The following is a 44358-nucleotide window of genomic DNA, read 5'->3' as shown; positions in this document are numbered from 1 at the left end:
CGGCCTCGTCGGCCGCCGCCTGGGCCGCAGCAGYCTCGGCCGCCACGCGCTGCTCCTCCGAGGCCCGCACCAGCTGGACCGTCGAGGTCGCGCCGGCGAGGCTCTCGTTGACCGTGACGGTACGTTCGCGCAGGTCGGCGACCAGGGCCGCGGGGAACCGGGCCGTCGTGTCCCCGTCGAGCACGGCCGCCAGCGCGGTCCCGGCCGCGACCGCTGCGGTGACGGCCGCCCCGCGCCGGTCGACCTCGTCGACACCGACACCGGCGGCCAATGCTCCGGCCGCGTCAGCCGCCTCCGCGCCGGCCTTCTCGAGTGCGGCGACCTGCGCAGGGACCGTGCACGCCGCGTCCGCGCCGAACAGGCCGACGGCTCCGGTGATTGCTTCCTGCTGGGCCTTGACGACCTGCTTGGCGATCGCGCCCGCCGTGTCGTCGACGGCGAAGCTCAGCCCGAGCCGAGCGAGCTCGGCATTGACCAGGACGTCTCCCGCGTAGACCGCGGCAACGACCCCGTCGGCACCCGCGGCGTCGCCCGTCTCGAGGCGCACCTCGGTCCCGGCAGGCAGGAGGTCGGACAGGGCGGCCGCGGACTCTGCCCCGAGGCACTCGTCCGGGCCCGGCGACTCCAGCCCGGCCAGCCGGACGGTGAGAGCCTCGTCGCCCTGCTTCACGTTGACGGTGTGCCCGTCGACGACGCCGACCACGGTCGCGGTGGCCGGGTCCGTGGTGGACTTCGCATCCGCCTTCCCGCCGGCTCCGCACCCGGTCAGGCCCATCGCGAGGACGAGGCCGAGAGCGGCGATCGCGAACGGACGCGGGGGCAGGCTGAGGGAGCGCATCTCATGACATCGGCTCCGCGGCGCACCCGGCGGACCGAAAGCGCGGGTGAACAGTTGCTCCGGGGTACCGCGTGCCCACCTCAGCCAGTGAGGAGAGCTCACGCCGCGGCGGTCGAACCGACGACGACGCGCTCCGCCGCCCACTGCGCGACCTCGGCCGGGAAGAGGTCGCCGGGGAGCCCCGGGATCGTCGCCCACACGGTCGTGCCGTAGCGGGCGTTCGCCCACATGATCGCGTCGAGGAGCATCTCGTCCTGGTCCGCGGCGTCCTCGACGGGGAACCGTCGAGCCTTCGACACGTGCGAGACGTCCGCGACGGTCCAGCCGGACGCGCGCCAGTCGCGAGAGGCCGCCTTGGTGCGATGGGCGAGGTAGACGCCGGCACCCACGCCCGCGGCCTTGGCCTTGGCGACGAGGTGCCAGGAGTTGACCAGACCGACGTCGAGGAGCGCGTCGTGCGCCTTGCCCATGCTGAACCTCCGAGAGCGATCTCCGTCCGACGCCCTCGCGCCTCTGCCAGCATGGCGGACCCGAACGGTGCTCGCGGAGGGCTGAAGTCCCAGAGAGCGTCTCGTCAGGCGACGGCGGTGTGCCGGGCGTCGAGGGCCACGGCCGCGGCCAGCCCGAGCCGTGCGGCGAGCACGTCGACCCGCACGATCCCCTCGACGCCGAGCTCGCGGTGCACGCCGAGAAGTGCCGGCATGAGGTTCTCGTGCGGCACCGGCACGGTCGCCTCGAGGAGGGTCTCGGTGCCCTCGGTCACCACGTACGACATGGCGGGCCCGAACTCGTCGGCCGGCGCGACGCGGAAGCGCACCGACCCGACCTCGACCGGCGACGGGATCGGCTGGCCTGCCACGTGCCCGATCTCGAGCAGAGCGCGGATCGCCCGGGCACCGTCCGCGTCCAGCCCGGCCGACGCGTCGAGCGAGTCAAGGTCCGCGAGCACCACGCAGGACTCCGTCGGCTCGTCGGACCCCGGGTGCCACGACGCGTCGACCTCGAGGGCGAGGAAGCCGCCGCTCACCGAGAACGCCTGACGGATGAGCGCCGCCCGCTCGTCGGCGGACAGGCCGCGCATGGGGTGCCGACGGGTGGTGCCGGCAGATCCGCAGGAGCACGAGAGAGTGATCATGCGCCCAGCGTGCAGGCGACCACTGACACTCAGGTGCCGAGCGCGAGGAACTGGTGCACGAACGCGATCGCCATGCCACCCTCACCCACCCCGGCCGCCACCCGCTTCACGGATCCCGACCGCACGTCGCCGGCGGCGAAGATCCCCGGCACCGTCGTCTCGAGCGCGAACGGCTCCCGCTCGTGCAACCAGCCGCCCGACACGCGGGCCGCGGGGCCGGTCAGCACGTAGCCGTGGTCGTCGCGCGCCACGTCGGCGGGCAGCCACGACGTGACCGCGTCGGCACCGATCATCACGAACAGCACCTCGGCCTCACGTTCGACGACCGTGCCCGCCCGGCGGTCGGCGACGTCGATCTGCTCGAGGTAGTCGCCCCCGTGCAGTCCGACGACCTCGGACCTGGTCTCGACGGTGATGTGGCGGCTCGAGGCGATCTGGTCGATCAGGTACTGCGACATGCTCGCGGCGAGCGACTCGCCCCGGACCACCAGCGTCACGCTCCGTGAGAACCGTGAGAAGAACAGCGCGGCCTGCCCCGCCGAGTTGCCGGCGCCGATGATGAAGACGTCCTTGCCGTGCGCGAGGCCCGAGTCGCTGCGTGCAGCTCCGTAGTACACGCCCTTGCCGACGAAGCGGTCGATGGCCTCGAGCTCGACGTGGCGCCACTCGACCCCCGACGTCAGCAGCACGACCTTGGCGCCGATCCGGGCGCCGCCGTCGAGCGTGAGGGTGCGGGACGCGGGGTCGACCGCCTCGACCTCCCGGGTGACGACGATCTCGGCGCCCAGCCGCTTGGCCTGGCGCATCGCCTTCGCCGCGAGCTCGTCGCCCGAGACCCCGAACGGGAACCCGGTGTAGTTCTCGATCCGCGTCGAGGTGCCCGCCTGGCCGCCCGGGGCGAACTTCTCGATGACGAGCGTGCGCAGCCCCTCGGCGGCGCCGTTCACGGCCGCCGTCAGCCCGGTGGGCCCACCGCCGATGATCACCACGTCGTACTCGTCGTGGACCGGGAAGACGGGCAGCCCCGCCGCGAGCGCGACGGCCCGCACGGTCGGGTCGACCAGCCGTCGGCCGTCGGCCAGCTCCACGACCACGGTCCCGTCCGCGTTCACCGTGTCGAACGAGATGCGGTTCCGGTTCAGGAACGTCCGCAGCTCGTGCACCCGCGGGTCGACCAGGGGGCCGATCACGACCACGTCCGGCGTGGGCTTCTCGGACGCGAGCTCCTTGAGCCCCTCCATCCGCCCCTTGGCCAAGGCACCCACCGTGGAGACCACCTGCGGAGCCATGCCCGCCAGCGTGAAGAACGTCGCGACGTCCACCTTGAGCATCCGCGACGGCTCGACCGCCACGCAGCTGGCCGGCATCGCCATGCTGAGCATCACCGGCACCTCGCCGTACAGCTCGCCGGGGCCGCGCGGGCCGATCACCCGCTCGACGCCGTTGACCTCCTTGGTGAGCTCGACGCGACCCTCGACCACGACGAACAGCGCGCGCTCGTCGCCCTCGTGCACCGCGTACTCGCCGGGCACCAGCGCGATGTCCTCGACGGCCCTGGCCAGGAAGTCGAGCTGGTCCGACGTGAGGTCGGCGAACAGCGGGATGGCGGACAGCTCGGCGGCGCTGATCACGGGACCTCATGGTGGCGAGGGGACTCAGAACCACCGCATCGTCGCAGATGAGCAGGCGGCATACTCGCAACCGTGGGAGTCGACGAGGGTGCCGCGACCGAGCTCCTGCACCTCGCTCACCGCGACGAGTGGGAGGCAGCCCTGCGCGCCGGCTCCTACCGCGTCTCCACCCGCGGCCGCACCCTCGACGACGTCGGCTTCGTCCACGCCTCCCGGCCGAACCAGGTTGCGCGCGTCGCCGAGGCCTTCTACGCCGACGACCCGGCCGACCTCGTCGTGCTGGTCCTCGACGAGTCGGCGATCAGGCGCGCCCGTGTCGCCGTGGTCGAGGAGGACGGCGGCACGGGCGAGCTGTTTCCCCATGTGTACGGCGCGATCGACCCCGCGTGGGTGGTCGAGGTCCGACCGGCCTGGTTCGACGACGAGGGCCGGTTCCGCACCTGACGCCTGCGGCGGCGGTCAGGCCGACGCCTGTCGACGTGCTCGGACGATCAGCGGGATCCCGACACCGAGACCGACGACGAGCAGCGCGACGAGCCACCAGACCCATGCCGGCGTGCCGCCGGTGTCGGACTCGGCCGCGTCGTCGACCGACGGGGACGGCGACGGAGTCGGCGAGCTCGTCGGGGTGGGGGTGGGAGTCGGCGTCGGCGTGGGGGTCGGCGTGGGGGTCGGAGTCGGTGTGGGCGTCGGCGTGGGCTCCGGGGCGACCGCGGTCTCGGTCGGCTCAACGGTCGGCACGGGGGCGACGGCCGTCTCCGTCGGCGTCGGCACCGGAGCGGGCTCCTCGGTGGCGGTCGGCTCCGGCGTCGCGGTCGGGGTCGGCCGAGACGGGAGCGTGGGCGTCGGCAGCGACGGGATCGTGACGGTCGGCGTCGGCAGCGACGGGATCGTGACCGTGGGCGTAGGCACCGTGAACGTCGGGGTGGGGAGGCTGATCCCTCCGCCGTCGCACGACGCGACCAGCAGGACGGCGAGCAGCACGCCGACCGCCCCGGAGAGCCGACGGGCGAACTTCTGCGGTGCGGTCACGGCACGCCCCTCTCGGCGACACATCCCACGGCACGCGATGCCGGGGGTCCGGAAGGCGTGGCCCGACCGTACCGATGAGCGGGGGGCGCTGGAAAGGGGCCGGGACCAGGCAGTTTGTCCAGGTCCCGTCGGATCTGCGAGGCGACGTCGCCGCGGCGGTGCGGACCAAAGGCCCTACGCCGGCTGCGGGCAGCGCGAGCAGCATCGGGAGCGAGGCACGCGCGAGAAGAGAAGAAGGAAGGGCACCATGTCTGACATCAAGGACGCCATCAGCTCTGCGACCGCCGGCGAGTGGGACGAGGTCGTGGTCCCGGCCCGGTTCGCCGGCAGGACCGTCGTCGTCACCGGCGCGGGCTCCGGGATCGGCCGCGCCACCGCGCTCCGCGTCGCCCGGGAGGGCGGCCGGGTCATCGCCAGCGACATCAGCTCCACGCGCCTCGAGGAGCTCGTGGCGGAGAACCCGGACCTCGACATCGTCACGGTGGTCGGCGACGTCAGCGACGAGGGCGACGTCGCCCGGATCGTCGACGCGACCGGCGGCACCGTGCACGGCTTGGCGAACGTCGCCGGGATCATGGACGACTTCACGCCCGTGCACGAGGTCACGGACGCGGTCTGGGATCGCGTCTTCCGGGTCAACGTGCTCGGCACCGTGCGGCTCACGCGGGCGATCGTGCCCCTGATGCTCGCCGCCGGGTCCGGCTCGGTCGTGCACGTCGCCTCCGAGGCGGGCCTGCGCGGTTCGGCCGCCGGCGTCGCGTACACCGCGTCGAAGCACGCGATCGTCGGTGTCACCAAGAACTCGGCCGTGATGTACGGGCCGCTCGGCATCCGCACCAACGCGGTCGCGCCCGGCGCCACGATCACGAACATCGAAGCCTCGTTCGCCTCCGAGATCGCCATGGGGCGGCTCGGGCCGCTGATGCAGGTGGTGATCCCGACCCCGGCGCAGGCGGCGCAGGTGGCCGCGTCGATCACCTTCCTGCTGAGCGACGACGGCACCAACGTCAACGGTGTCGTGCTCGCCTCCGACGGCGGCTGGTCGGCGATCTGAGGGCGGTACCGCGACGTCCACCAACGACGAAGCTCCCGGTCAGAGAACCCTGACCGGGAGCTTCGTCACTGCTCAGGCAGTTCCTTCCGGACCTACCCACGTGTGCGCGAGGGGGGATTTGAACCCCCACGCCCTTTCGGACACTGGCACCTGAAGCCAGCGCGTCTGCCGTTCCGCCACTCGCGCGCGCCGCAGAACATTAGCACGGAGATGAGGTAGCTCTGGAACCAAGGTCCGCGACGGCAGGAGCGGCAGCGGGGACGCCGCGCGCACATCACCCGGCATCCGGGCCCGTACCCACGGGTCACGGATACGATCAGGGCGGATCGTCGGCACGACACGTGCAGGTGGACGCGCGAGAGGCACGGGGAGGTGGCTGTGGGCATCCTCGACAGGTTCGAGAACGGCGTCGAGCGCGTCGTCAACAACGCCATCGCCAAGGCCTTCAAGAGCGAGCTCAAGCCGCTCGACCTCTCCAGCGCGCTGCGGCGCGAGGTGGACGACCGGGCAGCCGTCGTCGGGCGCGACCGGACTGTCGTCCCCAACGAGTTCACGATCGAGCTGGCATCTGCCGACTACGACCAGGTGGAGTCGTGGGGTGCGGAGGCGTTGGCGGACGAGTTCGCCAACAACGTCACCGACTACGCGGCGAGCCAGCGCTACGCGTTCGTCGGGCCGGTGACCGTGTCGTTCAGCGAGGACGCCGAGCTCGAGGCCGCACGGTTCCGGGTGCACAGCGCGACGGTGCGCGGGGCGGTGGCGCCGGCCGGCGCCGGCTCGGCCCCCAGCGCCCGCCATCCGCTGGTCGACATCGACGGTCAGCGCTACATCCTCACCGGGCCGGTCACGGTCATCGGTCGCGGGTCGGAKGCGGACATCATCGTCGACGACMCAGGCGTCTCGCGGCGCCACCTCGAGATCCGCGTGACGTCCGACGGCGTGGTCGCGACGGACATGGGATCCACCAACGGACTCTTCGTCGAGGGCCACCAGGTTCCGGCCGCGACCCTGCTGGACGGCAACACGCTGACCATCGGGCGCACCCGGATCCTGTTCTGGACAGGCGGCGAGCCGGACCTGGACGAGTGACGCCGGCACATGAGTGAGCTGACGATCACCCTGCTGCGGCTGGGCTACCTGGCGCTGCTGTGGGTGCTCGTGCTCTTCGCCATCGGTGTGCTGCGCCGCGACCTGTACGGCACGCGGATCACGGACCGTCGTCGTCGCAAGGTGCCCGTCGTGGCGGCAGCCGTGGCCACGGAACCCGCCAAGCCGGAGACGGCCCCCACCCGCACACCCCGTTCCGCGCGCAGCGGGACGGGCCCGAGCCGGCTCGTCGTGACCGAGGGCCCGCTGCGCGGCACGATCGTCCCGCTGGGGTCGTCGGCGGTGCTCATCGGCCGGGCCCCCGGCTGCACGCTCGTGCTGGACGACGACTACTCGTCGTCGCGGCACGCCCGGATCTTCCCGCAGGGTGGCCAGTGGTTCGTCGAGGACCTCGGATCGACGAACGGGACATTCGTGGCCGACCAGCGCGTCGAGGCGCCGACCGCCGTCCCGACGGGTACACCCGTCCGCGTGGGACAGAGCATCCTCGAGCTGCAGAGGTAGACCCGGTGACCGTCGCACTCAGGTATGCGGCGCGGTCCGACGTCGGACTCGTGCGCTCCAACAACCAGGACTCGGCCTACGCCGGGCCCCACCTGCTCATGGTCGCGGACGGCATGGGCGGGCACGCCGGCGGCGATGTCGCCTCGTCGGTCGCCGTCGCCGCGTTCGCGCCGCTGGACGGGGAGTCGCACGGTCCCGACGACGCGCTGGACCAGCTGGAGACCGCGCTGGCCGACGCCCGCGACGAGATCATCGCCCGCACCGACGCCGACCCCGAGCTCACGGGCATGGGGACGACGGTGCTGGCGATCCTGCGGGCGGGCAACAAGCTCGCGATGGTGCACCTGGGCGACTCGCGCGGCTACCTGATGCGCGACGGCGTGCTCACGCAGGTCACCACCGACCACACGTTCGTGCAGCACCTGGTCGACATCGGCCGCATCACGCCCGAGGAGGCCGAGCACCACCCGCAGCGCTCGGTCGTCATGCGCGTGCTCGGCGACTTCGACCCGGAGGTCACGCCTGACCTGTCGGTCCGCGAGGCCCGGCCCGGCGACCGCTGGCTGCTGTGCTCCGACGGCCTGTCCGGCTTCGTCAGCGCGGACACCATCGAGGAGACGATGGCGACGATCGCCGACGTCGACGCCTGCGCGGACCGCCTGGTCCAGCTCGCGCTGCGCGCCGGGGGCGGCGACAACATCACGGTGGTGCTGGCCGACGTCATCGAGCTCGACCAGGTGGCCGACGGTGCGGGTCCGACGACGAACGCGACGATCGTCGGCGCCGCGGCCCTGAGCCGCAACGACCCGACGTCCGCCGCCGACGGCCCCGCGGCCCGTGCGGCGACCCTGACGCGCACCGCCAAGGAGCCGCCGGAGCCCGACGGAGCCTCCGAGCCGCCGACGCCCGCCGACGACGAGGACGAGCCCGCGCCCACCCCTCGCCGGTGGCGCACGATCGTCGCCTGGGTGGTCGGTGCCGTCGTCGTGATCGCCGGCGCCGCGATCGCGTACGGCTGGACGCAGACGCAGTACTACGTGGGCGTCGACGCCGGCGAGGTCGTGATCTTCCGCGGCCTGCCGCAGACGCTCGGCCCGGTGGCGCTGTCGACGGTGGTGGAGCGCACCGGTACCGACGTCGAGGACCTGAGCTCGGGCTACCTCCGCGAGCGCGTCGAGCAGACCATCCACGCCGACTCCCTCGACGACGCCCGCGGGCTCGTCGTGATGCTGCAGGAAGACACGTCGGAACCGCAGCCGAGCCCGGGCCCGACCGCCACCCCGGCCCCGACCCCGTCGGGGACGGCCACACCGTGAGCCGCGCGTGATGGCTACCGTCCAGCCGCACCGGGTGCGGGCCGGCCGGGGCGTCGAGCTCGGCCTGCTGCTGCTCGCGCTCGCCATCGGCGTCGCGTCGTACGCGCTCGCCGGCATCGGCACCTCGGACAAGGTGCCGCCCGACGTCATCGGCTACGGCCTCGGCCTGACGGCGCTGGCGATCGGCGTGCACCTGGTCCTGCGCTGGCGTGCCCCGTTCGCGGACCCGGTGATCCTGCCGATCACGGTCGCGCTCAACGGCATCGGCCTCGCGATGATCTACCGGATCGACTTCGCGTACACGGCCCGCGGGCGCGACGACACCTTCGCCCAGCGGCAGCTGGTGTGGACGGCGATCTCCGTGGTGCTCGCGGCCCTKGTGCTCGTGCTCCTGCGCGACCACCGGACTCTGCGGCGCTACACGTACACCGMGATGGTCGCCGGTCTCGTGCTGGTCCTGCTGCCGCTGGTGCCGGGACTCGGCGTGCTGATCAACGGCGCCCGGATCTGGGTGCGCATCGGCGGGGTCGGGTTCCAGCCGGCGGAGTTCGCCAAGATCGCGTTCGCCATCTTCTTCGCGGGCTACCTGGTCACGCACCGCGACACCCTCGCGCTCGCCGGGCCGAAGGTGCTGGGCCTCCAGCTGCCCCGACCGAGGGACCTGGGTCCGATCCTCATCGTCTGGGGCGCGTCGGTCGCGGTGCTCGTGCTCGAGCGGGACCTGGGGACGTCGCTGCTGTTCTTCGGGCTGTTCGTCGCGATGCTCTACCTCGCCACCGAACGGTTGAGCTGGGTGATCATCGGTCTGCTCCTGTTCGTCGTCGGCGCAGTCCTGGCCGCGAGCGCGTTCGCGCACGTCGGAGCACGTTTCGACGCCTGGCTGCACGCGTTCGACCCCGCCGTCTTCGACCAGAGCCCCGGCGGGTCCGGGCAGCTGGTGCGCGGGCTGTTCGGCATGGCCAGCGGCGGGCTGTTCGGCACCGGGTGGGGCCAGGGCCGGCCGGACCTCGTGCCGTTCGCGGAGTCGGACTTCATCGTCGCGTCGCTGGGCGAGGAGCTCGGCCTGACCGGGCTGCTGGCGATCCTGCTCTTCTACGCCATCCTCACCGAGCGCGGCATGCGGACGGCGATCGGCGTGCGCGACGGGTTCGGCAAGCTGCTCGCCGGCGGCCTCGCGTTCATCGTCGCGCTGCAGACCTTCGTCGTCGTCGGCGGCGTCACGCGGCTCATCCCGCTCACCGGCCTGACGACGCCGTTCCTGGCCTACGGCGGCTCGTCACTGGTGGCCAACTGGGTCATCGTCGCGCTGCTGCTGCGGATCTCCGACGAGGCCCGTCGCCCGGCACCGTCGATGAAGCAGGTGCTGACGCCGATCGCGGGCACCCCGGTGGTCGTCGGCGGGGGCAGCAACGGCAGCGGGGACGACGACCAGCCCACCGAAGTCATCGGCGGTCTCCGATGAACACTCCTCTGCGCCGCCTGGCGACCGTCGTCCTCATCATGTTCGTCGGCCTCATGGCCAGCGCCACCTGGGTGCAGTACTTCCAGGCGGAGAAGCTCAACAACGACAGCCGCAACGTCCGGACCCTGTACCGCGAGTTCGGCAACGCCCGCGGGCCCATCGTCGTGGCGGGCGAGGCGATCGCGCAGTCGACCAAGGTCGAGGACTCCTACGGGTACCAGCGGTCGTACACCAACGGCGAGCTGTACTCGGCGATGACCGGCTTCTACTCGGTGGTCAACGGCCGCACGCAGCTGGAGAACGCGGCGAACGACGAGCTCACGGGCCGCAGCGACCAGTTGTTCTTCTCCCGCATCCGCGACCTGCTCACGGGCCGCCAGCCCGAGGGTGCGGCGGTCGAGACGACGATCAACCYCGCCGCCCAGCAGGCCGCGCTCGACGGGCTGGCCGGGCAGCAGGGCGCGGTCGTCGCGCTCGAGCCGTCGACCGGCCGGATCCTGGCGCTCGTCTCGACCCCCGGCTTCGACCCCAACCTGCTCGCGTCTCACGACACCAAGGCCGCCGGCGCCGCCTACAACCAGCTCGCGTCCGCCCCCGGCAACCCGCTGCGCAGCAACGCGACGCTCGAGCGGTACGCCCCGGGCTCGACGTTCAAGCTGGTCACGGCCGCGGCCGCCCTCGAGAGCGGGCAGTACACGCCCGAGAGCACCCTGCCCGCGCCGGTCCAGCTCTCCCTGCCGCAGACCACCGCGACCATCGGCAACTTCGGCGGCGGCGGGTGCGGCAGCGACCCGATCACGCTGGCCGACGCCCTGCGGGTCTCCTGCAACACTGCCTTCGGGCAGCTCGGGCTCAACGTCGGCGCAGACGCCTTGCAGGCGCAGGCGGAGCGGTTCGGCTTCAACGACCCCGGCCTGACCATCCCGATGAAGGTCGTCGAGAGCGTGTTCCCCGACGACATGAACGCGCCGGTCACGGCCCAGTCGGCCATCGGCCAGCGCGACGTGCAGGCCACCCCGATGCAGATGGCGATGGTCTCCGCGGCGATCGCGAACGGCGGCCGGCTGATGACGCCGTACGTGGTGCAGACCGTCCGCTCGGCCGACCTGCGCAAGGTCCACGAGACGGAGCCGACGCTGTACTCGACGGCGGTCTCGCCCGGCACGGCCGCGGCGCTGCGCGACATGATGGTCGGCGTCGTGCAGAGCGGCTCCGGCACCGCCGCCCAGATCCCCGGGGTCCAGGTGGCCGGCAAGACGGGCACCGCGCAGACGTCCGACGGGCAGGCGCCGCACGCCTGGTTCACGGCCTTCGCGCCGGCGGACGCGCCGCGCGTCGCGGTGGCGGTCCTGGTCGAGCACGGCGGCAGCGCGGGCAACGAGGCGACGGGCGGCAAGGTGGCGGCGCCGATCGCGAAGGCCGTCATCGAGGCGGTGCTGGGATCGTGAAGACGGCATCGGGAGTCCTGCTCGGCGAGCGCTACCGGCTCGTCCGGCAGATCGCCGTCGGCGGCATGGGCGAGGTCTGGGAGGGGTACGACGACGCCCTGGCCCGCCCGGTCGCGGTCAAGGTGCTGCGCTCGGAGTTCGCCGGCGACCGCGGGTTCCTCGAGCGGTTCCGCACCGAGGCGCGCAACTCGGCCTCCCTGTCCCACCCGAACATCGCGCAGCTGTTCGACTACGGCGAGCAGGAGGGCTCCGGCTTCCTCGTCATGGAGCTGGTGGTCGGCGAGCCCCTGTCCGACCTGCTCGAGCGCGAGCCCGTGCTGCCCACCCGCCGGCTGCTGCCGATCCTCGCGCAGACCGCACGGGCGCTGCACGCCGCGCACCTGGCCGGCGTCGTGCACCGCGACGTCAAGCCCGGCAACATCCTGCTGGGCCGTGGCGGGCGTGTGAAGATCACCGACTTCGGCGTCTCGCTGGCCCGCAACCAGGTGACCATGACCGCGACCGGCATGGTCATGGGCACCGCCCAGTACCTCTCGCCGGAGCAGGCCGTCGGCAAGCCCGCGACGCCGCTGTCCGACCTGTACTCGCTGGGGATCATCGCGTACGAGGCGCTGGTCGGGCACCGGCCCTTCACCGGGCCCACGGCCGTCGACATCGCCGTCGCGCACGTGAACAACCCGGTGCCCCCGTTGCCGGCGAGCGTCGACAAGCAGCTCGCCGCCCTCGTGATCCGCCTGCTCTCCAAGGAGCCGAGCGCGCGTCCGGCCTCGGGCGAGGAGCTCGCGCAGCTGCTGGACAAGCTGGTGCCGCGCACGCCGCCGTCGGGCGTCCCCGTGCTGGTCAGCACCCAGCAGCGCACCCCCGACACGTTCGCGACCGCCGCCATCTCGCCTCCCGCTGTCCCGCCGCCCTCGTACCCGCCGCGCCGCACGCGCYGTGCGGACGAGCCGACGACGCGCGCCGCGGCCCGCAAGGGCTCGACGACGGGCGTCCGGCTGGGCCGCTCCGCGCGGCTCTCGTGGCCCCTGCTCGCGCTGGTGCTGCTGCTCGTGGGCCTCCTGGGCGCCGCGCTGGCGGCCCAGCTGACCAAGGCGGACGGCCCGCCCGGCGGCCAGACCCGGCTGTCGGCCACGGCCGCCCATTACCCTCGTGGCGACACCCTCGATGGGATGATCACCGAGAACGGGTCCGCAGCGCTCGCCGCAGACCCGGCATCGACGGAAGCAAAGGACGCCTAGTGGTGGACGACGGATCCCGCATCCTCGCCGGACGGTACGAGGTCGGCGAGCTCATCGGCCGTGGTGGCATGGCCGAGGTGCACATCGGCCACGACACCCGGCTCGGTCGCACGGTGGCCATCAAGATCCTGCGCTCGGACCTCGCGCGCGACCCGAGCTTCCAGAACAGGTTCCGCCGTGAGGCCCAGTCCGCAGCGGCCCTGAACCACCCCGCCATCGTCTCGGTCTACGACACGGGCGAGGACGTCTTCACCGAGCCCACCGGCGTCGTCGCGCACGTGCCGTTCATCGTCATGGAGTACGTCGAGGGCCACACGGTCCGGGACATCCTTCGCGACGGGCACGCGGTGCCCATCGAGGAGGCCGTGGAGATCACGGCCGGCGTGCTGTCGGCGCTGGAGTACTCCCACCACGCCGGCATCGTGCACCGTGACATCAAGCCCGCGAACGTCATGCTCACCCCCACGGGCGCGGTCAAGGTCATGGACTTCGGCATCGCGCGCGCGGTCGCCGACTCGGCCGCGACCATGACGCAGACGCAGGCCGTCATCGGCACCGCGCAGTACCTCTCGCCCGAGCAGGCGCGCGGCGAGACCGTCGACGCCCGCTCGGACCTCTACTCCACGGGCTGCCTGCTGTTCGAGCTGCTCACCGGCCGTCCGCCGTTCATGGGCGACTCGCCCGTCGCCGTGGCCTACCAGCACGTCCGCGAGGCCGCGCCGGTGCCCAGCACCTTCGCGTCCGACGTGCCGGACACCCTCGACCGCATCACGCTCAAGGCCCTGGCCAAGGAGCGCGACTCCCGCTACTCCACGGCTGCCGAGTTCCGCTCCGACCTCGAGGCCGCCGTCCGCGGTGGCGCGGTCGGTGCGCCGGCCGTCGGTGCGCTCGCCGCCGCTGCCCTGGTCGCCACGCCGGCCACCGAGGCCACCCAGCTCATGGCCCCGCCGGTCGCGACCACGCAGGCCATCCCGCCGGCCAGCCCGCCGTGGGCCTCCACCGGCGCCGCCGTCGCGACCGCCGGCTATGACGAGGAGGACGAGGGCCGTCGACGCCCCTGGCTGCTGCCGCTCCTCATCGCGATCGCCGTGCTCGCCGTCGCGGGCATCGTCGCGCTGCTCGTGGCCAACGCGAACAAGAACGCCCCCGCGGACACCGTGAAGGTGCCCGACGTCGCGAACATGACGGAGGCCGACGCGAAGTCGACGATCGAGGCCGCGAACCTGCTGTTCGTCCGCCAGGAGGAACCCTCCGACACGATCGAGCCCGGGCACGTCACCAAGACCGAGCCCGGCCAGGACACCGAGGTCGCGCCCGAGTCGGAGGTCAAGGTCTTCATCTCGACCGGGCCGTCCAGCCTGGCGGTGCCGTCGGTCGCGGGGAAGACCGAGCAGGAGGCGGTCGACACCCTCACCGCAGCCGGGCTCAAGGTCTCCGCCAACCGGCAGGACGACGACAACCCCGAGTACCCGCAGGGGCAGGTCACCAAGACCGACCCGCCCGAGGGCCAGTCGGTCAACGCCGGTACCGAGGTCACGCTGTTCGTCTCCACCGGGAACGTGCAGGTGCCGGACGTCGTCGGCAAGAGCAAGTCCGACGCGACGGCGCTGCTCAACGCGGCCAAGCTGCAGGTCAACACGTCGACCGTGGAGTCCGACGCGACGCCCGACCAGGTCGTCGCGCAGGACGTCGCGGCCGGCACCCTGGTCAAGCAGGGGCGGGTCATCAACCTGCAGGTCGCCATCGCGCGCACCACGGCGACCATCCCGAACGACCTCGTCGGCAAGTCCTACGACCAGGTCGTCGCGGAGCTGCAGGCCCTCGGGCTGAACAACGTCAACCGCATCGACGAGGCGTCCGACCAGCCGAGCGGCACCGTGCTGCGGACCGACCCGACGGCCGGCGACGAGGTCCCGCTGGACCAGCAGATCGACATCCACACGTCGAAGGGCCCGACCGGCACCGGGGCAGGCGCGAAGCCGACGCCGACGCCGTAGCACGAACGACGAAGGGGCCGTCCCGATCTCGGGACGGCCCCTTCGTCGTTCCGTCAGAGGCGGACGAGCGGGTGCAGGCCCTCGGACCGGGCCACGGCCTGGTCGTCGCCGCAGATCTCGAGCCAGTTGGCCAGCAGCCGGTGGCCGCCCTCGGTGAGCACCGACTCGGGGTGGAACTGGACCCCGTGCAGGGGGAGCGACACGTGCTGCAGGCCCATGATGATGCCGTGAGCCGTGGCAGTGACCTCGAGCTCGTCGGAGATCGTCCCGTTGACGACCGCCAGCGAGTGGTACCGCGTGGCGGTGAACGGGTCGGGCAACCCGGCCAGCACGCCGGTGCCCTTGTGCTCGACCTGGCTGGTCTTGCCGTGCATGAGCTCGGGCGCGTGCGTGACCGTCCCGCCGAAGACCTCGCCCAGGGCCTGGTGGCCCAGGCACACGCCGAGCATCGGGAGCCCGGCGGCGGCGCAGTCGCGGATGACCTGCATGCTCTCGCCGGCGTCGGCGGGGGTGCCCGGTCCGGGCGACACGAGCACGCCGTCGAACCCGGTCCGCTCCTCGGCGGGCGGGACGGCGTCGTTGCGCACGACCACGGTCTCGGCGCCCAGCTGGTTGAGGTAGCCGACGATCGTGTAGACGAACGAGTCGTAGTTGTCGATCACGAGGATCCGCGTCATCTCACTCACCCACCGTCGTCTGGTTGAAGGGCATGTGCGGGGAGATGGCGGGGAAGACCCACGCGAAGCAGACCACCAGCACCGCGGCGGCAAGGAGCGTGAGCAGCAGGACGCGCACGGCCACGGGCCCGGGGGTGTGCCGCCACAGCCATCCGTACATCAGCGTCCTCCGACGAGTTCGAGGGTGACCATCATGCGCCACCGGCCAGCTCGGCCGGTATGCCGTCCGCGACCGGGGCCCAGTAGTCGAGCACGCCGTGGACGATGTAGCGCTCGCGCGCCGAGAACATCGGGTGGCAGGTGGTGAGCGTGATCATGCGTTCCGTCGGCACCGCACCCGGGTCGTTGGGGACCGGCGCGATGACCCCGACGTTCGTCGGCGCGACGATCTCCGTCGAGGTCACGCGGTAGACGTACCAGATGTTGTCGGTGGTGCGGATGACGAGCGGGTCGCCCACCTGCAGCTCCGCGATCCGGTTGAACGGCTTGGCGTAGGTGGTGCGGTGACCGGCCACGGCGAAGTTGCCGACGCCGCCCGGCATCGCGGTGCCCTCGTAGTGGCCGATGCCGAGCACGTCGAGCACGGTCGCCCGGTCCGTCCCCTGGCTGATCGGGCGCTCGGGCTCGCCCTCCCAGCGCGGCACCTGGATCGTCGCGAACGTCGTCGCGTGCGGGGGCTCGGCCATGACCGGCGGCTCGTCGTGCCGCGGCGGGGCGATGACGGGGCCCGTGGGAGCGCCGACCGTCGGGGTGGGCACCGGCTCGAACGGCAGCTCGCGAACGATCTCGGCCTGCGCGCGGTTGCCGATGACGTCGGTCCACCACAGCTGCCAGACCAGGAACGCGAAGAGCAGGACCCCGAGGGTGATGAGGATCTCGCCGATCACGCCGATGATCCCGTAGGTCACGTGGCGGACCCGGCCGCCCTTGCTCGGCGGCGCCGGGGTCTGCTCGGTCGTCGTCTGGCCGCTCACCGTGTGCCCCCGATGGTCTCGCTGTCCTCAGCCTTGCGCGCGCGGGCCTCGTCCTCGGCCGCGTCCAGCCCGGGCAGGATCTCGACGCCGTCGGGCACCGTGGCCGACGACAGCTCCGTGGTGCCCGAGTAGGCGGGCAGCTCCAGCGGGTCCTGCGCGTCCGTGACGGACCAGCCGAGCCCGACGTCGGCAGCATCGCGGAGGTAGGACTGGACCGCCGGCGAGGCGTTGAGCGCCTTGCGCAGGTCGGCGGGGTTGCCGATGGCCCGCACGATGTACGGCGGGGAGTAGAGCCGGCCGTGCAGGCGCAGCACGTTGCCCACGCACCGGACCGCGCTGGTGGAGATCACCCGCTGGTCCATGAGCTCCATGGCCTCGGCGCCGCCGGCCCACAGCGCGTTCATCACAGCCTGGAGGTCCTGCTGGTGCACCACCAGCACGTCGGGACTCACGTCCTCGCGCCGCGGGGAGTCAGCCGGGGCRTCGTCGAGCTGGACGGTGACACCCGGGCCGGTCACGGGCACCAGCCCGCCCTCGACGACGTAGCCCACGCTCGGGGTGCCCACCTGGGTCCCGGTCGCCGAGTTCTCGGTCGTGGTCAGGGCGTCGACCTCGGTGCGCAGCCCGTCGACCTCGGTGGACAGCTGCGTGACCCGCTTGGTCTCGACCAGCGCCAGCTCCCGCAGGTCCTGCGGGTGCCGCTCGCCGGACGCCCGGGCGAACTTGGCGTTGGCCGCGAAGAGGGCCCCGGACAACGCCAGCACCAGCGCGACCGACAGCGTGCCGCGCGCGACGACGCGCCGCGCGCGGTGCGGGTGGTCGGTCACGAACGGCTCCTCGGGTGGGTTGCCCTGCGACGGGCGGTGCAAGCGGGCACTACGCTAGGTCACGAAGCGATGAGTCCGTGACGATGCGGGCCTCGTGCACCACGATCGACCGCCATCCGACCGCGACCTCACCCGCGTGGTCCCCCGCGGCCCCCGCGCCGCACAGCCGCAGGACAGGAGCACCGGACGTGCCTGAGTCGAAGTCGCGCAAGAAGGCGACATACACACCGCCGCCCGTGAAGTCGGCCCCCAAGGTCAACCCGCCCTGGTTCCTGCCGGTGATGCTCGGGCTCATGCTGCTCGGACTGGTCTGGATCGTCGTCACGTACCTGACCCGGTCGCAGTACCCGATCCCGGGCATCGACCAGTGGAACCTGCTCATCGGGTTCGTCCTCATCATCGCCGGCTTCGGCATGACGACCCGCTGGCGCTGACCGGTTCCTCCCAGCCTGGCCCAGGCGCCGTCCGCACCGCGGGCGGCGCCTTCGTCGTCCCCACCCTCACCCCCACCGGCGAGGCGTCGGCTCCGTCCACACCCACGGCTGCTGACCTGCGGAAACGCGTCGACTGTCCCCAGCGGTGCACAACTCTGTGGATAACTACAGCGGTGTAGTTCCACAGGTGTGAGTAACTGTGGGGACAGTGCTGGAGGGCCGAGAACCTGCTGTGGGAGCGGCTCAGAGCGACCACGGGCAGCGGGCCGACGGGCAGCGCGCGGGCAGTGTGTCAGGAGAAGGCGCCCACGGACGCGTACGCCGCCAGCGTGGCGCCGAGCAGGATCGCGCCCAGCACGACCGGGGCGAGGACGGCGACGATCCGGCGCCGCTCGACGGGCGCATACGCGTAGGCCGCGGTCAGCAGCGCGCCGGTGACCAGGCCGCCGACGTGGGCCTGCCAGGCGATGTTCGCCATGACGAACCCGAGCGCCAGGTTGATGCCGATCAGCACGAGGATGCCGCGGACGTCGCCGCCCAGCCGCTTGCTGACCACGAGCATCGCGCCGAACAGCCCGAAGACCGCGCCGGACGCCCCGACGCTGGCCGTCGACCAGCTGTGGGTGGCGCCGGCCAGCAGGACCGAGCCGACGGAGCCGCCGATGGCCGACATCAGGTAGAGCGTGATGTAGCGCGCGCGGCCCAGGGCGGTCTCGAGCGCGGGCCCGACGAACCACAGAGCCACCATGTTGAACAGGATGTGCACGTACTGGCCGGGCGAGTGCAGGAACGCCGCGGTGAGGAAGCGCCACGGCTCGTAGTACCCGGCGATCGGCGAGAACAACCACCGCGCGGTCCACGTCGGCACCACCAGCTGCAGGATGAAGCTGACGACGCACAGCCCGATGAGGGTGATCGTCACGACGGGTCGTCCGGCGTGGCGCACGCCGCCGAGCGCGGTCCGGGTGCTGGGCAGGGCGCGCGCGGCCTCGGCGACGCAGTCGACGCAGTGGATGCCGACGGCGGCMTGCCGCTGGCAGTCCGGGCAGGTGGGCCGGCCGCACCGCTGGCACCGCACGYACGACACCCGGTCGGGGTGCCGAGGGCAGACCGGCGGCGCGACCGGCGCGCCGGCGTCGTAGAGCTCGCTGATGGTGGTCTCAGTCCTCGATGGTGATCGAGTTGATGACGATGTCCTCGACCGGACGGTCGCCGGGGCGGACCCGGGTGCTCTCGATCGCGTCGACCACGGCGCGGCTCTCGTCGTCGGCGACCTTGCCGAAGATCGTGTGCTTGCCGTTGAGCCACTCGGTCGGGGCGACCGAGATGAAGAACTGCGAGCCGTTGGTGCCGCCGACCTTGCCGGTGGTCGGGTCGAGGCGCTTGCCGGCGTTGGCCATGGCGAGCAGGTAGGGCTCGTTGAACGACAGCTCGGGGTGGATCTCGTCGTCGAACGTGTAGCCCGGGCCGCCGCGACCGGTGCCCAGAGGGTCACCGCCCTGGATCATGAAACCGGAGATGACGCGGTGGAAGACGACGCCGGCGTACAGCGGGTCTGTCCGCTCCTCGCCCGTGGTCGGGTCCGTCCACGGGATCGTCCCCGTGGCCAGCCCCGAGAAGTTCTGCACCGTGCGGGGCGCGTGGTTGGGGTAGAGCTCGATCCGGATGTCTCCGGCGGTCGTGTGCAGGGTCGCAAACATGCGAGAAGTCTCGCACGCGAGCCTGGAGCACACCGGTGAAAGTGCGGTTGCGCAGGCCACGGGCACTGTTCCGGACAAAGACCATCCTGCGCTGCCGCTCCCGCGGTGGCAGAGTGGGAGGCCAGTGCAGCCGAACGAGCCGGGAGCCGAGATGCCGTTCACGAAGAGCCCGAAGATCGACGTCGACACGGAGAAGCTGAAGGACCAGGCGGCCGACCTGGGTGCCACCCTCGCCGACGCCGCCAAGAGCGCCAAGGAGAGCGCGGGGAGCGCGACCGAGTCGTTGAAGGACGCCGCCGCGAAGGCGGGCGACGCCGCATCGTCGGCGAAGGACTGGACCACCCCGAAGGTCGAGGCGTTCATCGACTGGCTGCTGCCGCGGGCGGAGCACCTGTACCACGAGAGCGTGAAGGCGGCCGCGCCGAAGGTCGAGAGCGCCGCGGAGAAGGTGTCGCCGGCCATCGACACGGCGCACGACCGGATCGTCGAGGACTTCCTGCCCAAGCTCGTCGCCGCCATGAACGAGGCCGCGGTGAAGGCCGGCGCGGCCGTCGAGAAGGCCGCCGACGCAGCCTCCGACAACGCGAAGGGTGCCGCGGCGGCCGTCGCTGCAGCCGCGGCGGCCCAGGAGAAGAAGAAGCACGCGGGCGCCAAGGTCTTCTGGCTGCTCGCTGCGCTCATCGGCCTGGGCGCCGCCGCGGCCGCATGGACCCGGTCGCGCTCGAGCGTCGACCCGTGGGCCGAGCCGTGGGAGCCGACGGACACCGGGACGGCGCACGCGCGGGTCGCCGAGGCCGCGGACGCCGTCGGGGAGGCCGCGGGCAGCGCCGTCGCCAAGGGCCGCGACGCGACCCGCAAGGCCGCGGAGAAGGTCAGCGCCGCGACCGAGAGCCTCACCGAGAAGGTCTCGGAGGCGAAGGACGACCTCACGGACAAGGTCGCCGAGGCGACCGAGGCGGCGAAGAAGGCCACCACCCGCCGTACGACGAAGGCCCCGGCCGAGACGCCGTCCGAGACCACGACGGAGATCCCGACCGAGGGCGACGCCCCCGCCGTCTGACCGTTCGTACCCCGCGACCCCCGAGCCCCYGCGGCCCGGGGGTCGCGTGCTGTCCGAAACGTTTTGGCCGTTGACCCTCCGCAGGTCCGCTCTGCACGATGCGCGAGGCGCGTCGTGCCGGGGCCGCAGCGAGGCGACGCCGGGGCTGCCCGCCGACCCCCACCGTCTCCAGTGCCGTGGAAGAGGACCCCATGCACCGCCCCAGAACCCGCGGTCGCGTCGCGATCGCGTGCAGCACCGTGCTCACCGTCGCCGCCGGCCTGCTCGTCGCGCCGCTCGCCGGTGCGGCCACCGCCGCCGACCCGACGTACAACTACGCGGAAGCCCTGCAGAAGTCGATGTTCTTCTACGAGGCCCAGCGTTCCGGCGACCTCCCGGCCGACAACCCCGTGTCCTGGCGGGGCGACTCCGGGATGAGCGACGGCGCCGACGTGGGCAAGGACCTCACGGGGGGCTGGTACGACGCCGGCGACCACGTGAAGTTCGGCCTGCCGATGGCGTTCAGCACGACGATGCTGGCGTGGGGTGCCATCGCGTCGCCGCAGGGCTACACCAAGGCCGGCCAGCTGGACGAGCTCAAGGGCAACCTGCGCTGGGTGGACGACTACTTCGTCAAGGCGCACACCGCCCCCAACGAGCTGTACGTGCAGGTGGGCGACGGCGAGGCGGACCACAAGTGGTGGGGACCGGCCGAGGTCATGACGATGGCGCGGCCGTCGTTCAAGATCAGCGCGTCCTGCCCGGGGTCCGACGTCGCCGGCGAGACGGCCGCCGCGCTTGCCTCGTCGGCGATCGTGTTCAAGGCCGACGACCCCACCTACTCGGCGAAGCTGCTCACGCACGCCAAGCAGCTGTACACGTTCGCAGACACCTACCGCGGTGCATACTCCGACTGCGTGACGGCTGCGTCCGCGTACTACAAGTCGTGGTCCGGCTACCAGGACGAGCTGGTGTGGGGCGCCTACTGGCTCTACAAGGCGACCGGCGACGCCACGTACCTGGCGAAGGCCGAGTCCGAGTACACCAAGCTGAGCGTCGAGAACCAGACGACCACCCACTCGTACAAATGGACGGTCGCGTGGGACGACAAGACCTACGCCATGTACGCGCTGCTGGCCATGGAGACGGGCAAGCAGCAGTACATCGACGACGCCAACCGGTGGCTGGACTACTGGACCGTCGGGGTCAACGGCCAGCGGGTGCCGTACTCGCCGGGCGGCGAGGCCGTCCTCGACTCGTGGGGTTCGCTGCGGTACGCCGCCAACACCTCGTTCGTCGCGCTCGTCTACTCCGACTGGCTCACGGACGCCACGCGCAAAGCCAGGTACCACGACTTCGGCGTCCGCCAGATCAACTACGCGCTCGGCGACAACCCCCGCAAGTCGAGCTTCGTCGTCGGCTTCGGCGTCAACCCGCCGCAGAGCCCGCACCACCGGACCGCGCACGGCTCGTGGCTCGACTCGATCACGGACCCGGTGAAGACCCGGCACGTCCTGTACGGCGCGCTGGTCGGCGGTCCCTCGAGCGCGAACGACGCGTACACCGACAGCCGGTCCGACTACACCTCGAACGAGGTGGCCACCGACTACAACGCCGGCTTCTCCAGCGCGCTCGCCCGGCTCACCCAGGAGTACGGCGGCACGGCGCTGGCGAGCTTCCCGGTGGCCGAGCAGCCCGACGGCGACGAGATCTTCGTCGAGGCCATGCTGAACCAGCCGGCGGGCGGAACGTTCACCGAGGTCAAGGCCATGATCCGCAACCAGTCGGCGTTCCCGGCCCGGTCGCTGACCAACGGCACGCTGCGCTACTGGTTCACGCTCGACGCCGGTGACTCGGCCGCGAACCTCATCGTGTCGGCCAACTACAGCGAGTGCGGACCGCAGACCGCCAAGCCGGTCAGCGCGGGTGGCTCGCTCTACTACGCCGAGATCAGCTGCGTCGGGCAGAACATCTACCCCGGTGGCCAGTCCCAGCACCGCCGCGAGATCCAGTTCCGGATCACTGGTGGTTCCACGTGGAACGCGTCCAACGACGCCTCGTTCGTCGGCCTCACCACCACCGCGTTGGCCAAGACCAAGGCGATCACCCTCTACGACGGCGGCAAGCTCATCTGGGGCACGGAGCCGACCGGCACAGTCACGGACACCACGGCGCCGACCGTGCCGGGCACCCCGACGGCGTCGGGGATCACCTCGACGGGCGCGTCGCTCAGCTGGACGGCGTCCACGGACGCCGGCAGCGGTCTCGCGGGCTACGACGTCTACCGGGTGCAGGGCAGCACCTCGACGCTGGTCGCCTCGACCACCACGGCGTCGACCGTGCTCTCGGGCCTCACGCCGAGCACCGCGTACTCGTACGCGGTGCGGGCCAAGGACGTCGCCGGGAACGTGTCGGCGCCCTCCGCCACCGCGACGTTCACCACCTCGCAGCCGCCCGTCGACGTCGTGCTGCCCGGCAAGCCCGGGACGCCCGCCGCCTCCGCGATCACCTCGACCGGGGCGACTCTCACCTGGACCGCCTCGACGGTCGGCACGTACGCGCTGGCCGGGTACGACGTGCTGCGGATCAGCGGCACGACGTCCACGGTGGTCGGCACCGCGACCGGTCCGTCCGCCACGCTCACCGGTCTCGCTCCCGGTACCGCGTACACCTACGCGGTCCGGGCCAGGGACTCGGCGGGCAACGTCTCGGCCACGTCCACCTCGGTCGCCTTCACCACCACCGCCGCGGCCGACACCACCGCGCCGACCGTCCCGGGCACTCCGACGGCGTCGGCGATCACGCAGATCGGGGCCACCCTGACGTGGGCGGCGTCGACCGACGCCGGTGGCGTTGCCGGCTACGACGTGTACCGGGTCCAGGGCACCACCTCGACCCTGGTGGCCTCTCCGACGACGGCGTCGACGACCCTCACCGGTCTCACGGCGAGCACCGCGTACACCTACGCGGTCCGCGCCAGGGACGCGGCCGGCAACGTCTCGGCGGCCAGCCCGCCGGTGACGTTCACGACCCCGCCGACGACGACCACGAGCAGCTGCGCGGTGAAGTACACCGCCAACAGCTGGAACGTGGGCTTCACCGGGAGCGTGAGGATCACCAACACGTCGACGTCCCCGCTGACCTGGACCCTCGGGTTCACGTTCCCCTCGGGTCAGCAGGTGACCCAGGGCTGGAGCGCGACCTGGTCCCAGGCGGGCAGCGCTGTCACCGCGGTCGGCCTCGGGTGGAACGCCACCCTGGCTCCTGGCGCCGGCACGGACATCGGGTTCAACGGCTCCCACTCGGGTACCAACACCGCGCCGACGGCCTTCACCGTCAACGGGGTGGCCTGCACGGTGTCCTGACCGGCAACGACGACGGGGGCGGCGCCTGGTGCGCCGCCCCCGTCGTGATGCTCGCCTTCAGTCCGCGCTGTGCACCGGGCGGACGCGCTCGCCCAGCTCGCCCAGCTGCGCCTTCATCTCCTCCACCGACAGCGTGTGCTCGACGCGCGGCGAGTAGAGCATCGAGCTCACGATGGCGCCGGTGGCGCCGATGGCGAACGCGTCGCTGACGTGGCTGACCAGCCCGGCCCCGCCGGAGGCGATCACAGGGAGCTGGACGGCGTCCGTGATCATCCCCGTGATGTCGAGGTCGTAGCCCGCCCCCGTGCCGTCGCGGTCGATGCTGTTCACGACGATCTCGCCGGCGCCAAGGTCCTGCCCCCGCTTGGCCCACTCCACCGCGTCCATGCCGGTGTAGGTCCGCGCGCCGTCGATCGCGATCTCGTACCCGCTCGGGATCGTCGCCGTCTTGTCCACGCGCTTGACCTGCATGCTCAGCACGATGCACTGCCGGCCGAACTCGACCGAGCCCTGCGTGATGATCTCGGGCTTGCGCACGGCCATCGAGTCGATGCTGATCTTCTCCGCCCCGGCGCGCAGGACGTCGTGCATGTCCTGCAGGTGGCGGATCCCGCCGCCGACGGTCAGCGGCACGAACGTCCGGTGCGCGGCCCTGCGGACCATGGCCAGGTCGATCTGGCGCTTCTGGGCGCTGGCCATGATGTCGTAGATGACGATCTCGTCGACGTCCTCGTGGTACAGCCGGTCGGCCAGCTCGGCCGGGTCGCCCACGTCGATGTTGTCCTGGAACTGCTGGGCCTTGGTGACGCGGCCGTCCTTCACGTCGAAGCAGGCGATCAGCCGGTTAGCGAGCATCGAGATCCTCCAGGTTAGTGAGGTCGAGGTCGCAGAAAGCCTTGAGCACCTGCAGGCCGGCGCGCGCGCTCTTCTCGGTGTGGAACTGCGTCGCCATGATGTTCTTCTGCGCCACCGCGGCGGCGAATTCCTGGCCGTAGGTGGTGACCCCGACCAGCGTGGATTCGTCGGTCGGGCGCGCATAGAAGGAATTCACGAAATAGTAGAAGCCGCCCGGCGTGAATGACCGCGAGAACGGGTGGTCGCCGCGGACCTCGACGTTGTTCCAGCCCATGTGCGGCACGCGGACCTCGGACCGGTCGAACTCGTGGACGCTGCCCTCGAGCCACCCGAGGCACTCGACGTCACCCTCGGCCGAGTGCTCGAAGAGGACCTGCAGACCGACGCACACACCGAGAAATCCCTGGCCATCGCCCCGGACCTTCTCGTTCAGGTGATCGATCCACCCCTCCTGGGCGAGCGACTCCATGGTCACGCCGGCCGCACCGACCCCGGGGAGGATGTACCTGTCGACCTCGTCGCACTCGCTCGGCTTGACCACGAGCGCGTGCGGGACACCGAGATGTTCGAGCGCATAAGAAATGCTCTGCGAATTACCGGTGCGGTAGTCGATGATCCCGATCACTTGCCCAATCCTACACGGGACGCTTGTCTCATATGTCGGACGTCAGTCGAGGAACAAGGCGCGCAGCCGCACGGTGGTGAACGACAGACCGAGCCCGATCATGACGACGAAGTACGCGACGTGGACCAGCATCGAGCCGTCGAGGACGCCCAGGGTGAGCCCGCGCACCAGCTCCACGGCGTGCCACAGCGGCAGCGCCTTGATGACCCCCTGCAGCCAGCCCGGGTACACCGTGATCGGGTAGAAGGTCGCGGAGAACAGGAACATCGGCAGCATCACGAAGTTGATCCAGTCCATCTGCTGGAAGGTCTTCATGTAGCTGGTCACCGCCATGCCGACGCTGGCGAACCCGAACGCGACGAGCAGCACCGCAGGGATGGCCAGCGCCGCCGACCACGCCAGGTTCAGGCCCATGACCTGCATGACCGTGAGGAAGCCGAGGGCGTAGACGCCACCGCGCAGCAGGGCGTACGTGATCTCGCCGAACGCCACGTCGAGCGGCCCCAGCGACGTCGCGAGCATGGCGTCGTAGAGCTTGCCGAAGTGCATCTTGAAGAAGACGTTCCACGTCGAGTCGTAGACGGCGCCGTTCATGGCGGACACCGCGAGCAGCGCCGGCGCGATGAAGGCCGCGTAGGAGACGGTGGCGCCGGACGGAAGCTCGACGTCGCCGATGTACGACCCCAGGCCGACCCCCATGGCGAACAGGAAGAACACCGGCTCGAAGAAGCCCGACAGGACGACGATCCCGCTGGAGCTCTTGGTCGCCTTGAGCCCGCGCGCGACGACGGACCGCGAGTTGCGCGCGTACAGCGCGCTGACGGCGGTGCTCCGGGACGGTGCGGTGGTCGTGGTCATCCGCGCAGCCTCCTGACGAAGACCCGGCGCGCGAGCACCCAGCCGCCCGCCGCCATCGCGAGCAGGATCGCGAGGTGCCAGCCGACCGGCCACGCCCCCGGGGGCGACCCGTACGAGAGGGACCGGCCGATCTCGCTCGCGTGCCACAGCGGCGAGATCCACCCGACCCACTGCAGCCACACCGGCAGCGTGGCCAACGGGTAGAACGTGCCGGAGAACAGGAACAGCGGCGTGAAGACGAACCGCTGCACCAGCGCGAACTGGCCCTTGTCCTCCGTGAGGCTGGCCGAGAACGCCATCAGCGGCAGGCCGAACGCCAGCCCGGCCAGCACGCCGACCAGCGGCATGAGGGCACCCCGGACCGGGTCGCCCACCGCGCCGAAGGCGACGATGAGCACGTAGTAGATCGTCGTGGTGAACAGCATCCGCAGCACCACGGACAGCACCAGCCCCGCCATGATCTGCGGCGGGGCGATCGGGGAGGCGTTCATGCCCCAGAAGATCCGTCGCCACTTGAACCCGGCCATGATGACGAACGTGAACTCGTCGGTCGCGACCGTCACGCCGGCCGTCGCCAGCAGCGCCGGGGCGACGAACCACACGTAGCTGACAGGCCCGTCGGCACCCGACGCCACCGACTGGTCGAGGAACGTCGCCAGCCCCAGCCCGATGCCGAGCAGGTAGAGCAGCGGGTTGCCGACGGACCCCACGACGATGGTCCAGCCGTAGGCCTTCATGCCCCTCAGCTGGTGCTCGGCGACGTACCACGCGCCGAACTTGCGGGGCCGGACCGCGGCGGCGACCGCGGCATCGGGAAGCGTCGTCGTCATTCGATCAGGCTCCGCCCGGTGAGCCGCAGGAACACGTCCTCGAGGCTGGACCGCCGCACCAGCGACGTGGTCGGGTGCAGGCCGAGGTCGACGACGCGCTCGAGCACCGCCTCGCCGTCGTCGGCGTACAGCAGCACGCGGTCCGGCAGCACCTCGATCCGCTCGACCAGCCCCGCCATCCGCACGGCCGCGTCGGCGTTGCGGTCCGAGCCGAACCGCAGCTCCACCACCTCACGCGTCGAGTACTGGCGGATCAGGCTGGACGGGCTGCCCTCGGCCATGATCGTGCCCTTGTCGACGACCACCAGGCGGTCGCACAGCTGCTCCGCCTCGTCCATGTAGTGCGTGGTGAGCACCAGCGTGGTGCCGCGCTCCTTGAGCCGGAACAGCCGGTCCCACAGCACGTGGCGCGCCTGCGGGTCGAGGCCGGTGGTCGGCTCGTCGAGCATGAGGATGCGCGGCTCGTTGATCAGCGCGCGGGCGATGGTCAGTCGCCGCTTCATGCCGCCTGACAGGTCGTCGACCTTGGCGTTGCGCTTCTCCTCAAGCTGCGCGAAGCCGAGCAGCTCGTCCGCACGCGCGGCGCACACCGACCGCGGGATGCCGAAGTAGCGGCCGTAGACGATGAGGTTGTCCCGCACGCGCAGCTCAGTGTCGAGGTTGTCCTCCTGCGGCACGACGCCCAGCAGCGACCGGATCTCGGGCCCGTGCGTGTCAGGGTCGAGGCCGAGCACCCGCAGGTCCCCGGCCGACCGCGACGACACGGCGCCGATCATCCGCATCGTGGTGGACTTGCCGGCCCCGTTGGGGCCCAGCAGCCCGAACGACTCGCCCGGCGGCACCTCGAAGTCGATGCTGTCGACGGCGGTGAAGTCGCCGAAACGCTTGGTGAGGCCGTGGGCGGCGATGACGGGAGCGGTCACAGCGGACCAACCTAGACGAGGGGTCCCACACCTGCCGACCGCATTCGCGTTGACGCCGGGCGCCCGACGGCGGAAGCCTGCAGCGATGACCTCCCTCGTCGACCTCTGGCCGCTGGCCGGGCTGCGCGTGACCTGCGGCGACCTCGAGCTGCGCTACCTCGACGAGCCGACGCTCGTCGGCCTGGCGCGGGTCGGGTCCGAGGGGATCCACGACCCGGCCGTGATGCCGTTCTCGGGGACGTGGTCGCGCGGCACACCGCAGGAGGTCGCCCGCAGCATCCTCACGTACCAGTGGGGCAAGCGCGCCGCGACGACGCCGGACGACTGGCACCTCGACCTCGCCGTGGTGCGCGACGGCGTCGTGCTCGGGGTGCAGGGCGCGATGGCGACCGCGTTCCCCGTCACGCGGGTGGCGGAGACCGGCTCGTGGCTCGGGCGGTCCCACCAGGGCCAGGGCGTCGGCACCCGGATGCGGCTGATGATCCTGCACCTGCTCTTCGACGGCCTCGGGGCGCGGGCGGCCACGACCTCGGCCTTCGCCGACAACCCCGCGTCGAACGGCGTCACGCGCCGGCTCGGGTACGCGCCCAACGGCGTCGACACCATCCCCCGCGAGGGTGTCGCCACGACCAGCAACCGGTACGTCCTGGACCGCGCGGCCTGGGAGTCACGCCCCGACGACCTACGGCCGGAGGTCACGCTCGTCGGCGTCGACGCGGCGCGCGAGCAGCTCGGGATCTGAGCCCTCCGGACGCACGAGYGCCCCCGTCGAGACATCGACGGGGGCACTCGTGTGCACGGGTGGAGCCAAGGGGACTCGAACCCCTAACCCCCTGCTTGCAAAGCAGGTGCGCTACCAATTGCGCCATGGCCCCGTGCGAGCCCGGCGGGCGAGCTCACTCGAAGGTGTCGGTGACCTCTGCCCACAGGTCTCGCTCGTCGCGATCCTGCGCGTACTTCTGCCACACGACGAATCCGAGAGCGGCAATGGCCACCAGGAGCAGGAGCTTCTTCATCGGTTCCCCCACGGGTCGGGAGTGGGCCTAACAGGACTTGAACCTGTGACCTCTTCCTTATCAGGGAAGCGCTCTAACCGTCTGAGCTATAGGCCCGTGCACTGCAAGCGCCGCAGTGGCGCCGGACGAGACTACCCCAGGGCGGGGGCGCCACCAAAACCGGCGAGGATCACTCGTCCGTCATGGTCACGTGCACGCCGCCGACGAGGGCCGCCACGATGTTGTAGAGGAACGCCCCGATGGTCGACAGGGCGGTGAGCAGGAAGACGTCGACCACCGCGATGAGCGTGGCGCCCGAGATGACCCGGGAGAACTCGACGTACTGCAGGATGTTGATCCCGCTCTCCGTTCCGGTGATCTGGGTGACCAGGTTGTCGGCCTTGGTGAACACCTGCAACCCGTTCAGCGTGAACCAGACCACGGCTGCGGCGACGACGATCATCACGCCGATCGCCACGGACAGCAGGAACGACAGCTTCATGACCGACCACGGGTCGACGCGTGAGATCGCGAGCCGGACGCGGCGGGGGGCGCCGTGCTGGCCCACCGTCGGGATGCGTCCCGTGCTCGGCCGGGCGCCCGTGAGGTTCTCGGTCGAGCTCGCCGTCCGGGGGGCACTCGTGGTGGCCGCCGGGGCGGGTGCCGGGGTGGTCGTCATGGTCGGATCCTTGGGACGGGGGCGGGTGGCCGCAGCGAACGCGGCGGACGTGGCGACGCCGGCCTTCTTGAACCAGACCGTGGCCGTGTCCACCGCCACCATCATCGGGGACGGCGGGTCGTGCTCGTCGCCGACCGCCGAGTCCGTGGTGTCACGATCCTGTGGAGATATCGAGGTGGCCGTGGCGCCGGCCTCCGCGGGAGCCGACCGCTCGGGGGTCTCCGAGCGCGTCGAGGACTCCGCACGCGTCGAGGGTTCCGTGCGCGTGGACGACTCCGTGCGCTTCGAGGGCTCCGTGCGGGTCGAGGACTCCGTGCGCGTCGACGTCCGCACCGGGGTGACCGTCGGCGGCATCACGCTGGCCGGCACCGTGAACGCCGTGGTGCCGTTCGAGCCGTTCAGGCTCGGCACGTGCGTCGCCGCGTCATCGGTGTCCGGCTCGTTCCACGCCGAGGTCGATCCCGTGCGCGGCGTGGACGTCGTCGTGCGACCCGCGGTCGTCGGCGTCGTCGGGCGCTTGCGCGGCGGGATCGAGGGGGGCGTGGAATCGGTCATGCGTCCTCCGCTGACTGGTCGGTCACGGCCTGATCGGCGGTCGTCCCGGCGTCACCGACACCCTCCGGGGCGTCCGTTCCGTCGGGAACCTGGCCATTCTCAGCGCCCACGGTACCTGCCTCGTCGGCCAGGTGTCGCTCAGTGTTGCGCGCGACCGCGATGATCCGGTCCCCGTTGTCGGGCTTGGCGAAGATGACGCCCTGCGTGGTGCGACCGGTCGCATTGACCTCTGACGTGGCAGAACGCACGATCTTGCCGCGCTCCATGATGACCAGGACCTCGTCCTCGGGGTCGACCACGAGCGCCCCGACCAGGTCGCCGTTGGCCTCGGGCAGGTTGGCCACCTTGATGCCGAGCCCGCCGCGGCCCTGCTGCCGGTAGTTCTCGACCGTCAGTGCGGTGCGCTTCGCGATGCCGCCCTCGGTCACCGTGAACAGGAACGCGTCCTCGCGCACGACGTCCATGGCCAGCAGCTCGTCGTCGTCGCGGAACTTCATGCCCGTGACGCCCGAGGTGGCCCGGCCCATCGGACGCAGCGACTCGTCGGACGCGGTGAAGCGCACCGACTGGCCCTTGCGGCTCACCAGGATGAGGTCCTCGTGGGAGTCGACCAGGCGCGCGGAGACCAGCTCGTCCGGCAGGCCCGCCTCGTCCTCGCGCAGGTTGATCGCGATGACGCCGCCCGAGCGGTTGGAGTCGTAGTCGGCCAGCCGCGTCTTCTTCACCAGGCCGCGCTGCGTGGCCAGGACCAGGTACTCGGCCTTGGTGTAGTCGCGGATGTCGAGCACCTGCGCGATCTTCTCGCCCGGCTGGAACGCCAGCAGGTTGGCGACGTGCTGGCCCTTCGCGTCGCGACCGCCCTCGGGCAGCTCGTACGCCTTCGCGCGGTACACGCGGCCCAGGTTGGTGAAGAAGAGCAGCCAGTGGTGGGTCGTCGTGACGAAGAAGTGGTCGACCAGGTCGTCCTCGCGCAGCTGCGCCCCGCGCACGCCCTTGCCGCCGCGACGCTGGGCCCGGTAGTTGTCGGAGYGCGTGCGCTTGGCGTACCCGCCGCGGGTGATGGTGACGACCATCTCCTCCTCGGCGATGAGGTCCTCGACGCTGACCTCGCCGTCGAACGGCAGGATCGTCGTGCGCCGCTCGTCGCCGTACTTGGCGACGATCTCGCCCAGCTCGTCGGATACGATGTCGCGCTGGCGCTGCTCGGAGTCGAGGATCGCCTGGTACTCGGCGATCTCCGCCTCGAGCTTGGCGTAGCGCTCGAGGATCTCCTGGCGCTGCAGGGCCGCGAGCCGGCGCAGCTGCAGGTTGAGGATCGCGTTGGCCTGGAGCTCGTCGATGTCGAGCATCGCCATCAGGCCCGAGCGGGCGTCGTCCGCGTCGGGGGAGCGGCGGATGAGCGCGATGACCTCGTCCAGCGCGTCGAGCGCCTTGAGGTAGCCGCGGTAGATGTGGATGTCCGCCTCGGCCTCGCGCAGCTTGAACGCGGTGCGGCGGACGACGACCTCGAGCTGGTGCGTCACCCAGTGGCGGACGAACGCGTCGATGCTCAGCGTGCGCGGGACGTCGTCGACGAGCGCGAGCATGTTCGCGCCGAACGTGTCCTGCAGCTGCGTGTGCTTGTAGAGGTTGTTCAGCACCACCTTGGCGACGGCGTCGCGCTTGAGCACGATGACCAGGCGCTGGCCGGCGCGGCCGCTCGTCTCGTCGCGGATGTCCGCGATGCCGGTGACCTTGTTGTCCTTGACCAGGTCGGCGATCTTCTTGGCCAGCGTGTCGGGGTTCACCTGGTAGGGGAGCTCGGTGACCACCAGGCAGATGCGGCCCTGGATCTCCTCGACCTGCACGATCGCGCGCATGGTGATCGAGCCGCGGCCCGTCCGGTACGCCTCCTCGATGCCCTTGTGGCCCAGGATCGTCGCGCCGGTGGGGAAGTCCGGGCCCTTGATGCGCAGCAGGAGGGCCGCGAGCAGCTCCTCGCGGGACGCGTCCGGGTGGTCGAGGTGCCACTGCACGCCCTCGGCGACCTCGCGCAGGTTGTGCGGCGGGATGTTGGTGGCCATACCGACGGCGATGCCCGCCGAGCCGTTGACCAGCAGGTTCGGGAACCGCGACGGCAGGACCGTGGGCTCCTGGGTGCGGCCGTCGTAGTTGTCCTGGAAGTCGACGGTGTCCTTGTCGATGTCCCGGACCATCTCCATGGACAGCGGCGCCATCTTGCACTCGGTGTACCGCGGGGCGGCCGCCGGGTCGTCGCCCGGGGAGCCGAAGTTGCCCTGGCCGGCCACCAGCGGGTACCGCAGCGACCAGTCCTGGACCAGGCGGACCAGGGCGTCGTAGATCGCCGTGTCACCGTGCGGGTGGTACTTGCCCATGACGTCGCCGACGACGCGCGAGCACTTGGAGAACTGGCGGTCCGGGCGGTAGCCRCCGTCGTACATCGCGTAGAGCACGCGGCGGTGCACCGGCTTCAGGCCGTCGCGGACGTCCGGCAGGGCGCGGCCGACGATGACGGACATGGCGTAGTCGAGGTACGAGCGCTGCATCTCGAGCTGCAGGTCGACCTGGTCGATGCGGCCGTGCTCGATCTCGTTGCCGGTGGTCTCGCTCAACGTGTTTCCTTACGTTCGGTGCGTTGCTGGTGGCCCGTGCGGTCTCCTGACTAGATGTCGAGGAACCTCACGTCCTTCGCGTTGCGCTGGATGAACGAGCGACGGGACTCGACGTCCTCACCCATGAGGACCGAGAAGATCTCGTCGGCCGCCGCGGCCTCGTCGAGCGTGACCTGCAGCAGCGTGCGGTGCTCGGGCGACATCGTCGTCTCCCACAGCTCCTGGTAGTCCATCTCGCCCAGACCCTTGTAGCGCTGCACCGAGTTCTCCTTGGGCAGACGCTTGCCGCTCGCCTGCCCGTCGGTGATCACGGCGTCCCGCTCGCGGTCCGAGTAGACGTAGTCGTGCTCGGCGTTCGCCCACTTGATCCGGTACAGCGGCGGCTGCGCCAGGTACACGTGGCCGTGCGTGATGAGGTTCGGCATGTACCGGAACAGCAGCGTCAGCAGCAGGGTCCGGATGTGCTGACCGTCGACGTCGGCGTCGGCCATGATCACGATCTTGTGGTACCTCAGCTTGGACAGGTCGAAGTCCTCGCCGATGCCGGTGCCGAACGCCGTGATCAGCGCCTGGACCTCCTGGTTGCCCAGTGCCCGGTCCAGTCGCGCCCGCTCGACGTTGAGGATCTTCCCGCGGATGGGGAGGATCGCCTGCGTCCGCGGGTTGCGCCCGCGCACGGCGGAACCGCCGGCCGAGTCGCCCTCGACGATGAAGACCTCGCACTCCTCGGCGCGGTTCGACTGGCAGTCGCGCAGCTTGCCCGGCATGCCGCCGGACTCGAGCAGGCCCTTGCGGCGGGTGGCCTCGCGAGCCTTGCGCGCCGCCATGCGCGCGGCCGCAGCCTGGATCGACTTGCGGATCACGTCGCGCGCCTCGGTCGGGTGCGACTCCAGCCAGTCCCCGAGCTGGTCGTTGACCACCCGCTGCACGAACGTCTTGGCCTCGGTGTTGCCCAGCTTCGTCTTGGTCTGGCCCTCGAACTGCGGCTCGCCCAGCTTGATCGAGATGACGGCGGTGAGCCCTTCGCGGATGTCGTCGCCCGTGAGGTTCTCGTCCTTCTCCTTGAGGATGCCCTTGTCGCGCGCGTACCGGTTGATCAGCGAGGTCATCGCCGCACGGAAGCCTTCCTCGTGCGTGCCGCCCTCGGTGGTCGAGATCGTGTTCGCGTAGGTGTGGACCGACTCGGAGTACGCGTTGGTCCACTGCAGGGCGATCTCGACGGCGATCCGGCGCTCGGTGTCCTCGGACTCGAAGTCGATGATCTCCGGGTGGACGACCTCCACCTTCTTCGCGCTGTTGAGGTGCTTGACATAGTCGACCAGGCCGCCGTCGTACTTGTACGTGACGGTCCGGAAGGGTGCCGGGGCGCCCTCCTCCTTCTCGTCCTCGCCGGCGACCTCGTCGCCCGTGTCCAGGTGGGCCGGGCGCTCGTCGGTGAGCGAGATCTGGAGGCCCTTGTTGAGGAACGCGTACTGCTGGAAGCGCGCGCGCAGCGTCTCGAAGTCGTAGTCGGTGGTCTCGAAGATCGACGGGTCCGCCCAGAAGGTCTGGGAGGTGCCGCTGTCGTCCGTCGGGGCACCCTTCTGCAGCTCGCCCAGCGGCTTGCCGCCGTCGGAGAAGTCCTGCTGCCACGTGAACCCGTCGCGCTTGACCACCGTCTCGACGCGCGTGGAGAGCGCGTTCACGACCGAGATGCCGACGCCGTGCAGACCGCCCGAGACCGCGTAGCCCGCGCCGCCGAACTTGCCGCCCGCGTGCAGGATCGTCATGACGACCTCGACGGTCGGCCGGCCCTCGGTCGGGTGGATGGCGACCGGGATGCCGCGGCCGTTGTCGACGACACGCACACCGCCGTCGGGCAGGAGCGTGACCTCGATGTGGTCGCAGTAGCCGGCCAGGGCCTCGTCGACCGAGTTGTCGACGACCTCGTAGACCAGGTGGTGCAGTCCGCGCTCGCCGGTAGAGCCGATGTACATGCCGGGGCGCTTGCGCACCGCCTCGAGCCCCTCGAGCACCGTGATCGCGCTGGCGTCGTACCCGCCGTTGCCGTCCTTGGTCGTCTTCGTCGTGCTGGACGGGGGGGTGCTCTGCTCGGCCACGGGCGGTGGTGCTCCTCAAGCTCTCACACGCGACGGAGGGCGCCGACCGAACTTCGCCGGGTCGGATCACTCCATGACGCTGGAGTTCCAGGCACAGATGCGCCAGGAATGACCTTCACAGTCTACCTGGTGGACGGGCCTGGACCCTCTTTTCCCACAGGTGTCCCCTCCGGTCTTCCTCGGTCAGCGGAACGTGTCCCGCTCACCGCGGCCCGCCACGCGCTTCGGGCCGGTCTTGAACCGCGGTCCGCCGGGGTTCAGCACCGTGATCTCCAGGACGATCCCCTCTCCGAGGTCCGCCGCGAACCGCCCGAGCATCGCCGGCGCCAGGAACTTCAGCTGCGTGGCCCACGACGTCGAGTGCGCCCGCAGCGTCAGGGCGCCACCCTCGAACGAGACGTACTCGCAGTGCTCGGCCACCTGGGGGCCGACCAGCTCCGACCACCGGTGCTTGAGCACGCCGGCGACCTGGTCCGAGGAGCCGCCCAGCTGGTCCAGCAGGCCGCTCACCGTCGACCCGATCAGCTGCGGGTCGCGCGCACCCGGGCCGGCCGTGCCCACCGCGACCTGGACGAGCGGCCGCCGCCGGGCCGGGTCGCCCGGCCGGAACCCGCGCTGCGCGGCCGCGGCCTTCGCCCGACCCAGAGCCCCGAGAGCGACCTGCCGAGGGGGTGTGAGGTCGACGAGCTCGCGCAGCGGCGTGCCGTCCACCGGCTTGTTCTTCGGCGTGACGAAAAGGCCGTCGTCGTCAGAGGACACGGGCGACCTCCCCGCCCATCACGTCGACCCGAGCGCCGGCCAGGGGCGCCGGGACGTCGTCGGCCACCGCCGCCGTGATGAGGACCTGCCGGGCCGGCGCCACCAGCTCCGCCAGGCGGTCCCGCCGGCGCGCGTCGAGCTCGGCGAACACGTCGTCGAGGATCAGCACGGGCTCGCCGTCGGGACCCCAGTCGCCGCCGGCCCACCCGTCGACCTCGTCGCCGTCCTTCAGCAGCTGGTACGACGCGAGCCGCAGAGCCAGCGCGAACGACCACGACTCGCCGTGGCTGGCGTAGCCCTTGGCCGGCAGCCCGCCGAGCGTGAGCACGAGGTCGTCGCGGTGCGGGCCGACCAGGCTGACCCCGCGCTCGATCTCCTTGGTGCGCAGGCGACCCATCGCCTCGAGCAGCTGCGCCTCGACCAGCTCCGCCGCCGCGTCGTCGTCGTCGATCTCCAGGACGGCGTCCAGGGACGCCCGGTACGTGGCGATCGCGTCGCCCTGCCCGGCGCTGACCTGCGCATATGCCCGTTCGATGTGCGGCGCGAGCGACCGCACCAGGTGTCGCCGGGCGACGATGATCTGGGCGCCCGTCTGCGCCAGCTTGGCGTCCCACACGTCGAGCGTGCGCAGGTCGGCCCCGGCTCCCCGCCGCGCGGCACCCGCCGACTTCAGCAGAGCCGACCGTTGCCGCAGCACGCGGTCGTAGTCCGTGATCACGCCGGCGACCCTCGGTGTGAGCTGGACCAGCAGGTCGTCCAGGAACCGTCGACGGCCGTCCGGGTCACCCTTGACCAGCGACAGGTCCTCGGGTGCGAACAGCACGGTGCGCAGGATCCCGAGCACGTCGCGCGCCCTCGTCGGCGAGCCGCCGTTCACCCGCGCACGGTTTGCCTTGCCGGGCGTCACCTCGATCTCGACCAGCGACGAGCGCGGGCGGCCGGGCTCGAGCTCGCGGACCACCTTCGCCCGGACCACCGCCCGTGTCGTCCCCGCCCGCACGAGGGCGGCGTCGGTCGGCACCCGGTGGCTGCCCAGGGTCGCGATGTAGCCGAGCGCCTCGATCAGGTTGGTCTTGCCCTGCCCGTTGGGGCCGACGAGCGCGGTGATGCCGGGCTCCAGCGGGAGCTCGACCTGCGCGTACGAGCGGAAGTCCGTCAGGGAGAGGTGCGCGACGTACATCGACTGGTCAGGCGGAGGGCGGCGCGGGCTTCACGGCGTGCCCGCCGAACTGCTGGCGCAGCGCCGCGACGGCCTTCATCGCGGGCGACTCCTCCTGGCGGGAGGCGAAGCGTGCGAACAGGGAGGCGGAGATGACAGGAGCCGGCACGGCGAGGTCGATCGCCTCGTCGACGGTCCACCGGCCCTCGCCGGAGTCCTCGACCCAGTCGTCGATCTCGCCCAGGCCCGGGTCCTGCTCCAGCGCCTTGACCAGCAGCTCCAGCAGCCAGGACCGGACGACGGTGCCGCGCTGCCACGCGCGCATGGTGCCGTGCACGTCCGTGACCAGGTCCTTCGCCGCGAGGAGCTCGTAACCCTCGGCGTACGCCTGCATCAGCCCGTACTCGATGCCGTTGTGCACCATCTTCGAGAAGTGGCCCGCGCCGACGGTGCCGGCGTGGACGAAGCCCTCTTCGCGCGGCCCCTCGGGACGCAGCGCGTCGAACACCGGCATCGCCTTGGCGACCAGGTGCGGCTCGCCGCCGACCATGAGGCCGTACCCGTTGGCCAGGCCCCAGACTCCGCCGGAGACGCCGGCGTCGATGAACCCGATGCCCTTGGCCGCCAGCAGCTCCGCGTGCGGAAGGTCGTCCTGGTAGTACGAGTTGCCGCCGTCGATGAGGACGTCGCCGGCCGTGAGCAGGCCCGCCAGCTCGGTCACCACGGCATCCGTGATCTCGCCCGACGGCACCATCACCCACACGATGCGCTCGCCGGCCGGGAGCGCCTCGACGAGGGCCTCCAGCGAGGGGACGTCGGTGACGTCCGGGTTGCGGTCGTACCCCGTGACGTCGATACCCGCGGCACGGATGCGCGTCCGCATGTTCGCGCCCATCTTGCCCAGACCCACCAGACCGATGTGCATGCCGTCTGCCTCTTCTTCGGTTCGCGTCCTGCGTGTCTCGCTCACTCTGCCCCAGAGGGGCGCGGTGCGCCGGTCAGCCGTCCCGGCCGTCTGCAGCTCCGCTGGTCAGCTGGCGAAACGGATGGGGACGAGCAGGTAGCGGTACTCGGGGTTGTCCTCGCCGTCCAGCGACTCCTGGCCGGTGAACTCGACCGGCTTGTTGGGGTGCGTGAACGACAGCCGGACGAACGTCGTGCTCAGCGCGCCCAGCCCGTCGAGCAGGAACTGGGGGTTGAACGCCACCGAGATGTCGTCGCCGACCAGCGTGGCCTCGAGCGCCTCGGAGGCCTGCGCGTCGTCGCCCTGACCGGCGTCGAGGACGACCTGGCCCTCGCTGAACGACAGCCGGATCGGGGTGTTCCGCTCGGCGACCAGCGCGACGCGCTTGGCGGCGTCCGCCAGGGCGTGCGTGCCGACGACGGCGTGGATGGGCGTCTCGTCCGGGAACAGCCGGCGCACCGCGGGGTAGTCGCCGTCGACGAGGAGGCTCGTGGTCTGCCGACCGGCGGCCTCGAAGCCGATCATGTCGACGCCTGAGCCGGTGGACAGCGCCACCGTCACGGAGCCGGCGCTGCCCAGGGACTTCGCGGCGTCGGACAGCGTCCGGGCCCGGACCAGGGCGACCGTCGAGATGTCCGGCGACGACGGCTTCCACGTGAGCTCACGCAGCGCGAGCCGGTAGCGGTCCGTGGCGAGGAGGGTGACCTTCTCGCCCTCGATCTCCACTCGCACGCCCGTGAGCAGCGGCAGCGTGTCGTCCCGGCTCGCGGCGACGGACACCTGGGCGACCGCGTGGGTCAGCTCGTCGCCGTCGACGGTGCCCGTGGTGGGCGGCATGACCGGGAGGTTCGGGTAGTCCTCGACCGGCATGGTCAGGAGCGTGAAGCGGCTGGCGCCACACGTCACGACGACCTTGGTGCCCTCGAGCACCACGTCGACCGGCTTGTCGGGCAGCGACCGGGAGATCTCCGCGAGGAGGCGGCCGGAGACGAGCACGGAGCCGGCCTCGGTCACGTCCGCCGGGATCTGCGACCGGGCGGAGACCTCGTAGTCGAAGCTCGAGAGCTGCACGGTGCCTGTGGTGTCGGCCTCGAGGCGCACACCCGCCAGGACGGGGACGGGGGGCCGCGTGGGCAGGCTGCGCGCCGTCCATGTGACGGCGTCCGCGAGAACGTCGCGGTCGACCCGGAACCTCATGCCTCAAACCTCTCGTCGTGCGGCCCTGCCGGCGTGCCGTCACAGGTTGTGAGGAGGTCCGGTCGGAAGGCGTCAGGCGAACACTACGCGAGTGGTCCGACGCTCGGTACGGGCATGCGGATGACAACCACAACCGTGTCGTTCGTCGACCCGTCCAGCCCTTTGGCGGTGTGTGGATCCATCGGAGAGAGAAGTGTCGTCATCGTCATCGGTCCTGTGCACTGTGTGGATGGTGGACGTCCGTGCAGGTCAACCCCCGATCAGGGTGTGCACGCCGGTTGTGGGCCGGATCGGACACCCCGTGGACAGCCGTGGAGAGCTGTGTCCGGGCCGTCCTGCGTCCACCGCGACGGCCCTTCCCGTCCACATCACAAGGTGGGGTCATCCACCGTCGTCCACAGGTGTACCCACAGGTGTGGAGATTCGTCCCATGCATGTCTCATCCGCAGGGTGAAGGTTGGGGTCAAGACCGTCGGAACGTTTCGACCGTGAGAGTTGTCTCATGCCCGGACGCGCCGAATGACCGTTTGTGAACGCGCACATTGTCGGTTTTGCCGTATTGCTGCAGGTCAGGGACGTGGAGCGCCGTCCGGCAGGGTCGAGTGAGCCGAACGGGTGAATCAGGTCACAAGCATCCCCAGGGTCCTGTGGACAGCTGTGGATAACTGTGGGGAGACGACCGGGCAGAACAGGCTGAACTGGGCTTCTGGTCAGCCGCGGTTCTGCTGCTTGATCCGGTTGGTCAGCTCGGTGACCTGGTTGTAGATCGACCGGCGCTCGGCCATGAGCTCGCGGATCTTGCGGTTCGCGTGCATGACGGTGGTGTGGTCCCGCCCGCCGAACGCCTGACCGATCTTCGGCAGGGACAGGTCGGTGAGCTCACGGCACAGGTACATGGCGATCTGGCGAGCCGTGACCAGCACGCGCGAACGGCTGGAGCCGCACAGGTCGTCGATGCTGAGACCGAAGTAGGCGGCCGTCTGGCCGATGACCTGCGTCGCCGTGATCTCGGTCGTCTGGTCGTCGGTGATCAGGTCCTTGAGGACGATCTCCGCGAGCGACAGGTCCACCTGCTGGCGGTTGAGGTTGGCGAACGCCGTCACCCGGATGAGCGCACCCTCGAGCTCGCGGATGTTGGTCGAGATCTTGGAGGCGATGTACTCCAGGACGTCCGGCGGCGCCTGCAGCCGCTCGCTGCCGGCCTTCTTGCGCAGGATCGCGATGCGGGTCTCGAGGTCCGGCGGCTGGACGTCGGTGATCAGGCCCCACTCGAAGCGCGACCGCATGCGGTCCTCGAAGCCGTTCAGCTGCTTGGGCGGCAGGTCGGACGTGATCACGACCTGCTTGTTCGCGTTGTGCAGGGTGTTGAACGTGTGGAAGAACTCCTCCATCGTCTGTTCCTTGCCCTGCAGGAACTGGATGTCGTCGATGAGGAGCACGTCGACCTCGCGGTAGCGGCGCTGGAACGCGCCGGCCTTGCCCTCGGAGATCGAGTTGATGAAGTCGTTGGTGAACTCCTCGGAGTTCACGTACCGCACGCGGACGCTCGGGTAGAGGTTCTGCGCGTAGTGGCCGATCGCGTGCAGCAGGTGCGTCTTGCCCAGACCCGAGTCGCCGTAGATGAACAGCGGGTTGTAGGCCTTGGCCGGTGCCTCGGCGACCGCGACAGCCGCGGCGTGCGCGAAGCGGTTCGAGCTGCCGATGACGAACGTCTCGAAGAGGTACTTGGGGTTCAGCCGGGCCGGCTCGGCAGGCTGGCGACGGTTGGCGGGCGACGGACGGTCGTCGTCCCGGCCGCCGTAGCGACGCGTGTGCTGCGAGCCGTTGTCCGACGCGTCCTCGTCGCTGACCAGAGACAGGTCGGGGCGCGCCTCGCGCCGGGCGTCGGCCTCGTCCGCCTCGCGCTCGTCGCGCGAAGGGCTGTACGGCTCGTGCCGCTGCTCCGCGCCGACGACCCGCAGCGCGGGGGGCGCGTCCTCGGCCAGATCGGGATCGACCGTGATGGCGAACCGCGCCTCGCGGTCGAGCGCTGCGCTCAGCGCGATCGTGACCTCGCCGCGGACCCGGGACTCGAGGTAGTCCTTGGTCAGGTCGTTGCCGACGGCCAGGAGCAGGGTGCCGTCGAGGAGCCCGAGCGGACGGGCGAGACGGACGAAGGCGATCTGGCGTGGGGTGATGTCCGGACTCGACTCGAGGGTCGACACCACGTGCCCCCAGACCCGGGAGAGCTCTTCGTCCTGTGACACGTGCTACCTCGGCTGTTCGTTCGCGTGGGTGGTCGAGTCTCGCACGACCCCGCGTTGTCCACACAGTTGTCCACACCTGTGAGCAGATGATCGCGGTGGCCGCGGAGGCCCCGACACACGGTGAGGACGGGCGAGCGGAGCGCACCTGTCGGCGTTGTTCTCGTGGCGTTCAGGCCCTGTCCACCACGGTGTGGTCCACAGGCTGCTCGCCCCGGCGACGATGATCGATCGTAGTGGCAGCCCCGAGGTGCGGGCAGTGCCCCAGCGGGTGACGTCGGACGGGCTGTGGCAGGATCGGTGCGGCGAGTCGCGCGCATTTGACCGGCCAGTACGGCGGGAAGTACGGTATTGCAGCCTTATCGATGGCTCCCTCCTGGCGCGCCCTGACGCCGCACGCGTGCATGCAAGCTCGCTCGTGTGTCCCGGAGCATTCGATCTCGGCAGCCTGAACCTGGTCGCGCGGCACCTGCGAGGCCCACCCGATGTAGTTGGAGAATCTCGTGACCAAGCGCACCTTCCAGCCGAACAACCGGCGCCGGGCCAAGACCCACGGCTTCCGTCTGCGCATGCGTACGCGCGCCGGCCGCGCGATCCTGGCGGCCCGCCGCCGCAAGGGTCGCTCGGAGCTCTCGGCCTGACACAGACGTCGGTGCTGTCCGCCGCGCACCGGATGCGCCGCGCTGCCGACTTCGAGCAGGCGGTGCGCCGAGGCGCGCGCGGCGGACGGGACACCCTCGTGGTGCATCTGACGACACGGACCGATCACTCGCCCGATGGGCCGGTGATCGGTCTTGTCGTGTCCAAGGCCGTCGGGACCGCCGTCACGCGCAACCTCGTGAAGCGTCGCCTGCGCGAGCTCGTCCGGCCCCGGCTGGCCGGTCTCCCGAACGACGCAGGCATCGTCATCCGAGCGCTGCCGGCGTCGGCCGGTCGGCCGTTCACCCTCCTGGGCGCGGACCTGGACGCCGCACTCGAGACGGCGACCCGTCGGGCCCGACGTCGGACCGAGGCGTAGTCATCCCATGACCATGCACTCGGTGATGCACGCCCCCGCGCGGGTGGTCGTCCTGCTCATTCGGGGCTACCAGCGGTTCATCTCCCCGATGACGCCGCCCACCTGCAAGTTCTACCCGTCGTGCTCGCAGTACGCCGTGATCGCTGTGCAGCGCCACGGTGTCCTGCGCGGGACGCGGCTGGCTGTCTGGCGGTTGCTCCGCTGCAACCCGTGGAACCTGGGTGGCGTGGACGACGTTCCACCTGCGCGGTCCGCTCACCGTCATTCCCACGTGGCTGCTGCCACGCACTGACCCCAACGAGGAGTTCTGCCACATGTCGTGGTTCGACGGTCTGCTCAAACCCATCATGGTCGTCGTGGCCTGGATCATGGTCCAGTTCCACGCGCTCCTCTCTGCGATCGGTCTCGACCCCGCCAGCGGCGCCGCCTGGGGGCTCTCCATCGTGGGGCTCGTGATCGTCATCCGGATCGCGCTGATCCCGCTGTTCTTCCGCCAGATCAAGGCCTCGCGCGGCATGCAGCTGATCGCTCCGCAGATGCAGGCGATCCAGAAGAAGTACAAGGGGAAGACCGACCCCGCGTCCCGTGAGGCTCTGCAGCGCGAGACCATGGCGCTCTACCGGGAGAACGGCACGAACCCGTTCGCGTCCTGCCTGCCGATCCTGCTGCAGTCCCCCATCTTCTTCGCGCTCTTCCGCGTGCTCATCGAGCTCCCCGGCATCGCCTCCGGCCAGTACCCGCCGATCGGCCCGATGACCCCCGAGCTCGCCGCGCAGGCCGAGGCCGCCACGATCTTCGGCGCCCCGCTGTCCGGCACGTTCATGCAGGCCGGCGACAACTGGCACATCCGCGTGGTCAGCGCCGTCCTGATCGTGGCGATGTCCGCGACGACCTTCCTCACGCAGCGCCAGCTGACCATGAAGAACATGCCGCCGGCCGCGCTCCAGGGACCGATGGCTCAGCAGCAGAAGGTCCTGCTCTACGTCCTGCCGCTGATCTTCGCCTTCTCCGGCGTCAACTTCCCCATCGGTGTCCTCATCTACTGGACCACCACGAACCTCTGGTCGATGGGACAGCAGTTCTACACGATCCGTCGGATGCCGGCCCCCGGCTCACAGGCCGAGCTCGCCATGAAGGAGCGCAAGGCCCGCAAGGCTGCCGCGCACGGATCCCTCATCGAGGACGCGCCCGCGACGACCACCCTCGTCATCGAGGAGAAGCCGCGCAGCGGGCAGCGGGAGCAGCCGAAGCGCAAGGACCGCAACAAGCCCCGTGTCGCCAACGAAGGCGTCACCGGCAAGCCCACCGCGTCGACCGACGACGAACCCGACGGGCCCAGCACGCCGGCGCCAGCCGCCCCCACCAAGCCTAAGAAGTAGCGCACCCGCGCGACGTTGATCGGAGAGAGACTCCATGACTTCGACCCAGCCCGACGCTCCCGTCGAGACCGTCAGCACCAAGCGCCTCGAGGAAGAGGGCGAGATCGCCGCTGACTACCTCGAGGAGCTGCTCGACATCGCCGACCTCGACGGTGACATCGACATCGACATCGACCACGGCCGTGCCGCCGTCGAGATCGTGTCCGAGGACCCTGCGGACCGTTCACTCTCGCGCCTCGCCGGTCCCGACGGGGAGGTTCTGGATGCTCTCCAGGAGCTGACCCGCCTGGCCGTGCAGGCGAAGACCGGCGAGCGCAGCCGGCTCATGCTCGACGTCGCCGGCTACCGCGCCGGTCGTCGTGCCGAGCTGGTGACCGTCGCCAACGACGCGATCGCCCGCGTGAAGGAGTCCGGCGTGGCCGTGGCCCTCGACGCGATGAACCCGTTCGAGCGCAAGGTSGTCCACGACACCGTYGCTGCCGCCGGSATGTCGAGCGACTCCGACGGCGTCGAGCCGAACCGGCACGTGGTGATCCGTCCGGCGTGATGTGACCGCGGTCGTCTGACCGGGCGGGATGAACGGGTGGGCCTGCGGGTCCACCCCTTCGTCGTTGGACGATGTTTCACGTGGAACCGGTGCGTCGTTCGGATCCTGCCAGCGACGTCGCCGACGTTCGCTCACGCCCGGTTCCATGGTGTGGACGCGGCGGACGCCGGGGGTGTCGAGCTGTGCCGACGTGTTGGTCAGCGCGTCGAGGTCGAAGTCGAGCGACGGGGTCGCGGTCGAACGCAGTCGCCGTGTCGGTGCAGCGGCTCGCTCACTGCAGGTC

43 protein-coding genes and 3 tRNA genes are annotated in these 44358 nt (G+C 70.9%); 18 read left to right on the top strand and 28 right to left on the bottom strand.

All coding sequences use genetic code 11. From position 1 onward, the window contains the following. The 4 genes from ACXJKG_RS01635 to ACXJKG_RS01620 form a co-directional block, all read right to left on the bottom strand. Nucleotides 1–838 (bottom strand): thermonuclease family protein (locus ACXJKG_RS01635; protein ID WP_456844012.1); only part of this gene is annotated, 838 nt, incomplete at its 3' end. A 98-nt stretch (nucleotides 839–936) separates the two neighbouring features. Further along, a complete protein-coding gene (locus tag ACXJKG_RS01630) occupies nucleotides 937–1308 on the bottom strand; it encodes a hypothetical protein (RefSeq protein WP_456844011.1) in 372 nt (123 codons plus the stop codon). Between the two features lie 104 nt (nucleotides 1309–1412). Further along, nucleotides 1413–1973, bottom strand: a complete 561-nt coding sequence (locus ACXJKG_RS01625; protein ID WP_456844010.1) for a hypothetical protein — start codon at nucleotides 1971–1973, stop codon at nucleotides 1413–1415. Nucleotides 1974–2002: 29 nt separating this feature from the next. Continuing rightward, complete coding sequence (locus ACXJKG_RS01620; RefSeq protein WP_456844009.1) at nucleotides 2003–3604, bottom strand: FAD-dependent oxidoreductase; 1602 nt, start codon at nucleotides 3602–3604, stop codon at nucleotides 2003–2005. 72 nt (nucleotides 3605–3676) lie between these two features. On the opposite strand from ACXJKG_RS01620, the gene ACXJKG_RS01615 reads away from it, so the two are divergent. Then, complete coding sequence (locus tag ACXJKG_RS01615) at nucleotides 3677–4048, top strand: DUF952 domain-containing protein (RefSeq protein ID WP_456844008.1); 372 nt, start codon at nucleotides 3677–3679, stop codon at nucleotides 4046–4048. A 15-nt stretch (nucleotides 4049–4063) separates the two neighbouring features. Here ACXJKG_RS01615 and ACXJKG_RS01610 read toward each other — a convergent pair whose 3' ends face one another. Continuing rightward, entirely contained in the window at nucleotides 4064–4636 is a 573-nt protein-coding gene (locus ACXJKG_RS01610) for a hypothetical protein (RefSeq protein ID WP_456844007.1), read from the bottom strand. A 247-nt stretch (nucleotides 4637–4883) separates the two neighbouring features. Between ACXJKG_RS01610 and ACXJKG_RS01605 the strand changes: the two genes are divergently transcribed. Beyond that, on the top strand, nucleotides 4884–5690 hold the full coding sequence (locus ACXJKG_RS01605) for an SDR family NAD(P)-dependent oxidoreductase (protein WP_456844006.1): 807 nt from the start codon (nucleotides 4884–4886) through the stop codon (nucleotides 5688–5690). Nucleotides 5691–5793: 103 nt separating this feature from the next. On the opposite strand, the gene ACXJKG_RS01600 is transcribed toward ACXJKG_RS01605, so the two are convergent. Beyond that, a tRNA-Leu gene (locus tag ACXJKG_RS01600) sits at nucleotides 5794–5876 on the bottom strand. 192 nt (nucleotides 5877–6068) lie between these two features. On the opposite strand from ACXJKG_RS01600, the gene ACXJKG_RS01595 reads away from it, so the two are divergent. Genes ACXJKG_RS01595 through pknB form a run of 7 tightly spaced genes read left to right on the top strand, consistent with a single transcriptional unit; the run spans nucleotide 6069 to nucleotide 14762 of the window. Continuing rightward, nucleotides 6069–6779, top strand: a complete 711-nt coding sequence (locus tag ACXJKG_RS01595) for an FhaA domain-containing protein (RefSeq protein ID WP_456844005.1) — start codon at nucleotides 6069–6071, stop codon at nucleotides 6777–6779. 9 nt (nucleotides 6780–6788) lie between these two features. After that, nucleotides 6789–7301 carry an FHA domain-containing protein FhaB/FipA gene (locus ACXJKG_RS01590; RefSeq protein ID WP_456844004.1) on the top strand — a complete coding sequence of 171 codons (513 nt, stop codon included), beginning with the start codon at nucleotides 6789–6791 and terminating at the stop codon, nucleotides 7299–7301. 5 nt (nucleotides 7302–7306) lie between these two features. Beyond that, on the top strand, nucleotides 7307–8617 hold the full coding sequence (locus ACXJKG_RS01585) for a PP2C family protein-serine/threonine phosphatase (protein ID WP_456844003.1): 1311 nt from the start codon (nucleotides 7307–7309) through the stop codon (nucleotides 8615–8617). Nucleotides 8618–8627: 10 nt separating this feature from the next. Then, on the top strand, nucleotides 8628–10079 hold the full coding sequence (locus ACXJKG_RS01580; protein WP_456844002.1) for an FtsW/RodA/SpoVE family cell cycle protein: 1452 nt from the start codon (nucleotides 8628–8630) through the stop codon (nucleotides 10077–10079). Continuing rightward, entirely contained in the window at nucleotides 10076–11527 is a 1452-nt protein-coding gene (locus tag ACXJKG_RS01575; RefSeq protein ID WP_456844001.1) for a peptidoglycan D,D-transpeptidase FtsI family protein, read from the top strand. The genes ACXJKG_RS01580 and ACXJKG_RS01575 overlap by 4 nt, the downstream gene beginning before the upstream one ends. After that, nucleotides 11524–12765, top strand: coding sequence for a serine/threonine-protein kinase (locus tag ACXJKG_RS01570; protein WP_456844000.1), 1242 nt, complete (start codon nucleotides 11524–11526; stop codon nucleotides 12763–12765). Before ACXJKG_RS01575 ends, ACXJKG_RS01570 begins: the two co-directional genes overlap by 4 nt. After that, complete coding sequence (gene pknB, locus ACXJKG_RS01565) at nucleotides 12765–14762, top strand: Stk1 family PASTA domain-containing Ser/Thr kinase (RefSeq protein WP_456843999.1); 1998 nt, start codon at nucleotides 12765–12767, stop codon at nucleotides 14760–14762. Before ACXJKG_RS01570 ends, pknB begins: the two co-directional genes overlap by 1 nt. Nucleotides 14763–14815: 53 nt before the next feature. Here the strand turns inward: pknB and ACXJKG_RS01560 are convergent, their stop codons facing one another. From ACXJKG_RS01560 to ACXJKG_RS01545, 4 genes are read right to left on the bottom strand one after another with little or no spacing between them, the layout of a single operon-like run. After that, nucleotides 14816–15439 (bottom strand): aminodeoxychorismate/anthranilate synthase component II, encoded by a 624-nt coding sequence (locus ACXJKG_RS01560; protein WP_456844013.1) that lies wholly within the window; start codon nucleotides 15437–15439, stop codon nucleotides 14816–14818. A gap of 1 nt (nucleotide 15440) precedes the next feature. Further along, nucleotides 15441–15599, bottom strand: a complete 159-nt coding sequence (locus ACXJKG_RS01555; RefSeq protein ID WP_456843998.1) for a hypothetical protein — start codon at nucleotides 15597–15599, stop codon at nucleotides 15441–15443. A gap of 31 nt (nucleotides 15600–15630) precedes the next feature. Beyond that, complete coding sequence (locus tag ACXJKG_RS01550; RefSeq protein WP_456843997.1) at nucleotides 15631–16413, bottom strand: class E sortase; 783 nt, start codon at nucleotides 16411–16413, stop codon at nucleotides 15631–15633. Then, entirely contained in the window at nucleotides 16410–17240 is an 831-nt protein-coding gene (locus tag ACXJKG_RS01545; RefSeq protein WP_456843996.1) for a DUF881 domain-containing protein, read from the bottom strand. Before ACXJKG_RS01545 ends, ACXJKG_RS01550 begins: the two co-directional genes overlap by 4 nt. Nucleotides 17241–17428: 188 nt before the next feature. Here ACXJKG_RS01545 and ACXJKG_RS01540 point away from each other — a divergent pair, with 188 nt between their 5' ends. Next, on the top strand, nucleotides 17429–17674 hold the full coding sequence (locus ACXJKG_RS01540; RefSeq protein WP_456843995.1) for a cell division protein CrgA: 246 nt from the start codon (nucleotides 17429–17431) through the stop codon (nucleotides 17672–17674). A gap of 292 nt (nucleotides 17675–17966) precedes the next feature. Here the strand turns inward: ACXJKG_RS01540 and ACXJKG_RS01535 are convergent, their stop codons facing one another. Together ACXJKG_RS01535 and ACXJKG_RS01530 are read right to left on the bottom strand one after the other, a co-directional pair. Next, nucleotides 17967–18596, bottom strand: coding sequence for a rhomboid family intramembrane serine protease (locus ACXJKG_RS01535; RefSeq protein ID WP_456843994.1), 630 nt, complete (start codon nucleotides 18594–18596; stop codon nucleotides 17967–17969). Nucleotides 18597–18834: 238 nt separating this feature from the next. After that, the gene (locus tag ACXJKG_RS01530; protein ID WP_456843993.1) at nucleotides 18835–19374 is read right to left on the bottom strand and encodes a peptidylprolyl isomerase; all 540 of its coding nucleotides are present in this window, start codon (nucleotides 19372–19374) and stop codon (nucleotides 18835–18837) included. 151 nt (nucleotides 19375–19525) lie between these two features. Here ACXJKG_RS01530 and ACXJKG_RS01525 point away from each other — a divergent pair, with 151 nt between their 5' ends. Together ACXJKG_RS01525 and ACXJKG_RS01520 are read left to right on the top strand one after the other, a co-directional pair. Beyond that, nucleotides 19526–20434, top strand: coding sequence for a hypothetical protein (locus ACXJKG_RS01525; RefSeq protein WP_456843992.1), 909 nt, complete (start codon nucleotides 19526–19528; stop codon nucleotides 20432–20434). Between the two features lie 191 nt (nucleotides 20435–20625). Next, nucleotides 20626–23778 carry a glycoside hydrolase family 9 protein gene (locus ACXJKG_RS01520; protein WP_456843991.1) on the top strand — a complete coding sequence of 1051 codons (3153 nt, stop codon included), beginning with the start codon at nucleotides 20626–20628 and terminating at the stop codon, nucleotides 23776–23778. Nucleotides 23779–23835: 57 nt separating this feature from the next. On the opposite strand, the gene hisF is transcribed toward ACXJKG_RS01520, so the two are convergent. Genes hisF through ACXJKG_RS01495 form a run of 5 tightly spaced genes read right to left on the bottom strand, consistent with a single transcriptional unit; the run spans nucleotide 23836 to nucleotide 27869 of the window. Then, on the bottom strand, nucleotides 23836–24633 hold the full coding sequence (gene hisF / locus ACXJKG_RS01515) for an imidazole glycerol phosphate synthase subunit HisF (protein ID WP_456843990.1): 798 nt from the start codon (nucleotides 24631–24633) through the stop codon (nucleotides 23836–23838). Beyond that, the gene (hisH, locus tag ACXJKG_RS01510) at nucleotides 24623–25258 is read right to left on the bottom strand and encodes an imidazole glycerol phosphate synthase subunit HisH (RefSeq protein WP_456843989.1); all 636 of its coding nucleotides are present in this window, start codon (nucleotides 25256–25258) and stop codon (nucleotides 24623–24625) included. The genes hisF and hisH overlap by 11 nt, the downstream gene beginning before the upstream one ends. A 42-nt stretch (nucleotides 25259–25300) precedes the next feature. After that, complete coding sequence (locus ACXJKG_RS01505; RefSeq protein ID WP_456843988.1) at nucleotides 25301–26116, bottom strand: ABC transporter permease; 816 nt, start codon at nucleotides 26114–26116, stop codon at nucleotides 25301–25303. Further along, nucleotides 26113–26946: an ABC transporter permease gene (locus tag ACXJKG_RS01500; RefSeq protein WP_456843987.1), complete on the bottom strand. Its 834-nt coding sequence runs from the start codon at nucleotides 26944–26946 to the stop codon at nucleotides 26113–26115. Before ACXJKG_RS01500 ends, ACXJKG_RS01505 begins: the two co-directional genes overlap by 4 nt. Continuing rightward, entirely contained in the window at nucleotides 26943–27869 is a 927-nt protein-coding gene (locus ACXJKG_RS01495; protein ID WP_456843986.1) for an ABC transporter ATP-binding protein, read from the bottom strand. Before ACXJKG_RS01495 ends, ACXJKG_RS01500 begins: the two co-directional genes overlap by 4 nt. Nucleotides 27870–27954: 85 nt before the next feature. On the opposite strand from ACXJKG_RS01495, the gene ACXJKG_RS01490 reads away from it, so the two are divergent. Then, nucleotides 27955–28611: a GNAT family N-acetyltransferase gene (locus ACXJKG_RS01490; RefSeq protein WP_456843985.1), complete on the top strand. Its 657-nt coding sequence runs from the start codon at nucleotides 27955–27957 to the stop codon at nucleotides 28609–28611. Between the two features lie 60 nt (nucleotides 28612–28671). Here the strand turns inward: ACXJKG_RS01490 and ACXJKG_RS01485 are convergent. The 11 genes from ACXJKG_RS01485 to dnaA form a co-directional block, all read right to left on the bottom strand. Further along, a tRNA-Ala gene (locus ACXJKG_RS01485) sits at nucleotides 28672–28744 on the bottom strand. 21 nt (nucleotides 28745–28765) lie between these two features. Further along, complete coding sequence (locus tag ACXJKG_RS01480) at nucleotides 28766–28885, bottom strand: DLW-39 family protein (protein WP_456843984.1); 120 nt, start codon at nucleotides 28883–28885, stop codon at nucleotides 28766–28768. 22 nt (nucleotides 28886–28907) lie between these two features. Continuing rightward, a tRNA-Ile gene (locus ACXJKG_RS01475) sits at nucleotides 28908–28981 on the bottom strand. Between the two features lie 73 nt (nucleotides 28982–29054). Further along, nucleotides 29055–30098, bottom strand: coding sequence for a DUF3566 domain-containing protein (locus ACXJKG_RS01470; protein ID WP_456843983.1), 1044 nt, complete (start codon nucleotides 30096–30098; stop codon nucleotides 29055–29057). After that, nucleotides 30095–32710, bottom strand: coding sequence for a DNA gyrase subunit A (gene gyrA, locus ACXJKG_RS01465; RefSeq protein ID WP_456843982.1), 2616 nt, complete (start codon nucleotides 32708–32710; stop codon nucleotides 30095–30097). The genes ACXJKG_RS01470 and gyrA overlap by 4 nt, the downstream gene beginning before the upstream one ends. Nucleotides 32711–32760: 50 nt before the next feature. Then, nucleotides 32761–34809, bottom strand: coding sequence for a DNA topoisomerase (ATP-hydrolyzing) subunit B (gyrB, locus tag ACXJKG_RS01460; RefSeq protein WP_456843981.1), 2049 nt, complete (start codon nucleotides 34807–34809; stop codon nucleotides 32761–32763). A gap of 183 nt (nucleotides 34810–34992) precedes the next feature. Beyond that, nucleotides 34993–35568, bottom strand: coding sequence for a DUF721 domain-containing protein (locus ACXJKG_RS01455; protein WP_456843980.1), 576 nt, complete (start codon nucleotides 35566–35568; stop codon nucleotides 34993–34995). Further along, the gene (gene recF / locus ACXJKG_RS01450) at nucleotides 35558–36748 is read right to left on the bottom strand and encodes a DNA replication/repair protein RecF (RefSeq protein WP_456843979.1); all 1191 of its coding nucleotides are present in this window, start codon (nucleotides 36746–36748) and stop codon (nucleotides 35558–35560) included. The genes ACXJKG_RS01455 and recF overlap by 11 nt, the downstream gene beginning before the upstream one ends. A gap of 7 nt (nucleotides 36749–36755) precedes the next feature. Continuing rightward, the gene (gene gnd, locus ACXJKG_RS01445) at nucleotides 36756–37697 is read right to left on the bottom strand and encodes a phosphogluconate dehydrogenase (NAD(+)-dependent, decarboxylating) (RefSeq protein WP_456843978.1); all 942 of its coding nucleotides are present in this window, start codon (nucleotides 37695–37697) and stop codon (nucleotides 36756–36758) included. Between the two features lie 60 nt (nucleotides 37698–37757). Then, nucleotides 37758–38888, bottom strand: a complete 1131-nt coding sequence (gene dnaN, locus ACXJKG_RS01440; protein WP_456843977.1) for a DNA polymerase III subunit beta — start codon at nucleotides 38886–38888, stop codon at nucleotides 37758–37760. Between the two features lie 710 nt (nucleotides 38889–39598). Next, complete coding sequence (gene dnaA / locus ACXJKG_RS01435; RefSeq protein WP_456843976.1) at nucleotides 39599–41134, bottom strand: chromosomal replication initiator protein DnaA; 1536 nt, start codon at nucleotides 41132–41134, stop codon at nucleotides 39599–39601. A gap of 500 nt (nucleotides 41135–41634) precedes the next feature. Between dnaA and rpmH the strand changes: the two genes are divergently transcribed. From rpmH to ACXJKG_RS01410, 5 genes are read left to right on the top strand one after another with little or no spacing between them, the layout of a single operon-like run. Then, a complete protein-coding gene (gene rpmH / locus ACXJKG_RS01430; RefSeq protein ID WP_159808264.1) occupies nucleotides 41635–41772 on the top strand; it encodes a 50S ribosomal protein L34 in 138 nt (45 codons plus the stop codon). An 11-nt stretch (nucleotides 41773–41783) separates the two neighbouring features. Further along, nucleotides 41784–42149, top strand: a complete 366-nt coding sequence (gene rnpA / locus ACXJKG_RS01425; RefSeq protein ID WP_456843975.1) for a ribonuclease P protein component — start codon at nucleotides 41784–41786, stop codon at nucleotides 42147–42149. Between the two features lie 7 nt (nucleotides 42150–42156). Beyond that, the gene (yidD, locus tag ACXJKG_RS01420) at nucleotides 42157–42441 is read left to right on the top strand and encodes a membrane protein insertion efficiency factor YidD (protein WP_456843974.1); all 285 of its coding nucleotides are present in this window, start codon (nucleotides 42157–42159) and stop codon (nucleotides 42439–42441) included. Between the two features lie 22 nt (nucleotides 42442–42463). Beyond that, entirely contained in the window at nucleotides 42464–43528 is a 1065-nt protein-coding gene (gene yidC, locus ACXJKG_RS01415) for a membrane protein insertase YidC (RefSeq protein ID WP_456843973.1), read from the top strand. 34 nt (nucleotides 43529–43562) lie between these two features. After that, nucleotides 43563–44075 carry a Jag family protein gene (locus ACXJKG_RS01410; protein ID WP_456843972.1) on the top strand — a complete coding sequence of 171 codons (513 nt, stop codon included), beginning with the start codon at nucleotides 43563–43565 and terminating at the stop codon, nucleotides 44073–44075. The last annotated feature ends 283 nt before the right edge of the window (nucleotides 44076–44358 follow it).

The sequence above is a fragment of the Cellulomonas sp. P5_C6 genome (assembly GCF_054049635.1).
This window is presented reverse-complemented; position numbering and strand designations above follow the sequence as displayed.

What these genes read in the sequence shown, in the direction of transcription:
- ACXJKG_RS01520 (WP_456843991.1), top strand. Translation starts at nt 20,626, where the DNA reads ATGCACCGCCCCAGAACCCGCGGTCGCGTCGCGATCGCGTGCAGCACC.
- dnaN (WP_456843977.1), bottom strand. Translation starts at nt 38,888, where the DNA reads ATGAGGTTCCGGGTCGACCGCGACGTTCTCGCGGACGCCGTCACATGG.
- ACXJKG_RS01605 (WP_456844006.1), top strand. Translation starts at nt 4,884, where the DNA reads ATGTCTGACATCAAGGACGCCATCAGCTCTGCGACCGCCGGCGAGTGG.
- ACXJKG_RS01500 (WP_456843987.1), bottom strand. Translation starts at nt 26,946, where the DNA reads ATGACGACGACGCTTCCCGATGCCGCGGTCGCCGCCGCGGTCCGGCCC.
- yidC (WP_456843973.1), top strand. Translation starts at nt 42,464, where the DNA reads ATGTCGTGGTTCGACGGTCTGCTCAAACCCATCATGGTCGTCGTGGCC.
- ACXJKG_RS01560 (WP_456844013.1), bottom strand. Translation starts at nt 15,439, where the DNA reads ATGACGCGGATCCTCGTGATCGACAACTACGACTCGTTCGTCTACACG.
- ACXJKG_RS01625 (WP_456844010.1), bottom strand. Translation starts at nt 1,973, where the DNA reads ATGATCACTCTCTCGTGCTCCTGCGGATCTGCCGGCACCACCCGTCGG.
- ACXJKG_RS01590 (WP_456844004.1), top strand. Translation starts at nt 6,789, where the DNA reads ATGAGTGAGCTGACGATCACCCTGCTGCGGCTGGGCTACCTGGCGCTG.
- ACXJKG_RS01470 (WP_456843983.1), bottom strand. Translation starts at nt 30,098, where the DNA reads ATGACCGATTCCACGCCCCCCTCGATCCCGCCGCGCAAGCGCCCGACG.
- recF (WP_456843979.1), bottom strand. Translation starts at nt 36,748, where the DNA reads ATGTACGTCGCGCACCTCTCCCTGACGGACTTCCGCTCGTACGCGCAG.
- ACXJKG_RS01480 (WP_456843984.1), bottom strand. Translation starts at nt 28,885, where the DNA reads ATGAAGAAGCTCCTGCTCCTGGTGGCCATTGCCGCTCTCGGATTCGTC.
- ACXJKG_RS01505 (WP_456843988.1), bottom strand. Translation starts at nt 26,116, where the DNA reads ATGACCACGACCACCGCACCGTCCCGGAGCACCGCCGTCAGCGCGCTG.
- ACXJKG_RS01555 (WP_456843998.1), bottom strand. Translation starts at nt 15,599, where the DNA reads ATGTACGGATGGCTGTGGCGGCACACCCCCGGGCCCGTGGCCGTGCGC.
- ACXJKG_RS01630 (WP_456844011.1), bottom strand. Translation starts at nt 1,308, where the DNA reads ATGGGCAAGGCGCACGACGCGCTCCTCGACGTCGGTCTGGTCAACTCC.
- hisF (WP_456843990.1), bottom strand. Translation starts at nt 24,633, where the DNA reads ATGCTCGCTAACCGGCTGATCGCCTGCTTCGACGTGAAGGACGGCCGC.
- yidD (WP_456843974.1), top strand. Translation starts at nt 42,157, where the DNA reads ATGACCATGCACTCGGTGATGCACGCCCCCGCGCGGGTGGTCGTCCTG.
- ACXJKG_RS01525 (WP_456843992.1), top strand. Translation starts at nt 19,526, where the DNA reads ATGCCGTTCACGAAGAGCCCGAAGATCGACGTCGACACGGAGAAGCTG.
- ACXJKG_RS01530 (WP_456843993.1), bottom strand. Translation starts at nt 19,374, where the DNA reads ATGTTTGCGACCCTGCACACGACCGCCGGAGACATCCGGATCGAGCTC.
- ACXJKG_RS01490 (WP_456843985.1), top strand. Translation starts at nt 27,955, where the DNA reads ATGACCTCCCTCGTCGACCTCTGGCCGCTGGCCGGGCTGCGCGTGACC.